This window comes from Nonomuraea sp. NPDC059007 (assembly GCF_042740555.1).
Classification (GTDB): domain Bacteria; phylum Actinomycetota; class Actinomycetes; order Streptosporangiales; family Streptosporangiaceae; genus Nonomuraea.
Map to the genome: position 1 here is coordinate 1 of NZ_JBHYJD010000042.1, position 46,962 is coordinate 46,962.

The following is a 46,962-nucleotide window of genomic DNA, read 5'->3' on the forward strand; positions in this document are numbered from 1 at the left end:
GGGCCAGGGGGTCACGGTGGAGCGCCCCGCTGGACGAACGACCGTGACCCCCCTGGCCCTGGCCTGCTCGGCTTGTCCTGGGCGACGGCGACGGGAAGATTAGGCCCACCTCAACTTCTGACTAGCTGGGGCTCGCGATCATCCTGGAGTCTGAGGCCCCCGCCGGAGGCATGCTTGAAAGCCACATTCTGAGGACGGAGCAGCACGGCCGGCGGAATGCCATAGGCGCCCAAAGGGCGAGCGCGAGCGAGTTCGGCCGACGGCGATGCGGACATTTCGCACGGCGGTGTGGCGCCCAGGTCGATGGGTTCGCTAGGGGCGGCGGGTGCGATGGTCGGCGGTGCGGCCCGCTCTGCCGCCGTCCGGGACCGGCCTCCAGGCCGCATGCCCGGACGGCGGGCAGGCGGCGGGCCGGGTACGGCGGCGCGGCGCGCCGCCGCTTGATTCCTATGAGGTCAATTCGGCAAGTTCGCTGAGTGTTCGCTTCCACGGGTAGGTGTCGAAGCGGGCGCCTCCGGAGCCGGGAGCGTGCGGCTCGAACTGGCCGGGGCCGAAGAGCACGCGGACTCCTTCGGCTCGCAGGGTCTCGACGGCCCGGTGGAAGGCGATTCGGCCGGCGAGGGCGCTGTTGACGAAGGGCAGGATGACGACGGGGATGCCGAGTCCGGGGGCTTCGGACAGGACGCCTAGGGCGTAGGTGTCGGCGATGCCTTGGGCGAACTTATTGATGGTGTTGTAGGTGGCCGGGGCGACGATGATGGCGTCGGCTCTGGGGGACTTTGGTTCGTGAGGTTTGCGGTACTCGCTGCGTACCGGGCGGCCGGTCTGCTTTTCCAGGGCGGCGGTGTCGATGAAGCCGAGCGCCGGTGGGGTGGCGATGAGCTGGACGGTCCAGCCGTCGTCCTGGGCGAGGGTGACGAGGCGGCCTACCTGGGCGGCTGGTCCGGCGGCGCAGACGATGATGTAGAGGACCTTGCCGGGTTCGCTCACGCGTGGACTCCCAGGGATGCGGCGTACTCACGAGCTTCGCGCCGGACGCTGATCGGCGCCGTTGCCAGGATGTCACGAATGAGGCGGTGAGCTGCGACTCTGCCGGTCACCTCTTCGGGGGCGATCTGCTCGGCCGCGCGCAGGACGTGCAGGGCCTGCTCGTGCTTGCCACACTGGAGGAACGCGGTGGAGGTGTCCAGCAGGAGGGTGGCCTTACGTTCGTTGATCGGCAACTGGTCGATCTGGACCTGTCGGGCGTAGTCGATTGCGGTGCCGGCGTCGCCGAGCCGGAGGGCGATGTTGACGCGGTGGCACAGGACGTTGTTGGGGCCGAACGCGGTCCACATGTGGTTGCCGTCGCGTCCCAGTCTTTCGCCGGCGTCCGCGGCTTCGTCCAGCAGTTCGGCGATGTTGTGGCGCTCGCCGCTGTGCGCGGCGGCGATGGAGCCGCGTAGGAGCAGGGACCCGTAGATGGACAGCTCGTCGTCCGTGGGGTCGCGCATGTCGGCCTGCATGCGTACGGCTGCCGCTCGGGTCGCGTCGGTGGCTGCCCGGTGGTGACCGCCGTCCATGAGCGCGTGGGTGATGATCCGCGAGCTTGAGCCGATCATGAGGGGGCTCTGGCTGGCGTACGCCGCTTGGACGCTGCGGTCCGCAGCGAGCCAGGCGAGGCCCTTGTCCTCCTGTTTCAGCAGGATGGAGGCGGCCACGTGGTGGGCCTCGGCCGACAGTACGTAGGCGCGTAGCTGGTCATCGCCGGTGAGCCTGCTGCAGGCGGCGCGTGCCGTACGGAGCAGTCCGGGTAGAGCGGCCGTGACCTTGGCGTACTGGCATGCCTGGTAGTTCTGCTTCGCGGCTACCACGGCGGCCGACAACGCCCCGAGGTCGATCGGGCCATCGGCCGGTAGGGCGTAGTCGACGAGCGCGCCGGCGAGAGGTTCGAGGTCGGTGCCGACCTTGGGCGAGTCCTCGACCGTGCCCACAACGGCGCTGAAGAGCGCGGCCCCGGTCAAGCCCACGAATTCACGTCGTCGCACGTCGCCCTCCTCCACGTGGGTGATCTTCGGGCCGCGCCGGTTGGGGACGAATCCGAGGTCTTCGGGGCTCTTGCCGGTGACGTCGGTAATGGCTAGTCGGTACGGCTCACGCGGCCACCTGACCTCCCCGGCTTCCCAGCGCCTGACCCGTTCCTCGTCGCAGGTCAGGTGGTGGTGCAGGCCGTTCTTGCTGAGGTTGATCTGCTGCGCGAAGTCGGCGCGGGAGAGCTTCTCCGCTTCCCGCCATCTCCGGAGGGGGACGTTGGGCGTCGCCTCAGCCATTCAGTGGACCTGCTTTCCGACGGGGATCGAAAAGGGGGCTAAGAGGGGGGTCTCTTAGGTGGTCTCGTATCGCGGAATTGCCGGTGGACTTGCCATCAAGCAACAACGTTACGTCAAGCGGCCTCCCGCCACAGGGTGCGCCGGACAAACAAGGAGTTGGCAACGGTGATCCGGCCAGACGAGACGAGCGAGACATCCCCCTGTCCCTCATGTCGGGGGCTCGGGGTCAAGCTGCGCACCTCGCGTCGTGCGCTGTTTGTGGCGCAGGACGGTTCGGATCAACGGATGGACAGGGAGCGGGAGTGTCTCGACTGCCTCGGAGAAGGCCGGGTCGAAGGGAGCGGAAGATGAACCTCAGCGCGGCCGACCTGGCGGCCGACGTCCTGCGCTGGGATGCGGAGCAGAAGCTCTTGCGTCTTGGTATGCAGCTCGACGCGATCGACATCGATTCGACGTTGCGGGAGAACAACAGCCTGCTGCTTGTGCTGCGGCCTGTGGGGTTGCCGGTGGCGGTGACCGTTGCAGGGCAGGGCGCTTACTTCTCCTGGCGGGAATCGGAGATGCGGCATCCTGCTGACGATGCGAAGGGCGCGGCTGCGGCTCTGGCCAGGTACATCGCGGGCGCCTGATGACCGGCGCGGCGAGGCGGATGAACCCTTACCGGGAGTAACGGGTCATGGCGCCTGCCTCGTCGCGCCTTCCACTACCCCGGCAGACAGTGACATGGTGCTCTCCCCCGTGGCCCAACCCGTAGCGAGGGGGCCTGTCTGCCGGGGTCTTTCTTGTTGCTGCCGTACAGGTATGTAGACAGGTATGGCACGGGGAGTTATTCTCCAACTTGGTAAAACAACCTGTTGGGTGTAGGACGGTCATGATGCCTCTTGAGTCCGTGCCGCCGAAGTATGCGCAGCTTGTGCAGACTCTCAAGCGGCGTATTGAGTCCGGCGACTACCCGCCGGGGTCGCTTCTTCCCAGCGAACACCAGCTCATTCAGGAGTTCGGTGTCTCGCGGCCTACGGTCGTTGCCGCCCTGCGGGTGTTGCGGGAGGAAGGCTGGATCGAGTCTCAGCAGGGCAAGGGGCGCTTCGTGCGTGGCCGGCCCGCGATGGCCTCGGTTGAGCGGTCTCGTCCTGGTCAGGCTTACCTGGTGACGCCTGAGACCGAGACCTCGGGTGAGGTGGTCGAAGTGGGGGCGGTAGCCGTACCCCATCGGGTGGCGGCGCTGTTGGGGCTGGAGCCCAAGAGCAAGGCGTTCCTACGGCGGCGTGTGGTCACGTGTGACGGTGAAGCCTCTGAGGTCGTCTCGGTGTGGATGGCGCCGGAGTTGTCGCAGGGCACCGACTTGACCAGTACCGAGCCGCTGCCTCAAGGGCTTCGGGAACACCTTCAGGCGCGCAAAGGTGTGCGCTTCGATCATGTGATGGAGCAGATCACGGCGCGCATGCCCACTGCCGGTGAGGTGAAGCAACTCGGCATGCCGAAAAACGTGCCGTTGCTGGCCGTGTTCGGGGCGGTCCGGGACGCTTCCGGGCAATCGCTGCTCGTGGTGGAGGTACTTCTTCCCGCCGATCGGCACGAGTTGGAAGACGCCTACCCGATCGGCTAGCAGCCTGGCACGCCTGCCGCCTTGTCCGGTGGGGCGTGCAGACGAGCGGTTCCGGCTGGCGAGCGGCTGGGACCGCTTTTTCGGCATCAGCAAGAACAGTGCCAGGGCGAGCAAGCCGCAGATCACCCGTAGTTCCATGCGCCGGCCTTGTGGCTGTGTGACGTGGCCACGATGAAGCCCACCCCCGGGGCTCCGAACCCGAGCAGCACTGTCGCCCAGAACAGGACGATGGCCAAGAGGGCCTGCGGACGACCCACATGATGATGATGGCCGTCAGGGCGCCCCGCCTCGTTGCTGGTTCATGATCTTGTTGATGCCGTCAACGGCTACGGAGTTCGCGGGCTGTCCAAACCGTTAGATCGGTGTCACCCTTCACCTAGGCACTTGACCTACCAAGTTGAGCGACCTAATCTCAAATCAGAACTTGATAGGTTAAGTGACTGACTCTCAAGAGAGAGGAGCCGTCATGGCTCTGCAAGGTCCGATCCCCGTCACCTACGAGATGCTCTTCCCCCACGGCTGCTACCTCGTCGGGGAGGTCGAACCGGTCAAGGACTTCGACGCCTCGACCAACGGCCGCTTCGTCCAGGCACGCGACAAGCAGTCCGGGGAGCCGGTCTGGCAGGTCGCCGTCATGGACGCCGACCCGACCGTCAAGGCCGCGCAGAAGACCGTGGCCGTGAAGATCCTCGCGGCGGTTCAGCCGGTGCCGCCTCCCGCCATGCCGGGGCTGCCGTTCACCCCGGTCCTGTTCAACCACGTCACTGTCACCCCCTACGTCAACGCCAACGGACGGCTCGCCTACTCGATCCGGGTCCGCGAGATGACCGCCGTACGGCCGGCCGCACCGAAGCCGGTCAGGGAGAACGCCGTATGACCCGCCGCCGCACCCCACGCCGCCGCGTCATCCGGCTGACCACCGGCCAGGAAGCACGCGCCACCTGCCACCCGTACCCCTACCGGTCGCCGGTTCTGGCCCTGGACTGCGGCGCCACCACCGTCCTGCTCACCAGCGACGGCAAGCCCACCCTCGAAGACCTGGCCTTTGCCCGCCAGCTCGTGGCCGCCGCCACCCGTTACGCCCTGGCCATCGAGTCCCACTCGACGAAAGAGATCGCCGCATGAACATCGACCTCGACCCCTACACCTACGTCACCCTCACCATGACCTCTGAAGACAAGCCCTCGCTCGACGTCTCCTTCTACAGCGCCGAGCTGCGGGTACACGGCGGCGTCATCGACGAATGGCGTCCGTACCTGGCGCTCCACAGCCGGGAGGCGCACGTGTCCGTCTCGACCTGCGGACCGGTCACCGACACCGACCTGGTCATCGCCCGCAAGCTCGCCGCCAAGGCCGCGCAGTACCTGGCCGACTGCGAGCGCCTGCACACCGCCCAGAACACCCCGTCGCCCTCGCAGGACGAGGCGGCCTGACATCAGGTGGGGCCGCTGGAAGCGGCAACTTCCGGCGGCCCCCGATCTTCTCCCTGACTTCGCAATCACGAGAGGCCACAAGCTTATGTTCCGCAAGCTCCCCGGCGACGAGGCACGCAACCTCGTCTCCACCACCCCCGACACCGCCGTCGTCTTCCGCCCGGCCGTCGTCAAAACCCCGGCCATTCTCACCATCCTCATCTGGGCCTGGCGGATGCTCTCCAGCCTGGTCCGCACCACCTGGCGTCACCCCATCGCCGTCTTCCTCACCATCGCACCGGTCGTGCTGACGGTGCTCTACGGCTGGCGCGTCGCACTGCTCCTGCTCGCCCCACCCGTGACCGGGCTGACCGCCTGGGCACTGCTCGACCGTCCCACCTTCGCCCGCCACGTCGGCTACCGGCTGCTGGCCTGGTGGCGGCTCATCTGGGTGTATCGGCGGCACTGGCAACCCGTCATGATCGTCTCCGGACTCGGCCGCCACCTACGAGGCCGCGACTACCTCCCCAAGCTCGGCAAGATCACCTGCACGAGCTGGGCCGACCAGGTCACCACCCGCATCCTCAACGGCCAGGCCGTCAAAGACTGGTCCGACCGCACCGAACACCTCGCCCATGGCTTCGGCGCCACCACCTGCCGTGTGGCTGTCCTGAAGAGCGGCCACCTGCTGCTCACCTTCCCCCGCCACGACCCCCTCACCACCCCACTGCCGGCGCTCACCATCCCCGCCGCGCCAACCGTCGGTCCCGTGGAGATCGGCAAACGCGAGGACGGCACCCCATGGTTACTGAAGATCCTCGGCACCCACATTCTGATCTCCGGCGCCACCGGCGCGGGCAAGGGCTCCATCATCTGGTCGGTCATCCGCGCCCTCCTGCCCGCCCTCGCTGCCGGGCTGGTTCAGGTCTGGGCCTTGGACCCGAAGCTGATGGAGCTGTCGTACGGCAAGCCGCTGTTCGGCGGCCACTACGCCGCCACCCCCGAAGCCTGCGCCGACCTCCTCGACGCCGCAGTCACCCTCATGCAAGAGCGCGCCGCACGCCTGGCAGGCGTCCAACGCACCCACACACCAACCCCGGCGGATCCGTTCGTCCTGGTCGTGGTGGACGAGGTGGCGTTCCTGACCGCCTACCAGCAAGACCGCGACCTCAAGCGCCGCATCTCCGCCGCCCTGGCCACCCTCACCACCCAGGGGCGCGCGGTCGGCGTCGGCGTCATGGCCGCGCTACAGGACCCGCGCAAGGAGGTCATGAACATCCGCAACCTGTTCCCGGACAAGATCGCCCTCTGCCTGGACGAGTCCGAACAGGTGGACATGGTCCTCGGCGACGGAGCCCGCGACCGGGGCGCCCTGGCCGACCAGATCTCCTCCACCCCGGAACTGGGCGCCGGTGTCGGCTACGTCCGGCTGGAGACCAGCCCTGATCCGGTTCGCGTCCGGGCCGCCTTCGTCTCCGACGCCGACATCCGTGCCATGGTCACCACCTACACGGCGGGTGATACGGCATGAAGGTCTCCTTCCTCGGAACCGCCGACGAACTCGAACACGTCGCCGGACGCCCCACGCTCCTCCTGCTCGGCCTCAACCACCTGCCCCGCCTGACGATCTTCACCCTTTTCCACCCGCGCATCCTGCGACACCCCTACCGGGACCTGTACCGGCTCCAGGCCGACATGGCACCCCTCGATGAGGTCGGCCAGACCGTGACCACCGACCCCCGGAGCGGCCTATGACCACCAGAGCAGTACGGCTGGCCCAACCCCTGGCTCGCGAGGTACTCGAAGAGGTCGCCAAGCTGCACGGCGTCTGTATCCGCCCCGTCGCCCTCAAACGCCTCGACATCCACACCGGCAAGAGCGAGATCATCGATGTCCCGTGCGGCGCCACCCTCGACAGCAAGTGCGGTCCCTGTGCCCGGCGCAACCGCTCCCTGCGGATGGCTCAATGCCGTGAAGGCTGGCACCTGGACCATGAACCCTCCATCACCCCCGACCCTGCCACCGAGGATCAGCGCTGGCTGATCGAATTCCGAGCCGACCTGCAAGCCCGCCGCGACCACGCCACCGACGAGGGCGAGGCGGCCGACTGGGACCAGGCCATCGCCGAACTGGACGCCGAGATCAACCGGGCGGGCATGCGCGGCAACGTCGTCGGCCGCACGACCAAGCGCAACCGCTCCACCAAGCGGCGCCAGGACGCCCCGGACCTCCCCCGCCGCACCATGGCCGGCACCACCCTCGGCCGGACGTACGAGGCCGGGGACGGCAAGAGCTACCGCCCGTCCCTGTTCGTCACCCTCACCCTCCCGGGCTACGGCAAGGTCCGCGACGGCATCCCGATCAACCCCGACGCCTACGACTACCGGCGGGCAGCCCGAGACGCGCTGCACTTCTCCAAGCTCATCGACCGCTTCGTGCAGAACCTGCGCCGCGTCGCCGGCTACGACGTCCAGTACTTCGCCACCGTCGAACCCCAACGACGGCTCGCCCCGCACCTGCACATGGCGATCCGCGGGACGCTTCCCCGCGCCGAAATGAAGCAGATCGCCGCCGCCACCTACCACCAGGTGTGGTGGCCACCGGCAGACGAACCCCTCGACCAGGCACCCGTCTGGGCCCAAGACGGCTACCTCAACCCGGCAACCGGCGAGTACCTGCCCACCTGGGAGCAGGCACTAGACCAGCTCGACGAACCCCAGCACGTCATCCGCTTCGGCGACCAGGTGGACGTCAAGGGCGTCCTCGCGGGCACCCCGGATGCCGACCAGACCATCCGCTACCTGTCGAAATACCTCACGAAATCGCTCGGGCAGACCCCAGACACCCAAGCGCAGCGCGACCACGCCGCCCGTTTCGTCGAAGCCTTGCGCTACGAACCGTGCTCACCCGCGTGCCCGAACTGGCTGCGCTACGGCGTGCAGCCCAAGAACGCCAGGCGGGGGATGACTCCCGGCCAATGCCGCTTCAAAGCCCACAAGCCCGAACACCTCGGCTACGCCGGCCGCCGCGTCCTGGTCTCCCGCAAGTGGTCCAACAAGACCCTCGCCGAGCACAAGCAAGACCGCCGTACCTGGGTCCTGCAAGCCCTCGGCCAGCCCGACGAACCCACCGACCCGCACAGGTACCTCTGGACCCCCGTATCGGCCGGAGACGCCAACCTGCCCGCACTGGGCCTACGCCTCCTGCGCTCGATCCGCGAGCGGCAACGCTGGCGTGAACACCTCCGCCAACTTGAACAACAAGATCTTTCGGCAACTTCGCCGCCCGAAGTGGCAGCATGAAGAAGAACACCGATCTAGTGGTGATCCTTCCGGCCACAGTGCCCCATCTGACTCCCCGAGCGGCGGCGGAGCTTCTCTCCATCCTGTTGGAAGCCTCTCAAGAGGCGCGTCCCGCGTTGGACGCCGCCTGAGGAGAACCCCATGGAAACGATCCGCTTCGGCTTCTACGGCCGCGTTTCGACCGAAGACAACCAGGACCCGGAGTCCTCCCGGGCCTGGCAGATCACCCGATCACGGGCACTCATCGAACCTCGGGGCGGCGTGATCGTCGCTGAGTTCTTCGACGTGGACAAATCCCGCTCGATCCCGTGGCAGCGCCGTCCGCAAGCGATGGCGCTGCTCGGGGAACTCCGAAACCCGGGCCGTGGCTTCGCCGCCGTGGTGATCGGCGAACCTCACCGGGCCTTCTACGGCAACCAGTACGGCCTGACCTTCCCCCTGTTCGAGCACTTCGGCGTCCCGCTCTGGGTGCCAGAGGTCGGCGGCCCCATCGACCCCTCCAACGAGGCGCACGACCTCGTGATGAGCGTGTTCGGCGGAATGAGCAAGGGCGAGCGGAACCGGATCAAGGTCCGCGTCCGTAGCGCCATGGGTGCCCAAGCCCAAATGGAAGGCCGATTCCTGGGCGGGCGCCCGCCATATGGCTATGTCCTGGCGGACGCCGGCCCGCACCCGAACCCGGCCAAGGCGGCGGACGGCAAGCGACTGCACCGTCTCGAACTCGACCCCATCACCTGGCACGTCGTCGCCCGGATCTTCGCCGAGTACCTGGGCGGCTTCGGCTACTTCACCATCGCGGAGCGCCTGACCCGAGACGGCATCCTGTCCCCCTCCGCGCACGACCGCAGCCGCAACCGCCACCGATGCGGCGTGGCCTGGGCCAAGGGCGCCGTGCGCGCGATCCTGAAGAACCCCCGTTACACGGGCTATGAGGTCTGGAACAAGCAGCCGAAGACAGAGGTCCTGCTCGACGTCGATGACGTCGGTCTGGGGCACACGACCAAGCAGCGGTGGAACCCCAAGGAAGAGTGGATCTGGTCCGACCAGCCCGCGCACCCGCCCATCATCAGCCGCGAGGACTATGAGGCGGCGCAACAGACCCTGGCCAGCCGCAGGTACCGGCACACGGAGAAGACGACGAAGCGCGCCAAGAACGTCTACCTGTTCCGAAGCCTGCTGCGCTGCAAGCTCTGCTCGCGCCGGATGCAGGGGGACTGGCTGAACGAGATGGCCTACTACCGGTGCCGCTTCCCAGAGGAGTACGCCCTCGCCAACCACGTGGAACATCCCCGCAACGTCCTGCTGCGGGAGATCGATCTCGCGCCGAAGCTCGACGAGTATCTCGGCCGCCTGTTCACCCCGTGGAGCATCAACCGGACGCTGGACATGCTCGGCCACGCGGATGAGGTACCGGCACCGGCCCTTCTGGAAGCGGAGTCGCTCAAGCGGGAGATCACCGACTGCGACCGGAAGCTCAAGGGCTATCGCGCGGCCCTGGACGCCGGCGCCGACCCGGTGACCGTGGCGGGATGGATGAAGGACGAGCAGGCCAGGAAAGCCACGCTGGAACGTCGCCTCAACCATCTACCCGTTGGGCGCCCTCGCAGGTTCGACCGGGAAGCCATGGCGGCGACGCTGCGGCAGATGGGCGACATGGTCGCGGTCCTGGGCAAGGCGGACCCTGTGAGCAAGGCCAAGGTCTACGCCGAGCTGGGCCTGGTTCTCACCTTCGACCCCGGAAACAACGAAGTCCTGGTCACTGCTACCAGCGACCAGGACTCTCATTGGGTACGAGCGAGTGTCCGAGGGGGGACTTGAACCCCCATGCCCCGCAAAGGGCACTAGCACCTCAAGCTAGCGCGTCTGCCTATTCCGCCACCCGGACTTGGTGCCTGCACGCGGGACCGTCATCCCGCGTCGGCGAGAGAAAGGTTAGCAAACTCTGGGGGGTGCGTCATACCTGGTTTCCGCGCCACCCCGGCGAACAGCGCCGGGAAGCCCCGCCGGCAAGAGAAAAGCATGCCCAATCAGCGGGTACAGGTTGGTTTGGGGTGTGGGTTCTTGACCTCTTCCTGGATCTCTGCTGAAAAGCCCTTGCGACAACGTTGGGTGCTGCTACGGTTACGGACCGTTGAGGGGTGAGTCCATGGACCGGCCTCACCTGGTGAGGTCGGTTCTGGAGCTTTGGGAGGTCACGTGGCACGCACGCCGGTGCAGCAGCTGAGGGCGATGTCCCTCGTTGCGCGGCGTGTGCGCGTGGCCGTTCCCACGGAGGGCGCGATCACTGATCGGCAGGACCGGATGGCGCGGTTCGCGGCCGGCGCCGGTCAGGTCATCGCCCGAGCGGTCGCGGTTGGGGCCCTGGTGGCCGCCGGCTGGCTGCTCGCTCTTCTCTTCGGGATGCTCACCGCCGCTCCCGCGGCGGCCGGCACCTCTCAATCCACGGTCGCCGCCGGGCCCGTCTCGGGCGATTTCCCCACGGCGGGCGACGCCGTCTCGGTCACGGACAATGCCGAGGCGATGGCAGGCCTGAAGGTCGACGGGCTGACCAGCCAGTCGACCCCGGGCATGCCCGATCCATCCACCGCGTCCAAAAACCTGGGCGCCAATGGGCTGGCCCCCAATGGCGGTGGCAGTGGCCCCTTCGGGCCGAGCATGGGGGACGTCGCGAGGTCGGTGTTCGACCCGCGGCTCCTGGCACAGCGCGCCCCCCTGGCGTGCGTGCTGCCCCCCGTCGTCCGCACAGCGGCGGACGACCCTTCTTTCTCACCTGACTGATCCAACGGCGTCATCGGCCGGCCCTGCTCTAAGGCCCGGCGGCGGAGCGTGGGCGAATCTCTGAAGCCCCTCCGCGAGCGAGCCAGTCAGTCAGTCACAGGTTCGCATGCCCCGTGATCTCCGCTGAGCGGCGCCCCATCCAGAGGGCGCGCACGGTCTCGGGCTGCCCGCGAACTGTCAGGTAATCCCCCCAAGAACCACTAGGAGCATTCATTATGCGTACGTGGGCAAAGGCATCGGCCCCGGCGGCTCTGCTCGCCGTAGCGGTCATGTCCTTCGGCGGCGGTACGGCTGTCGCCGACACCTCGGGCAACTCATCGGTCGGCGGCGGGAACCAGGTCAACCTGCCCATCTCCCTGCCGATCGACATCAGCGGCAACGCCGTCGGCGCGGCCGGCGAGTCCAGCGCCACCTCGCAGGGCGGCGCCTCGGTCGAGAACACCGGCAAGGGCGGCATCCCCGGCAAGACATCCGGCAACAGCAGCGTGCTGGGCGGCAACCAGGTCAACGCGCCGATCAGCGCGCCGGTCAACGCCTGTGGCAACGCGGTCTCGCTGTTCGGCAGTTCCGACGCGGGCTGCAAGGGCGGCGCGACCGTCAAGAACTCCGGCAAGGGCGGCGCTGGCGGCAACAGGACCTCCGGTGACAGCAGCCTTCTCGGTGGCAACCAGGTCACCGCGCCCATCAGCGCCCCGATCAACGCCTGCGGCAACGCGCTGGCGATCTTCGGCGACGCGACCGCGGGCTGCAAGGGCGGCTCGTCCGTCAAGAACACCGGCGTCGGCGCCGGTGGCAACACCACCTCGGGCCGGAGCTCCGCGCTCGGCGGCAACCAGGTGATCGCGCCCATCAGCGGCCCGATCAACATCTGCGGCAACGCGATCGCCGTCTTCGGCCAGGCGTTCGCCGGCTGCAAGGGCGGCTCGTCGGTCACCAACGGCGGTGGCAAGCCCGGTCACGGATACCACTCCGCCCACGGCAGGGGTTCCAGCGGCAACGACACCGACGGCCGCTTCGGTGCCGGCAGCGGCAACCAGGTCGTCGCGCCGGTCAGCCTGCCCATCACGGCCTGCGGCAACGCGGTCGGCAACGCCCCGGCAGGGTGCAAGGGCGGCAGCACCGTCGAGAACACCGCCGCGGGCAGCGGGGCGGGCGGCAACACCACCTCCGGGCGTTCCGGGGTGCTCTCCGGCAACCAGGTGATCGCGCCGATCACCGCTCCCGTCAACGTCTGCGGCAACGCCGTGGCCGCGTTCGGCGAGGCCTTCGCCGGGTGCCGCGGCGGCGTGTCGGTGAAGAACGGCGGCAAGGGCGCCGGCGGCAACACCACCTCTGGCAAGTCGGGTGTCGGATCGGGCAACCAGGTCGTGGCTCCGATCACCGCGCCGATCAACGCCTGTGGCAACGCCGTGGCCGCGCTCGGCCTGGCGGAGGCCCACTGCAAGGGCGGCGCCAGCGTCAACCCGCACAACGGCATCGGCGGCGGTGGCAACACCACCTCCGGCCAGTCGGGCGTGCTCGCCGGCAACCAGGTGATCGCGCCGATCACCGCTCCTGTCAACGTCTGCGGCAACGCGGTGGCCGTCCTGGGTGACGCCGCCGCCGGGTGCCTGGGCGGTTCGCACGTCGGCAAGCCGGTCGAAGAGGGCCACGGCTACGACCACTACGCGCGTCCCCGCACGGGAAGCGTCGCCAAGAGCAGCGGCCTGCTGCCCGCACTGCCCCTTCCGGCTCTGGCCAGCCTGAAGGACGCGGGGAACGTGACCCAGCAGATGCGTTCCGGCGGTCTGCCCCCGCTGCCCGTCGTGGGCGACGTCACCCAGACCCTGGGCCTGCCCGCGCTTCCCGGCCTGCCCGGTCTGCCCGGCCAGCCGTCCACCCCTGCCACGCAGGGCAAGACCAACCTGCCGGTGAAGACCAAGAACCACACCGCCGCCCCCGACCCGCTGTCGGCCCTCGGCCCGGTGGGCGGGCTGGCCTCCGCTACTCCGGTCGGCGGCGCGGTGGCCTCCACCGCGGGCTCGCTGCCCGTCGGCGACCTGGGCCTGATGAGCGCCGCTCAGCCCGCGGGGGTCACGGGGATGAACTCCACCTCGTTGTTCGCGCTGGTGCTCGGTGCGATGTTCGCCGCGTCCACGACGCTGTTCGCGACCACCCGCCGGCTCCGGCTCGGCAGGAAGTAGTCCAGGTACGGCTCTCGCTCACAGCCTGTGAGTAAGTAGCGTGAGACGCTTTGCCCGTTCTGGGGGGCGCGGCCCCGGGACGGGCAAAGCCATGTCCAGAAGCGGTCAACAATTAGAGGGTGCGGCGAACTCGTATGATCTTGCGGCGCAGCCGTACCCGACGGCTTCCATCGGGATACACGCGCACGAGAGACAGTTCCCACTGGCCGTACTCGGCGTGTTCGGTGAGCAGTTGACGTGCGGCTTCGCGGGAGGTGTCGCGTGGAATGAAGATATCCATGTAGGAGTAGTCGGGCACAACGATTAGTCTCCAGGGTGAGTCAGGGCGCGAGGCTGCTCGGTGGGCCTTATTCTGCGTCCTTGTGGGTGGACCCGAAAGGTTGTGGGTAGCCCGGGGGAAGGAAAAAACCCGCAATCCGGGTTACCTTGCAGATCTGTGCCGGACTCCGGCAGGGGGAAGCGCGAACGAACAGCGAGGTAGGAAGCAGCGTGCCAGCCAACAACGGCGCCGGCGGAACACGCCTGGTGATCGTCGAGTCGCCCGCCAAGGCGAAGACGATTGAGAAGTACCTGGGGCGTGGCTACGTCGTCGAGTCCAGCATCGGCCACATCCGTGACCTGCCGGAGCGGGCCGACGACATCCCCGAGAAGTACAAGGGGGAGTCGTGGGCTCGGCTCGGCGTGAACGTGGAGCACGAGTTCGAGCCGCTGTATGTCGTCAACGCCGACAAACGAGCCCAGGTCACCAAACTCCGGCAGCTCCTGAAGGACGCCGACGAGCTTTACCTCGCCACTGACGAGGACCGCGAGGGCGAGGCCATCGCGTGGCACCTGCAGGAGGTGCTGAAGCCCAAGGTGCCGGTGCACCGCATGGTCTTCCACGAGATCACCGAGCACGCGATCCAGGAAGCCGTCGCGAACCCGCGCACGCTCAACCTGCGCCTGGTCGACGCCCAGGAGACGCGCCGCATCCTCGACCGCCTCTACGGCTACGAGGTCAGCCCGGTCCTGTGGAAGAAGGTCAAGCCGCGCCTGTCCGCGGGCCGCGTGCAGTCGGTCGCGACCCGGCTGGTCGTGGAGCGCGAGCGGGACCGGATGGCGTTCACCGTCGCCAACTACTGGGACCTTTCTGCCCTTTTCGACACCGGCAAGGCCGAGGAGCGGCCGCGTGACTTCACCGCCACGCTGTCGACGGTCGACGGCAAGCGGGTCGCGCAGGGCCGCGACTTCGCCTCCACCGGCCAGCTGAAGACGGCCGGCGTGCTCCACCTGTCCGAGGCGGCCGCCGGTGAACTGGCCGGGCGCCTGCGCGCCTCGTCGTTCCGGGTCAAGTCGGTCGAGCGCAAGCCGTACACGCGCAAGCCTTATGCGCCCTTCAGGACGACCACGTTGCAGCAGGAGGCCAGCCGCAAGCTGGGCTTCACCTCGAAGCACACGATGCAGGTCGCGCAGCGCCTGTACGAAGAGGGCTACATCACCTATATGCGTACCGACAGCATCACGCTGTCGGAGACGGCGATCGCCGCCGCGCGCTCTCAGGCCATCAAGCTGTACGGCGCCGCCTACGTGCCCGACAAGCCGCGGGTATATGCCAGCAAGGTGAAGAACGCGCAGGAGGCGCACGAGGCGATCCGCCCGTCGGGTGAGGAGTTCCGCACTCCTGGCGAGACCGGGCTGAGCGGCGACAAGTTCCGCCTTTACGAGCTGATCTGGCAGCGGACCATCTCCTCGCAGATGAAGGACGCGGTCGGCGAGTCGGTCACGGTGAAGGTGGCGGGCGCGTCGTCGGCGGGTGAAGAGGTCGAGTTCAGCGCCTCCGGCCGCACGATCACCTTCCACGGCTTCCTCAAGGCCTACGTCGAGGGCGCGGACGACCCGTCGACCGACCGCGACGACTCCGAGAAGCGCCTGCCCAACCTGGCGGAGGGCGACGCGCTGGACCTGAGCAGGCTCGACGTGGCCGCGCACGCGACCAAGCCGCCCGCCCGCTACACGGAAGCGACGCTGATCAAGGAGCTGGAGGATCGGGAGATCGGGCGTCCTTCGACGTACTCCTCGATCATCGGAACGATCCTCGACCGCGGCTACGTGTTCAAGAAGGGCACGGCGCTGGTGCCGTCGTTCCTGGCCTTCGCCGTGGTCAACCTGCTGGAGCAGCATTTCGGCAACCTGGTCGACTACGACTTCACGGCCGAGATGGAGAAGGTCCTCGACGACATCGCCAACGACCGCGCCGAGCGGGTGCCCGAGCTGCAGCGCTTCTACTACGGCGCCGACGGCGACGAGGGACTGAAGGAGATGGTCACCGACCTCGGCGAGATCGACGCCAAGGAGATCAGTTCCTTCGCGATCCGGGACAGCGACATCGTCCTGCGCGTCGGCCGATATGGCCCGTACCTGGACAGGGAGGGCTCGCGGGTCAACGTTCCCGAGGACATGACGCCGGACGAGCTGACCGCGGACAAGGCCGAGGAACTGTTCTCGCGGCCGACCGGCGACCGTGAGCTCGGCCATGACCCGGCGACGGGGAACATGATCGTGGCCAAGGACGGGCGGTTCGGCCCGTATGTCACGGAGGTCCTGCCTGCTCCGGCCGAGGACGAGGCGCCCAAGAAGCGGACGAAGAAGGCGGATGCCGCGAAGCCGCGGACGAGCTCGTTGTTCAAGACGATGTCGCTGGACACGATCACGTTCGAGGAGGCGCTCAAGCTCCTGGAGATCCCGCGGCTCGTGGGTGAGCTGGAGGGCGAGCCCGTCGTCGCGCACAACGGCAAGTTCGGGCCCTACCTGAAGAAGGGCACGGACTCGCGCTCGCTGGCCGCCGAGGACGACCTGTTCACGGTCACGATCGAGCAGGCCAAGGAGCTGTTCGCGCAGCCCAAGCAGCGTGGCAGAGGACGCGCCGCGGCCGCCGCGCCGCTGCGTGAGCTGGGAGAGGACCCGCACTCGAAGAAGCAGATCGTGGTGAAGGAAGGGCGTTTCGGCCCGTACGTCACCGACGGCGAGACCAACGCCTCCCTGCGCAAGGACGACAGCGTGGAGGAGATCACCACGGAGCGGGCGGCCGAACTGCTGGCCGAGCGGCGTGAGCGGGCGCCGGCGCCGAAGAAGAAGACGACCACGACCAGGAAGGCTCCGGCCAAGAAGGCTCCGGCCAAGAAGCCGGCCGCCAAGTCCTGAGAAGGCTCTCAGGCGGCGCCGCGCGCGTTGTCGGCGCCGCCTCGTAGCATGACCGCGTGGGATTCGCCGTCATGATGATCGTGGTCGTCCTGGCCGTGCACTACTACCTGTGGCGCAGGCTGGTCCGTTCGACCACCGCGCCCGGCCGTTCGCGCCGGGCGCTCACCTGGGCCATGGTCGGCCTGGTCCTGCTCGTGGTGGCGACCTTCATCGGCACCCGCGTGGAGGCGGGGTTGTGGTGGCTGGCCTGGCCGGGCTACATCTGGTTCGCCATGATGTTCTACCTCGTGGTCTTCCTGGTGGTGCTGGAGATCCCGCGGGCCGTGGTGAGCCGGTTGTGGCGGCGGCCTGCCGTACATGAGGTGAAAGAGCCGGTGTTGGTCGCGGGCGGGGCGCCGCCCGCGACGGAGCCCGCCGAAGCGCCGCCGCCGTCCGGCGGCGAGGACGTGAGCAGACGCCTGTTCATCGGGCGCGGCACCGCGCTGGTCGCGGGGGTCGCGGCCATGGGCACGGTGGGGTACGGCATGCGTACCGCCCTGGGGCCGCCGGTGATCGAGCCGGTCAAGGTCACGCTGCCGAAGCTCGACCCCCGGCTGGGCGGGATGAGGTTCGCGGTGGTCAGCGACATCCACCTGGGGCCGCTGACCGGGATCGGGCACACCGAGCGCATCGTCCGGATGATCAACGAGCTCGAACCCGACGTGGTCGCGATCGTGGGCGACCTGGTGGACGGGACGGTGGCGGAGCTGGGGGCGCTGGCGAAGCCGTTCCGGAACCTCGAATCCCGATATGGCGCCTATTTCGTGACCGGTAATCACGAGTACTACACGGCCAACGGGCCGAATGAGTGGATCAAGGAGCTCGACGGGCTCGGCGTGCGTTCGCTGCGCAACGAGCGGGTGGAGATCCGCCATCAGGGCGCGGTGCTCGACCTGGCCGGGGTCAACGACATCAACGGCGCGACCATGAACGACGGCCCCGACTTCGACAAGGCGCTCGGCGGGCGGGACGCGGCGCGGCCCACCGTGCTGCTGGCCCATCAGCCGGTGCAGGTCGACCGGGCCAAGGACTATGGCGTGGACCTGCAGTTGTCCGGGCACACGCACGGCGGGCAGATCGTGCCGTTCAACCTGGTGGTGCCGTTCCAGCAGCCGGTGGTGTCGGGGCTGGCGACGGTCGACGGCGTGCAGGTGTACGTCACCAGGGGCGCGGGTTTCTGGGGGCCGCCGGTGCGCGTGGGGGCGCCGCCGGAGATCACCCTGCTGGAGCTGCGCTGACTTCCCCGTTCGCCTGACGGGCCCGGCCCATCCGGCGTAGTATCCAACCGGATACCGAGGAGGTGGCGGGTGGGTACGCCTGACGTCAGATTCTGGGCCGAGCGCGGCGGGTTGCTGCTCAAACGGGCCAGACAGGCCGCCAGCATGAACCAGACCGTGCTGGCCGACCTGAGCGGCACGTCGCGTACGACGCTGTCCGCCTACGAGCACGGCCGCAAGTCGCCGACGCTGGAGACCGCCGGCCGCATCCTCGACGCGGCCGGCTTCCACCTGGCGCTGGAGCCGAAGATCGAGTTCACCGAGCACGAGGGCTCCTTCCACGTGCCCGATCGGCTGCCGCGGCTGCCGGCCGAGCGCGCGCTGGCCACGGTCGACTACCCGGCGGGCCGGCGGCGCGACCTGGCCGACAGAGCCGACCGCGGCGCGGTCTACTCCGCCGTGCTGCGCGAGGGAACCCCCGCTGACCTGCTGCGCTATGTCGACGGCGTGTTGCTGGTGGAGCTCTGGAGAGAGCTGGAGCTGCCCGAGGCGGTCAGAGCCGCCTGGACGCCGCTGGTACGCGCGTGCCGGGCGGCATAGCGATGGGGGCCCATTCGGGGTCTGCGCCCTGCACAGGGGCCCCAGGACGTAATACCCTCAGGCGCGAGCAGCCGGGTATATCCGGCTCGTCTCGTGACCTCCCACGCCCGGCGAGCACCTGGATACGCTGACACTATGACCGCCCCTGGCCGACCCAGACCAGCGCATTTGCTGGCTAACGCCCCATTCCGCAAGCTGTGGACGGCCATGTCGGCGTGCAGCCTGGGTGACTGGCTGACCATCCTGGCGCTGACCGCCGTCGCGGGAAACCTCCACCAGAGCGACCCGCGCGTGCAGACGCTGGCCATCGGCGGCGTCTTCGTCGCCAAGATCTTGCCGGCGATCCTGCTCGGACCGCTGGCAGGCGCGCTCGCCGGCCGCTTCGACCGCCGGATGACCATGGCGGCGGCCGGCCTCGCGAGGTTCGCGGTGGTGCTGTCGGCCGTGTTCGTCGGCGGCTACCAGTGGCTGATCATCACGATGGTCCTCGTGGAGTGCGTCAGCCTGCTCTGGACGCCGGCCAAGGACGCGACGGTGGCCAACCTGGTGCCCAGGGAGCGGCTGGAGCAGGCCAACCGGCTCGACCTGCTGGCGTCCTACGGCACCGCGCCGCCGGCCGCCCTGCTGTTCGCCGTGCTGTCGGTCGTCGCCGGCCTGCTGCGTACCGTGAGCCCGTTCTCGCCCGCGACGGAGACGGCCGGGCCGGCGCTGATCATCGCGGCCGCCGCCTACCTCGTGTCCGCTGCGCTCAGTTTCACCCTCCACGACATCCCCCGGCGTACCGGGGCGATCCCGGCGCCGTCGGTGCTCAAGCAGATCGTCGAGGGCCGCCGGTCGGTCGGCGGGAACCGGCTGGTCCGCGGGCTGATCATCGGCATGCTCGGCGCCTTCGCCGCCGGTGGCGCCGTGGCGGTCCTGGCGAAGCTGTATGTCAGCAGCCAGCTAGATGGCGGCGACGCGGCGTACGGCATGGTGTTCTGCGCGGTCTTCACCGGCGTCGCGCTCGGCATGTTCTTCGGGCCGAGGCTGCTGGCGGGGCTGTCGCGGCGGCGGCTGTTCGGGCTGTCGATCGTGGTCGCGGGCCTGGCGCTCGTGGCGATCGCGCTCATCCACAACCTGGTGATCGTGGTCATGCTGACCGGGCTGCTGGGCGCGTGCGCGGGCATCTCGTGGATCATCGGCCACACGCTGATCGAGCTGGAGGCGGAAGACGCGCTGCGCGGGCGCATCCTGCCGTTCCTGCGGGCGGCGGCGCGGGTGACGTTGCTGCTGGTGGTCCTGGTGGGCGGAGCGCTGGCGGCGGTGTTCGGGGTGCACGAGCTCCCCTTCGCCGGGTACGACTACAACTTCGACGGCGTCAACCTGGTCCTGGTCGTCGTCGGCGTACTGGTCGCCGTCGTCGGGGTCCTGAGCTTCCGCCACCTGGACGACAGGAAGGGCGTCCGGCTGTCGGAGGACCTGGTCGCCGCGGTGCGCGGTGAGCGGTACGCGCCCGGTGCCGACGAGGAGACCCCCGGGCTGTTCCTCGCCTTCGAAGGCGGGGAGGGCTCCGGCAAGACCACGCAGTCCCGGCTCGTCGCGATCTGGCTGCGCGACCAGGGCTACGACGTCGTCCAGACCCGCGAGCCCGGATCCACCAAGGTCGGCATGCGGCTGCGGGCCATCCTGCTCGACGCGGCCGAGCGCGGACTGTCGGCGCGCTCGGAGGCGCTGCTGTACGCCGCCGACCGGGCCGAGCACGTCGAGAAGGTGATCCGTCCGGCGTTGGAGCGGGGCGCTGTGGTGGTCACCGACCGCTACGTCGACTCGTCGCTGGCCTACCAGGGCGCGGGGCGGGAACTCGACCCGGCCGACGTCTCCAGGGTCAACGCCTGGGCGACCGGCGGGCTGGTGCCGCACCTGACCGTGCTGATCGACACGCCGCCGGAGATCGGGCTGACCCGGCTGGGCGGGGCGGCCGACCGGATCGAGTCGGAGCCGCTGGAGTTCCACGAGCGGGTGCGCAAGGAGTTCCGCGCGCTGGCCTCGGCCGCGCCCGAGCGCTACCTGGTCGTCGACGGCACGTTGCGGCCCGAGGAGATCACCCGTTCGATCCAGGACCGGGTGCGGGAGATCCTGCCCGATCCGGTGCCGCAGGAGTCAGAAGACAACACGGGCACGATGCCTGCCATCCGCGACTAACCTTGCTTCCGTGGGCGTCTTCGATGACCTTGTCGGCCAGGACCAGGCGGTAGCCGTACTTTCGCGTGCCGCTGCGGCCGCGCACGAGGTCGTCGGCGGCGGGCGGGGCGCGGGCATGACGCACGCGTGGTTGTTCACCGGCCCGCCGGGCTCCGGGCGCGAGGAGGCCGCGCGGGCCTTCGCCGCCGCGCTGCTCTGCCCGGACGGCGGATGCGGCCACTGCGACCAGTGCCATCAGGTGATGATCGGGTCGCATCCCGACCTCGAATCGGTCCGCCCGCAAGGGCTGTCCTACGGCGTGAAGCAGACCCGCGAACTCATCCTGCGGGCCGCGGGCGCGCCGACGCAGGGGCGGTGGCGGGTGATCCTCTTCGAGGATGCCGACCGGGCCACGGAATCGGCCCAGAACGCGGTGCTGAAGGCCATCGAGGAGCCGCCGCCGCGTACCGTGTGGCTGCTGTGCTCTCCCGCGCCGGACGACATGATGATCACCATCAGGTCGCGCTGCCGGGTGATCACGCTGACCACGCCGGGTACGGAGGCGGTCGCGCACGTGCTGGCGACGCGCGACAGCGTGCCGCCGCCGATGGCGCAGTTCGCGGCGCGGGCCTCGCAGGGGCACATCAGCCGGGCGCGGTCGCTGGCGCTGGATGAGGGGGCGCGGTCGCGGCGGGAGGCGGTGCTGGCGATTCCCCGGTCGCTGACGGGGGTCGGGGAGTGCATCACCGCTGCGGAACGCCTGGTCAAGGCGGCCGAGGAGGAGGCCGCCGCGGCCACGGCGGCGCTCAATGAGACGGAGACGTCCGAACTGCGCAAGTTGTATGGCGAGGGGTCGACGGGGAAAGGGCTCAATCGCGGGCTGGTGCGTGGGGGCGCGGGGGCGCTGAAGGAGCTGGAAGACCGGCAGAAGTCACGGGCTACGCGGATCAAGCGGGACTCGCTGGACTCGGCTTTGCTGGAGCTGGTGTCGTTTTACCGGGACGTGCTGGCGATGCAGTTCGGGGCGGGGGTGGAACTGGCCAACGACGACCTGCGGTTTGACCTGGATCAGGTGGCTCGGGGGGGTACACCGGAGGAGACGTTGCGGCGGATCGAGGCGATCATGGTGTGCCGGGAGCGCCTGGAGGCCAGCGTCAACCCACAGATCGCGGTGGAAGCGCTGATGCTGTCCCTGCGCGGCTGAGCGCGTCCCTCGCTTTTCTTCTTCTGGTCTGTTCTTTCTGCGGGGTCTTTTGCCGCTTCTCTCGCCTTTTCCGTTACGGCAAGCCGCCCCCACGCCACCCGCCGACGTTGGCGGGCGTGTCGTGGGGGTCGCTTCTCACGTCGGACGTGGCGAGCGCCGTCACGGCCCGCGTGAACCAGCTGCTGCCGCTGAAGATCTGTGGTCTCACGGACTGCCACTTCGAGGACCAGATGACGGCCTGGCAGGTCGCCCTGCGGCTCGGCGATCTCAAGGGGAAGAGTGCCGAGGACATGAACGCGTCGATCCGGGTCCTGCTCCACCCGGATGCCGACCGGCGGCGGGTTCTTGAAGCGATCTTCCCGCTGGCCGGGGTGGAAAGGGTGGTCGACCATCGCTGTCTGATCACGATTTCCTGCTGATCTCGGTTCCACGACTCTTGAGCCGGGCCGGGAAAGTAGTGCTAGTGACTCTCACGTTTGGGCGGTCCGCACACGTAGTGTGGCAATGGTAGGCACCCCCGAGGCCGTCAGGAGGCGAGCTCTAGCCCATGGGAATGATCATGGCCGTGAGCTTTACACGCTACGGGAGGCTCTACTACCTCGATCCGGGCGGGCACAGTCCCAAGGTCGGTGACAAGGTTCTGGTGCCGACCGACTCGGGTCCCGAGGTCGCGGAGTGCGTGTGGGCTCCGCAGTACTCGAGTGAGGACATCGACGGGCTGCCCGTGTGCGAAGGCGTCGCCGGCGACGAGCACCTGGCCCGCGACGAGAGCAACAAGCGACGCCGCGCGGAAGCCCGCAGCGTCTCCAAGCGCCTGATCAAACGCCACAGCCTGCCCATGAAGGTGGTCGGCGTCGACTATCTGGACAAGGACAACGTCTACACCGTCTACTTCTCCGCGCCGCACCGGGTCGACTTCCGGGCGCTGGTCCGCGACCTGGCCCGTAACCTCCGTGCCCGGGTGGAACTCCGCCAGATCGGTCCCCGCGACGAAGCCCGTCTCCAGGGCGGCATCGGCCCGTGCGGCCGTGACCTGTGCTGCGCGACCTTCCTCAAGGACTTCGAACCGGTGTCGGTCCGCATGGCCAAGGACCAGGACCTGCCGGTCAACCCGCTGCGTATCGCGGGGGCGTGCGGGCGGCTCATGTGCTGCCTCAAGTACGAGCATCCGCTGTACGTCGAGACGCGCTACCGAATGCCGAAAGCGGGAAGCCGGGTGGCCACACCTCAGGGCGACGGCACGGTGATGGGCCACAACGTCCCGTCGGACACCGTGCTGGTCCGGCTGGACGACGGGGGCCGCCGCTGCGCCTGCCCGTCGGCGTCGGTGTGTTCGCCCCGCCAGCAACACGAAAAGCAGTACGGCCCCGAGGGGGCCAATCCCGACGGCACCTCGAACCCCGCCTGAATCTGGGCTGCGGGGGTTGTACGGCGCGAGCGCCTGATCCCAGAGCCTGTGGAAACTCGTGTGACGCGCGGGAACTTCCAGGCGGTGGAGAAACACGGCGCTTGGGGCAAGTGTCGCGTCGGGTGGGCGAGCTTTCGCGCGGCCGGAGACGTGGGAGGGCGTCCTTCGGCGGGTGAGTTGCCCTGACTCCGCGGTCGGCGTTCGCCCGGCAGCACTGTGGACGGCCCGCGCACCCCGTCACAAGGTCGGTCGGGCCACACTGAACGGTGTAGTTGACACTTTATACTGAACGGTTTAGTTTCGAGTGGAGATCCTAAATCGGAGGTTGTCATGGAGTTCGGCTTCTCCCTTGTCCCCACACCTGACATAGCCGCCCATCGCGAACTGGTCACCGTTGCCGAGGAGACCGGCCTTGACCTGGTCGGCGTACAGGATCATCCCTATGCCCCCTCCCAAGTTGACGCCTTCGCCCTGATCGGCACCTTGCTGGAGCACACGGAGCGGATCCGGTTCTTCCCTGATGTCGCCAGTCTGCCGTTGCGTCTGCCGGCCGTACTCGCCAATACTGCGGCAACTCTGGATCTGGCGTCCGGTGGGCGGTTTGAGCTGGGTATCGGTGCGGGCGGCTACTGGCGGGCGATCGCCAGCATGGGCGTGCCCGAGCTCAAGCCCGCGGTGGCCCTCGACGCGCTCGGCGAGGCGATGGAGATCATGCGCGCGCTGTGGAGCCCGGACCAGCCCACGGTACGGCTGCGCGGCGAGCACCACACGGTCAACGGCGTGCATGCCGGGCCACCGCCGGCCCACCCGATCAACATCTGGGTCGGCGCGCAGGGGCCGCGGGCGCTGCGGTTCACCGGCCGGCTGGCCGACGGGTGGGCCGCGCCGATCCCGTCGTATCTGCCGTACGAGTCCTGGCCAGAGGCGAACTCCCTCATCGACCAGGCGGCGCGCGCCGAAGGCCGCGACCCGGCCGCCGTCATGCGGATGGCGCAGATCGTCGGCACCATCACCTCCGTTCCGGGCGAACTACCCGAACACGGCTCCGATCCGGTACGCGGCACGCCTGGCCAATGGGCCGAATTCCTGGCGAAGCTCGCCATCGACCAGCCCTTCACCACGTTCATCTTCTGGCCGGAGCAGCAGTCGGCCGAGCAGGTGGTGCGCTTCGCGACCGAGGTCGTCCCGCTGGTCAAGGAGAGGACACCAAACGGTGTAGTTTACGCGCATGAACGTTGACGAATTCGGCCTCCCGATCATCCCCGATGCGGTCAACGTCTCGCAGCGCAAGCGCGAAGCGATCATCGACGCGGCCAAGGCCGAGTTCCTCAAAGAGGGATATACGGCCGCATCGGTGGATGCCATCGCCTCCCGGGCCGGGGTGTCCAAACCCACGATCTACAAGCATTTCGGCAACAAGGAGCGGCTCTTCCTGGCGGTGATCGGGGGGATTCTGCCGCAGACGTACGCGCATCTGGAGCCCTGCAAGTCGAAGATCGCTCAGGCGGACGACCTGCGGACGGCCCTCATCAGCCTGATGACCGAATGGGCGGAGATCCTCCTACGTCCCGACATCATGGCCCTTCGTCGGCTGGTCATCGGGGAGATCGACCGCTTTCCGCAGCTCGGCAAGGCGTGGTACCGCATCAGCGACAAGATGAACAACGAGCCGCTCGTCGAGGCGTTCGAGATCCTGCATGAGCGCGGGCGGATCAGCGTGCCCGACCCGGTCCTCGCCGTGCGGCAGCTGGTGGCGGCCACGATCGGCGTACCGCAGCTGGTCCGCACCTTCGACGCCGACGCCGAGGTCGACCTCAGGGAGATCATCACCTCGGGCGTCGACCTCTTCCTCGCCCGCTACCGCGCGGCCTAGGGGTGGTTCGCGCAAGGCACCCCGTGGTCGCCTTCTACTCGGCGTAGCATGGCGACAGTGTGGTGCCGAGCCCTCCTAGCCGCCCTGATCCTGCTGACCTCCGGCTGCGCGAGCGCCCGACTCCCCGCCCCCGAGGCCCTGACCTGGTCCGGCTGCGGTGACGACTTCGAGTGCGCCCGCCTCCGCGTCCCCCTGGACCACGCCCAACCGGCCGGCGAACAGATCGAGATCAGCGTGATCCGCCTCCCCGCCACCGGCGACCGCATCGGTTCCCTGCTGATCAACCCGGGCGGCCCCGGCGGCTCCGGCATCGACTACGCCCGCGCCGCCCCCGCCATGCTCAGCCAGGACATCCGCGCCCGGTTCGACATCGTCGGCTTCGACCCAAGAGGCGTAGGCGCATCAACCCCCATCAAATGCCTCACCGACGATCAGCTGTCCGCGTTCATCGCCCTGGACAGCACTCCCGACACCCAACCCGAGCAATCCGCCCTGGAACAGGCCTCGAAGGACTTCGCCAAGGCCTGCCAGGCAAGCTCCGCGAAGCTCCTCCCGCACGTCAGCACCACGAACGCCGCCCGGGACATGGACCTCCTCCGAGCCGCCTTGGGCGACGAAAAGCTCACCTACCTCGGCAAGTCATACGGAACCCTCCTGGGAGCGACATACGCCCACCTGTTCCCCGGCAAGGTACGCGCCCTGGTCCTCGACGGCGCCATGAACCCGGCGATCACCCGCCAACGCCTCAACCTCGACCAGGCCAAGGGCTTCGAAACCGCCTTCCGCGCCTACGCCAAGGACTGCCTGACCTCCCGATCCTGCCCCCTCACCTCAAAGACCCCAGAACACGCCTTGGCTGAGATGTCAGACCTGCTCCGCCGTACCGACAAAGACCCCTTGACCAGCGAAACCGGCCGCCCAGTAACAGAAGCCCTGGCAACCCTGGGAGCCCTGACCCCGCTCTACGACCGGAACACCTGGCCAGCCCTGTCCGAATCCTTGGCCGAAGCCCAGAAGGGCAACGGCACCCTGCTCCTGTCCTCTGCCGACCAGTTGGTAGGTCGCGCCGACGACGGCACCTACTCCAACCAGACCGAATCCGGAATGGCCATAACCTGCGCCGACACCCCAACCCCACCCGGCACCTCAGCCCTGGCCCAAGCCGCCACAACCGCCGCAAAAGCCGCCCCGGTCTTCGGCTCCTACGTCATGTGGAGCATCCTCCCCTGCGCCTTCTGGCCCCCAGCCCCAGAGCCCCCCGCAACCCTGCGCGCCCCCGGCGCCGCCCCCATCCTGGTCCTCGGCACCCGCCGCGACCCCGCAACCCCGTATCACTGGTCACAATCCCTAGCCGACCAACTCGAATCCGGCACCCTCCTCACCTACGAAGGCGACGGCCACACCGCCTACGGCAGTGGCTCCACCTGCATCGACACCCACGTGGACCACTACCTCATCACCCGCACCACCCCCGCCGACGGCACCCGCTGCTGATCGACGGGAGCGAGAAGTGCCGCACCTCCTGTAGACTTCATCACGCTGTACGGCAGTGCCGCCTTAGCTCAGTCGGCCAGAGCACTTCACTCGTAATGAAGGGGTCTCGGGTTCGAATCCCGAAGGCGGCTCCGCAGAAAAAGGGCCCTTCCGGATGATCCGGGAGGGCCCTTTTCGATCTTGTGCAGATACGAGGACAGCCGCTTGTTCAGGCGCTTGAGGCCTTGCGCGTCTCGGGGGACGACACCGGCGTGTAGACGTTCATCGTGGCCACTAGCTGGAAGTGGCGGAGGATGCTCATCGTCACGCGGGCTGAGCCTGGAGCGAGGCGCGGGGTTCGGCGGGTGTCGTGAACGCGGATACGTGGGACGTCGGCGTTTCGGCAGTGCATGTCGAACGAGAGGTTGAGGGTGCGTGGCTCGATCGGGGTGCCGTGCTTGGTAGTGAACACCAGATCGTTTTCGTGCCAGTCATCGCCCGCGGACTCCTGGTGTGGATGGTGTTTGCGGAGTGGCTGGAGTGGAATCTGATCACCCTGCACTCCATGACCCAGGCAGGCCCAGCAGACCGGCTCCTCCGCATCAAGTCCGGGCCGTGACTGCAGGACAACTCGTGACCGAGGAAGGCCACTGGCGGACGTACGCGCAGCCGGCCTTGACACTCCGTCCCCGGCCCGTCTGCTGCTATGCGGTGTGTGGCTTCTCCATTGATCTGTCGGGTGCTGGCAGCGTTGACCTGCGGTTCGCGAGTTGTACGCAATCCGGAGACAGGGACTGACGACCTCCGGTCAGGAGCGTCCCGTTCCGAGGAGGCACCTGCGGATCGCAGGTGTCCCGAACAGCACGCCCATGACGACGGTCCACGCCAACAGCATGGTGGCCGGGTCCCCGGCCACCGGCAATGTGAACAGGAGCACACCCCAGACCGCGACGGCGGCGATGAACACAGTGACGACGATGCGGAGTGCGCGCATACGTTTCAGCCTACCCGCGCAGCACCTCGGCCACCGGCGATGCAGCGGCACCGGCAAACACCACGCGGGTTGTCGGCACGTCGGTTCTCACGCGATCATCCTCGCCACATCGGATGAGAACTCGTTACTTCGGATGAGAACCCACACGGTGGGTTGACGGCGTGCGAGGCGATCAGAGCGCGAGAGCCATTTTCTGATGGATGTCAATAGCGCAATCATTTAATTTCGCTCCAGATCATTTTAGGCGTTGGATCGATGTCCGTGATCTGCGGGAAGGTGAAGTACCGGTTGCGTGTCCTCAGCGAATGGTCGAAGGCCGCGAGGCGCTACGTCTTATAGACCTTTACCCACTCTTACTTGACGATCTCCAGTCGTAGGGTGCCTACTGGAAAAGAGAACAGTCCTGTGTATCGAGCAGATCGATCGCACCAGTCGAAGACCATGCAAATCTATTCAAGGCCTCTTTCTCTGGAGGTGCGATGGAATAATGCCCTGCGTTGCATCGGCAGATATGATCAACTTCGGGGGAGGAAACCATGGGCGCCGTTGCATGTCTTCAGCGATCAACTGCTGCCTACGTGGTCGTCGTTGCGCTCCTACCCTCACCGGTCGCCGCCGTGGAGGATGCCGAGAGAGAGGCGTCGATTGCTGCGTGTAATTCCGCACTCGTGGCACCTCCAGGAAGCCTGGTCGGGGACTACTGGCGCTCAAAGGGTGGGGAACGCAGCATCTACGGTTGCCCGACTACTCGGGAGACGGGGTTTCCGGACAAGCGCGGTTCAATTCAGCGGTTCAAGAACGGCCAGATCGCCTGGTCGCCAAATATGGGCGGGGGCAACTTGCTTCGCGTCTATCAAAAGAACTGAAAGATTAACCTCCGATGGGGTCCGACTTCCCGCGACTGGGACTTCTTTCACGTGCGATGGAACATTAACGCCGATCCGAATCCGGCGCATGAGGTGCAGCTGCGGGTAAAGCGAGAGACGCCGTGGACTGGGGGGTACTCCTTCAACCCCTATCCAAATGTTTCACACCAAGGTGACCGATACGATGTATTCAATTTTTCGTTCCAGGGCTGTGATCGAGGAGTGTTCAGTTCCGATTGTGGCCCTTGGAGCAACGTCAATATCCATACTGTATGGCGCAGTTGACGGATCCGCATACGCCAGGGTCGTGACGATCGTTCACTTCGCCGCTCGCCGTATTCGGCGCCGACGCATCCGCGCCACCGTCCGCAGACCCCTGACCGCAGTCCCGATCTGCCATGCAGGGTGATTGCCCTACCTGAAAAGCGGACCGTCATGCTCGGGGGCTTTCGCCAATGCTCTGTCCGTGGCTTGGCTTGTGACGGATTCGCCAGCGATAGACGACACCTTCGACGGTGATGAGCCTAGAGCCCTTCTTTGGTATGGCCACAAGCGCCTCCGGTCATGATCTGGTCCGCAGAAGGCCACAAGGCAGCCGAGAGCGACGAAAGCTCCGTTGCCGCCTCCGTTCAGGCCTGTTGGATTCGGACCATGTTGCCTGAGGGGTCGCGGAAGGCGGAGTCGCGTGGGCCCCAGGGGCGGTCGATGGGTTCCTGGAGTACTTCGGCGCCGTATGCCCTTATCTTCTCGAAGGTGGCGTCCAGGTCGTCGGTGCTGAAGACGATCATGGGCAGGATGCCCTTGACCAGCAACTCCTGCAGGGCGTCGCCGTCGGCTTGGGAACGGCCGGCGTGTGGCTGGGACAATACGAACTCTAGGCCGGGCTGTTTCACGCTGCCGAGGGTTACCCAGCGGGAGACGTCCGAGCCGACGTCGTTGCGCACTTCCAAGCCGAGCGCGTCGCGGTAGAAGGCGAGCGATTCGTCCAGGTCGTTGACGGTGATGTGGCAGTACTGAAGTGCGAGGTTCATGCCGTTGACGCTAAGTGGCGCGGGTCGCTGGTCGCTTCTTCGTTTCTGCTCAGACCGCCTCTGGGTTGAGGCGGGTGATCAGGTTTCGGCGTACGGCGGGCCACTCGGGAGCTATTACCGAGAACATCGCCGAGTCCCGCAACCGCCCTTCTTCTCCGGGGGCCCAGGAGAGGGACCAGCTCCGCAGTACACCCTCGAAGGTCGCGCCGAGTCGTTCGAGGGCACGGCGGGAGCGCTCGTTACGGGCGTCCGTTTTGAGGTCGACGCGCTCCACGCCCAGCACGTTGAAGGCGTGGTCGAGCATCAGGAGCTTGGCCTCGGAGTTGATGCCGCTGCCCTGGGCGGAGGCGGACAGCCAGGTGAAGCCGATCTCGATGGCGCGCAGGTCCGCGCGGCCGGGCCAGGTGCGCGGGTCCCAGAAGCCGGTGCAGCCTACGGCCGTGCCGTCTTGGGTGCGTACCTGGGCGAACGGGGTCAGGCCTGGGCGGGTCAGCTGGGCGGAGATGTACGACTCGACCTCGTGGGCCCGGGGGACCATGGTGTACGCGTAGGACGAGCGGTCCTCCTCGGCGGCTTTCGCCAGGTCGGGGGCGTGGCCGAGGGTGAGGGGCTCTAGCCTGACGAGGGTGCCGTGCAGCGTGACCATTCGGCGATCATGCCGGACGGCGGCCGATACTTAAAGGAGAATTAAGCACACTTAAGGTCGAACTTCGGGTCTCGACTCGACCGCCGTAACGTGTCAATCTCGGGTCTGAGATGAAAAGAGCATTCGCCCTGGGGCTTCTGTTACTGGCGGCCGCCTGCGCCGCGCCCGAGACCGAGGCGCCGGCCAACTCCGAGGACGTCATGTTCCTGCAGATGATGATCCCGCATCATCGGCAGGGCATCGAGATCGTCAAGCAGGCTCGGGCCAAGCCCGTCCAGGACCAGCTCAAGGTGATGGCGATGGCGATCGAGTCCACGCAAGGGGACGAGGTCAAGAAGATGATGGAGTGGTTACGCTCCTGGGATCAGCCGACCGTCGCGCCTTCCAGTGCCCACGACCATCATGGCGGGATGCCGGAGACGGACCGGGAGAAGATCGAGCGGCTGGCGAAGTCGAAGAACTTCGAGCCTGACTTCCTCAACCTGCTGATCGCGCACCAGGATGACGCCATCCAGATGGCGAAGATTGAGACGATGAACGGGATAAATCCGGACGTGAAGCAGTGGGCTGACCAGATCAGCAAGTCACGTAAGGCCCAGATCGACCAGATGATGGCCCTGCTCAAGAAGAAGCCGTAGAGGCGCTTCGGGGGGAGCGGGAGGAAAGCCGTGGGGGCGGGGTCAGGGAGAGGCCGTGGGTAGGTTTGTGGTGAAGTCGGTGACGGTCTTTTCGTAGGCTTCCGGGTCGACGTTCCATGATCCGACGTGCCCACCCCCCTGTGTACGCACCACGTTCACCAAATCCGACCGAACCCGTGCAAACTCCAACGCCGGCCCAGGCGGCACCCCGGTGTCGGAGTCGTCCACGAACAGCAGGACCGGCATCCTGAACTCCTGGGCATGCGCCACATGATCCAGCTCAGCCAGCGAGATCCCGGTCCGCCGCTCGATCACGAACCGGCCCACCGACGCCAGCCACAACGGCACACCCTGCTCACGCGCCCCCGCCTCGATCGGCCCCTTCCAGTCCATGACCGGACTGTCCAGGACGATCCCCCTGATCGGCTCCTTGGGGAGCTTCCGGGCAGCCATCGCGACGATCCCGCCGCCCATCGAGTACCCGTAGAGCACCACCCCGCTCGCCCCCTGCGAACGCGCGTAGGAGATGGCGGCCGCCACCTCCTTCCATTCAGAGGCGCCCAGGTGGAACTTCCCGTCGGGCCCGGCCGGCGCCCCGGTGTCGTTGCGGTAGCTGATCCCCAGCACCGGCATCCCCAGCCTGTGGAAGGCGGGGGTGATCCGCAGCGCCTCGCCGGCGTTCGCGTTGCGCCCGTGCACCGCGATCACCCACGTCTTCGCCTTGCCCTCCGTCTGCCACGCCGGGAACTCGCCCAGTTCCGAGCGGATTTTCACGCTTTTGTACGGCAGGCCGAGCGCCGACCCGGGATCCTCGTTTCCCCACATCCACCGGTCGAGGTAGCCGCGGACCCCGGGTTTCAGCTCGCCCCGCCGTACCTTGAGGACCTCGCGCGTCACCGTCCCGGGACCGGTGGAGATCACCTTGCCCAGCGTGGCGTTGCCGTCCTTCCACGTCAGCCCGTAGGTGCCGGGGGCGGCCGTGTCGCCGCCGCCCTTGAGCGTGACCTGGTCGCCGGTGGCCTCGGTGACCTCGAGCGGGTAGGAGTTCTGGCCGCCCGACGGGTCGATGACCATGCCGGAGTAGTACCAGCCGGCCGCGCCCACTCCGGCCGTGCCGAGTGCCAGGAGGACGGGCACCGTCCACGCCAGAAACCTTTTCATGGCGTGCAAAATACTCCGAAAGCACGCGTAGACGCAGTGCACATAAGGTGATTAGATGACTTGATATGTCGGCCGAAGTCACCCGTCCCACGCTCTCCGACGCGCTTACCGAGCGCATGCTGGAGCTCATCCGCACCGGAGGTCACCGTCCGGGCGACCGGCTGCCCTCGACCAGGGAACTGTCCCAGCGCTTCGCTGTCACCACCCCGACGCTCCGCGAGGCGCTGCGCAGGCTCGAAGCCACCGGCGCGATCGAGATGCGCCACGGCTCCGGCATATACGTCGGCTCCGCCATCGAACGTCTTGTCATGCCCAACCCCAACATGCGCGAGATGCGCGGCGCTCAGCTCGTCGAGCTGCTCGGCGCCCGCATCGTCATCGAGCCGCCGCTGGCGGCCATGGCCGCGCAGCACGCCACCGCCGAGGGCATCGCCGCACTGCGCACGATGCTCGACGAGGCGGCGCTCCACCTGCGCGGCGAGGACGCCGAACTGCACGACGCCAACATGACCTTCCACCGGGCCACCGCCCGGCTGGCCGGCAACGGCGTCCTGCACGAGATCGTCGACTCGCTGCTGACCGTGCACGCCAACGAGCAGCGGGAGATCCTGCAGATCTTCGATGACCGGCGGCGTGACTACGACGAACACCTGGCGATCCTCGAAGCGATCGAGGCAGGTGACCCCCAGGCCGCTGAGCGGCTGATGAAGGCCCATCTCGCGGACGTGAAGAGCGTCGTCGAGCTGAGGCTGCACCATCCCCCCATGGAGTAAGGAGTCCGGCATGCGCACTCTGGCCGCGCTCGGATTGGCCGCCACCCTGACGCTGGCGGCCTGCGGTGGCAACGACGCCGCAGCACCGCAGAAGAAGAGCGAGCTGTCGCTCTACAACGACAAAGGCGCCTGGAGCAAGTATTTCGACGGCATGGGCGCCCTGTCCAAGCAGCAGATCAGCCTGTCGATGAAGCCGGTGGGTTACACCGACTCGGCGCAGTACCAGGCGTTCATCAAGGCCTCGTTCCGCACCGACGTGAAGCCCGACCTGTTCACCTGGCAGACCGGGGGGATGCTCGAAGAGATCGTCAAGCAGAAGCAGGTCGCCGACACCACCGCCGTCTGGCAGGAGGCGATCAAGGCGGGTGACCTCCCGCAGGATCTCGCGCCCTACTACACGGTCGGCGGCAAGCAGTACTGCGTCCCGCTCAACGTCGCCTACTGGGGCATGTTCTACAACATGCCGGTCTTCGAGAAGCACGGCGTCAAGCCGCCGACCACCTGGGAAGAGCTGATCAAGGCCGCGGACACGCTGAAGAAGGCCGGGGTCACGCCCTTCTACCACACCAGCGTGTTGTTCTCCTTCGTCTGGTTCGAGCAGCTCATGGCAGGAATGGACCCCGACCTGTACGACCGGTTGTCCACCGGCAAGGCCAAGTACACCGACCCGGGCGTGGTCGCGGTGATGGACAAGTGGAAGGAACTCATCGACGCCGGATACTTCGTGAACGCCGGTGACAAGACCGACCCGGCGGACCTGCTGAAGACCGGCAAGACCGCCATGGTCTCCTTCGGCACGTTCTTCAACACGAGCATGACCACCCGCAGCATGGCGCCCGGCAAGGACTACGGCTTCTTCGTCATCCCGAACGTCAACACGTCCCTGCCCAAGACCTCGGTCATCTTCGAGAGCGGCCCGCTCTGCGCGCTGGACAAGGCCGCCGACCCCGAGGCCTCGATGAAGTACCTCAAGTGGTGGACGAGCGCCGGGGCCCAGGAGAAGTGGGCGAGCAGCAGGGGCGACGTCAGCGCCAACCCCAAGGTCACGGTCAAGGACGAAGCGCTCAACGCGATCACGAAGGACGCGGGCAGCGGCAAGTACCGCCTGGTCAACCGCTACTTCGAGGCGACGCCGCCGCCGATCCTGTCGGCCGCGCTCGACGGCTTCGGCAAGTTCGTCTCCGACACCAGCACCACCAAGGAGGTGCTGGAGACGATTCAGAAGGCCGCCGACGAGTACTGGAGCACGCACCAGTGAGAAACGCCCCCATCCTCGGGCGGTTCAGGGGCGGGTACGTGGCCCCGGCGGTCCTCCTGGTCGCCGGGCTCCTGTACGCGCCGTTCCTGTGGACGGCCTACCTCAGCCTCACCGCCTACGACGGCCTGGCCGACCCCGAGTTCGTCGGGCTGCGCAACTTCACCCGGCTCTTCGACGACCCGGCGCTGCTCACCTCGACCAGGAACACGCTGATCTGGGTGGTCGGCACGATGGTGCTCCCGGTCGGGCTGGGCCTGCTGGTGGCGGTGCTGTCCTACGACATCAAGGGCGGGGCCTGGTTCCGGGTGCCGTTCATGCTGCCGTACGCGCTGAGCGGCGCCGGGCTCGGCATGGTCTGGAGCCCGATCCTGTCCCACGACGGCATCGCGAACCTGCTGCTCGGCACCGACACCGCGTACATGCAGGAGGCGCCGCACAACACGGTCGCGATGCTGCTGGTGTGGACGTGGCAGCAACTCGGCGTGAACACGCTGTTGTTCGTGGTCGGCCTGCAGTCGATCCCCAAGGCGCCGATCGAGGCGGCCAGGCTCGACGGGGCGTCGGGCTGGTCGTTGTTCCGGCATGTCATCTGGCCGCTGATGCGCCCGCTGACCGCGGTCGTGGTGGGGCTGGCGCTGGTGGCGGGGCTGAAGACGTTCGACATCGTCTGGGCGATGACGCAGGGCGGGCCCGGACGCAACTCCGAGACGCTGGCGGTGATGATGTACCGCGAGACGTTCGTCGCCACCAAGTACGGCTACGGCTCCGCGGTCGCGGTGCTGCTGACCGTGGTGGCCGGACTGGCCTCCTGGCTCTACCTGAGGAGGCAGGTGCGATGATTCGCCGTCTCGTGCTGGTGGTGCTCGGGCTGATCTGGCTCGGTCCCACCTATCTGCTGCTGGTCAACGCCTCGCGTCCGGCCGACGCCTACGACCCGGCCGGCGCGTGGGTCCCGTCGGGCGACTTCGCGCTGTTCCAGAACTTCTCGACCGCGCTGGAGCGGGTCGACCTCGCCCAGAGCCTGGCGAGCACCGCCCTGTACAGCCTGGTCTCGCCCCTGCTCGGCGTGCTCGTCGGCGCCATGGCCGGGTACACGATCGTGGTGCTCAGGCTGCGCTTCGGCTTCCTGTGGTTCATGCTCATCTTCGGCGGCACGATCTTCCCGTCGCAGATGCTGCTGGTGCCGCTGTTCATCGGCTACAGCGAGGCCGGCCTCTACGACGACCGCTTCGGCATGCTGCTCCTCTACACCGCGATCAACGTGCCGCTGGCCGCGTTCGTGCTGCGCAACTTCTACTCGGGCGTGGCCTTCTCCATCTTCGAGGCCGCCAGGATGGACGGCGCCTCGACCCTGCGCATCTTCTTCCGCATCTACCTGCCGCTGTCGACGAGCGCGCTGGCCGCGGTCTTCATCCTTGAGTTCACCTTCATCTGGAACGACCTGATCTTCGGCCTGGTCCTCACCCAGTCCCAGGACGTGCGACCGGTCATGGTCGCGCTCAACGGCCTGATCACCGACGTTTACGCGGGCACGCCCGTCCCCGTCGGCCTGGCCGCGGGCCTGATGGTCTCGCTGCCGACGGTCGCGTTGTTCCTCGCCACCCAGCGCCTCTTCGCCAGAGGCCTTTCTCTAGGGAGTGTGTGATGACGAGCCGGTTGCTGCAGAGGAGCCTCGGTTCCCCGGACTACGACGGGATCAGGCAGGCGCTGCGGCACGACACCTCGACCCCGGTGATCAGTGTGCGCGGCCTGGAGGTACGGCTGGCCGTACTGCCGTTGTTCACCCATGACGGACGCCAGGCGGTCAGGGTGTCGTGCACCGGATTGATCGGCTCCGACCTGGTCGTGTCGCTGAAGGACGTTGATCAAAAGACCGGCGCCGACGTCACCCTGCTGGTGCCCGAGGTGACCGAGCCCAGGACGTTCACGCTGGAGGTGCGCGACGCCGCCGGCGTGATCGGCTCGGCCGAGGTCACGGTGACGCCGCAGCGCAAGTGGAGCGTCTTCGTCGTGCACCACTCCCACCTGGACATCGGCTACACCGACCCGCAGGGCACCGTCCTGCGCCACCATCTGGAATACCTCGACGCGGCGGTACGGCTGGCCGACGAGACCGCCTCGTGGCCGGACGACGCCAAGTTCCGCTGGACGGTCGAGTCGTCGATGCCCGCGGCGAAGTGGCTGGCCGCCCGCCCGGCCGAGCAGGTGGAACGCTTCAACCGGGCGGCCCGCGAGGGGATCATCGAGGTCACCGCGCTGCCGTTCCAGCTGCACACCGAGGCGTGCTCGACCGAGGAGCTCTACCGGCAGCTGCGGCAGGTCTTCGACTTCCCGGTCAAGTCGGCGATGCACACCGACGTGCCGGGCGCCGTGGTCGGGCTCGTGGACGCGCTCAACGCGGCCGGGGTGCGGTATCTGGCCGCGGCGCACAACTGGGCCGGGCGGTCGGTGCCGTATCTGCACGGCGGCGACAAGCTGACCAGGCCGTTCTGGTGGCAGGCGCCGTCGGGGCAGCGGGTGCTGGTGTGGTTCACCGACACGCCGCACGGCATGGCGTACATGGAGGGCAACACGGTCGGGCTGACCGACTCCTACGAGCTGGCCGACGACCTGCTGCCGCGTTACCTGTCGGCTTTGGCCACCCGGGGGTATCCGTATGGGCCGGGGACGTTCGGGTGGCAGGGGCCGGACGCGCCGCGGGAGCCGTACGAGCTGGATGTGCTGCATCTGCGGGTGCAGGGCGCGCACGCCGACAACGCGGGGCCCTCGATCGTCCCGGCGTCGATCGCGCGGCGCTGGAACGAGCAGTGGGCCTGGCCGAGGCTGCGCTCGGCGGTCAACAGCGACTTCTTCGAGCACGTCGAGGAGCGCTACGGCGACCGGCTGGCCGTGCACGAGGGCGACTGGACCGACTGGTGGGCCGACGGGCTCGGCTCCGGCGCCCGGCCGCTGGGTTATGTGCGGCGGGCGCAGTCCTCGCTCAGGGCCGCCGAGACCCTGCACACGCTGGCCGGTGTCGACGCCACCGAGCAGATCTCGCTGGCCTACGACAAGGTGGCGCTGTTCAACGAGCACACCTGGGGCGCGGCCAACCCGTGGGAGGACGCCGAGGAGGCGGGCGACTCGGGCGGGCTGCAGTGGACCAGGAAGTCGGCCGGGGCCTACGACGCCCAGGACGACGCGGCCGACCTGCTGCACGCGGCCGTCCGCCGGTTCGGCGCGGCGCTGAGCGGGGAGGGCGCGGCTTCGTTCGCGGTGTTCAACCCGGGCACGCACGCCAGGACCGACGTGGTGAAGGCGTTCCTGCCGCGCGACCTCGTGCCCATCGAGGCGCCGATCGCGCTGAAGGACGCCAGGACCGGGCAGATCCTGCCCCACCACGAGGAGGTCGTGCTCCCGGAGGACTGGCCGACGCGGCCGATCGGGCGCCACCTGCACGCGGTGGTCCCCGACGTCCCCGGGTACGGCTACGCCCGCGTGGACGTCGTCGCCGCCGAGACGCAGGCTCCTGAGCCGGTCGAGATGGGCCAGGAACCGGTGATCGAGAACGAGTTCTACCGGGTCACCTACGACCTGCGCGAGGGCTACGTCCGTTCGATCTTCGACAAGGTGGCCGGTCGCGAGCTGGTCAACGCCGACGCCGCCGCCGGGTTCGGCCAGTACGTCTACGACCGCTACGCCACCGCCCCGCATTTCAACCACATGTCCGGACACGTGGGCGCGCACGACCGGACGCTGCTCGGCGACCGGGCCATCGCCAGGAACGCCGCCGTGGTCAAGGCGCAGCGCACCGCGGTCAGCGAGAAGCTCGTCGTGGAGCTGCAGGGCAAGGGCGTCGACTGGCTGCGTACCACGATCGAGCTGCACAAGGGCGTGCCCAGGCTCGACCTGACCTACCAGCTCGCCAAGCAGGGAACTCCGGCGAAGGAGGCGGTCTTCCTGGCCTTCCCGTTCGCCGCGGGCGCCCCGGCGGCCTGGGAGCTGACCGGTGGCGTCGGCGGGCCCGGCGTGCCCCGGGTGCCGGGTTCGGCGGAGTACATGCTGCCGATCCGCCACTGGATCGCCTACGAGGACCCCGAGCTGACCATCGCCTGGGCCACGATGGAGGCGCCGCTGGTGCAACTCGGCACCATCCACATGCCGTACGCGCCGTTCCCGCCCACGCTGGAGGAGGAGGCGGGCACTGTCTACTCCTGGGCGCTCAACAACATCTGGGACACCAACTTCCCCGCCCAGCAGCAGGGTGAGACCACGTTCCGCTACGCCGTCACCTCGGAGGCCGGAGCCGAGGCCAGGCGCCTGGGCGCGCGGGCCGCGGCGGGGCTGACCGAGCCGTTCATCGGGGTCCTGACGACCGGCGCGGACACGGCGGCGCACGAGTACGTCCGCGTCGACCACCCGGACGTGCTGGTCACGTCGCTGGGCAGGTCGGCGGACGGCCTGGTGGTGCGCCTGCAGTCGCTGGCGCCGCGGCCGGTGGAGGCGCGCGTGACGCTGCCGGGCCTGCGTGAAGCCCAGGTCAGCTCCGGGCTGCGCACCGACCTGGCGCCCGCGGCGGTCGACGGCGAATCGGTCAAGGTCGTGCTGCCCGCCTGCGGGGTGGCCGCCGTTTGGGGGACTTGTGAAGATCGTTGACATCCGGGCGACAACCGTCGCCGTCCCGTTGGAGGCGCCGCTGCGGCACAGCAACGGCGCCCACTGGGGCCGTTTCGTCCGCACGATCGTCGAGGTCGAAGCGGACAACGGGCTGGTCGGGCTGGGCGAGATGGGCGGCGGCGGCGAGAGCGCGCAGGCCGCGTTCAAGGCGCTGCTGCCCTACCTGACCGGCCACGACCCGTTCCAGCTCGAAGCTCTCCGCTTCAAGATCGCCAATCCCACCGCCTCGCTCTACAACAACCGCACGCAGCTGCTCGCGGCCATCGAGTTCGCCTGCCTCGACCTGGTCGGGCAGCACCTCGGGGCGCCCGTGCACGACCTGCTCGGCGGGCGCGTACGCGACGAGGTGGCCTTCGCCTCCTACCTGTTCTTCCGGTACGCGGCCGAGGGCCACAAGGAGATCAGGACCCCCGACCAACTGGTGGAGCAGGCGCGCGAGCTCAAGCGGGACCACGGCTTCACGGTGCACAAGCTCAAGGGCGGCGTCTTCCCGCCCGGCTACGAGCTGGAGTGCTACCGGGCGCTGGCCGCGGCCTTCCCCGAGGACCGGCTGCGCTACGACCCGAACGCCGTGCTCTCGATGGCCGAGGGCCTGCGGTTCGGCCGGGCCATCGAGGACCTCAACAACGACTACCTGGAGGACCCGGTCTTCGGCCTGGAGGGCCTGCGGCAGGTCCGCGAGCAGGTACGCGTGCCGCTGGCCACCAACACCGTTGTGGTCAACTTCGAGCAGCTCGCCTCGAACGTCATGCGGCGCAGCGCGGACGTGATCCTGCTGGACACGACCTTCTGGGGCGGCATCCGGCCGTGCGTGAAGGCGGCCGGCGTGTGTGAGACGTTCCAGCTCGGCGTGGCGGTGCACTCGTCGGGCGAGCTGGGCATCCAGCTCGCGACCATGCTCCACCTGGGCGCGGTGCTGCCCAACCTCGGGTACGCCGCCGACGCCCACTACCACCAGTTGCGCGACGACGTGATCGAGGGCGGCAAGCTGCCGTACGTGAACGGCGCGATCGCGGTGCCCTCCGGCCCCGGGCTGGGGGTCCGGCTGGACCGCGACAAGGTGGCGCGATACGCCGAGCTCTACCGGGAGACGGGCGGCTATCCGTACGACCGCGATCCTGGCCGTCCGGGGTGGTACGCGCAGGTGCCCAACGAGCGCTTCGCCGACCCTGACATTTCAGTAGAAGTCCAGACATAGTCTCATCCTCATGACGAACACCACTCCCGCTGACAACCTGGTCACCACCCTGCACACCCTCACCTCCGGCCAGCCGTACACGGCCAGGACCGGGACCATGGTGCTGCGGGAGGAGACGTTCACCGACGGCGCCTTCGACGGCCACCAGGCCAAGGCGGAGATGTTCGTCACCGCCTACACGCTCGACGGCGCCGACCCCCTGACGCGCCCCGTCACCTTCGCCTTCAACGGCGGGCCCGGGTCGTCGAGCGTGTGGCTGCATCTCGGGGTGCTCGGCCCCCGCCGGGTGGTCATGGGCGACGCCGGGGCGTTGCTGCCTCCGCCGTACGGGCTGGCCGACAACGCCGAGACGCTGCTCAACGAGAGCGACCTGGTGTTCATCGACCCGGTCTCCACCGGTTTCTCCCGGGCCGCCGAGGGCCACAAGCCCGACGCCTACCACGGCTTCACCGGCGACGTGGAGTCGGTGGGGGAGATCATCCGGCTCTGGACCACCCGCAACGGGCGGTGGATGTCGCCCAAGTTCCTGGCCGGGGAGTCCTACGGCACGCTCAGGGCCGCCGCGCTCGCCGACCACCTGCAGACCCGCTACGGCATGTACCTCAACGGGCTCATGCTGATCTCCTCGGTGCTCGACTTCATCACCGGCGAGTTCAACCCGGGCAACGACCTGGCCTACGCCCTCTACCTGCCCACGTACGCGGCCATCGCGCACTACCACGGCCTGCACGGCGAGCGCCCGCTGGCCGAGGTGCTGCGCGAGGCCGAGGAGTACGCCGCCCGCGACTACCCGTGGGCCCTGGCCCGCGGCAACCGCCTCACCACCGAGGAACGCGCCGCCGCCGTCGCCAAGGTCGCCGCGCTCACCGGCCTCGGCGCGGACTACGTCGACCGGGTCGACCTGCGCCTGGAGCACATCCGCTTCTTCACCGAGCTGCTGCGCTCGCGCCGCCGGATCGTGGGCCGCCTCGACGGCCGCTTCACCGGCTGGGACGAGGACGGCGGCCGCGAGCACTTCGACCGCGACCCCAGCATGAGCGCGATCGTCGGTCCCTACAGCGCCGCGCTCAACCACTACCTGCGTGCCGACCTCGGATACACCAGCGACCTGCCCTACGAGATCCTCACCGGCCGGGTGCAGCCCTGGTCGTACAAGGAGTTCGAGGGCGCCCACGTGCACGCCGCCGACAAGCTGGCGGCGGCCATGCGCGACAACCACCACCTGCGCGTCCACGTGGCCTGCGGGTATCACGACGGCGCCACGCCGTACTTCGCCGCCGAGCATACCTTCGCCCAACTGCGCATCCCGCGGGAGCTGAGCGGCAACGTCGAGTTCAAGTACTACGAGGCCGGCCACATGATGTACGTCCATGAGCCGAGCCGCCTGCGCCAGTCGGCCGACCTGGCCGCCTTCGTCGCGGGCTCACTCCGGTAGCGCCACCGGGACGCCGGACAGCAGGCCGCCGTCCACGCGGTGCTCGGAGCCGGTGATGAACGAGGCCCGATCACTGGCGAGGAACGCGACCAGCTCGGCCACCTCCGCCGGCTGGGCCACCCGGCCCAGCGGGTGGGAGCGGCCCCACTCGGCCACCATCTCCTCCCGCGTGCGCTCGCCCCGCCACAGGTCCGCGGCCCAGCGCAGCATGGGCGTGTCCACCGAGCCGGGGCAGACGACGTTGGCCCTGATGCCGTCGGCGGCGTGGTCGAGCGCCATGGACCTGGTCAGGCCGAGCAGGGCCGCCTTGCTGGTGGAGTAGGCCGCCACCCGCGTCTGCGAGGCGAACGACTGGACGGAGGCGACCACGACGATCGACCCGCCGCCCCGGGCGCGCAGATGCGGGACGGCGGCCTGGCAGGCCAGGTAGACGCCCTTGACGTTGACGTCCATGACCTCGTCCCAGGTCTCCTGCGGGGTGTCCTCGACGGTGCCGTAGCGCTGCACGCCGGCGCAGGTCACCACGATGTCCAGCCCGCCGTGACGGGAGACCGCCAGCTCGGCCAGCTCGCGCATCCGCCCGACGTCGCGCACGTCGGCCGCGATCCCGGTCACCCGCTCGCCCTCCACGGGCACGCCCTCGCCGAGGCCGCAGAAGACCACCGACGCCCCGCCGGCGACCAGCCGGTCGACGACCGCGCGCCCGATGCCCGTGGAGCCACCGGTCACCAGCGCCACCTTGCCGTCGACATCTTTCATGCCAGCACCTCCGCGCGCCATCTCAGCACCTTGCTCTCGTACGGCCCCAGCGCCATCGCCGTGCCGTTGCCCACGGCCGCCGCCAGCCCGTCGGTCGGCATGCCGGCGAACGGTTCGAGCCCGAGCACGTAGGCCCGGCCCCACCAGGGATAGTCCACCGAAGCACCGAACTCCTGCCACATCCACAGATACGGCAGCACCCCGGCATCCCATTCCACCCGCATGCCGATCTCTCCCGAGATCTCATACCAGCCTTCGGTGAAGCCGGTCAGGTACAGCACGTCGCTCGGCGAGCCGGGCTCCTGCACCACGGCGAGATCGGTCGTGCCGCCGGCGCCGTCGGGCACCAGCGGCCAGTCCCAGGGGCCGCCCGACGCGACCCTGCGGCCCGCCGGGTTGATGGCCGTGTCGTGCGGGACCACCTTCACGCCGCCGGGCAGCGTGATCCGGTGGCCGGGCTTGAGGAACGGCGCGCCGTACACGATGTGCTGGCCCCACATGGCGTGCAGGGGCAGGCCGCTGTCGTTGCTCGCCCGGCCCTCGACCTCCAGCGCGGGTGATCCGGCCGCGAGCGTGAGCGTCCTTTCCAGCCGGTACGGCAGGCGCCGGGTGCGCACGCTGAGCCGTACCGAGACCCGCTCGGGTGTGTCGGCCACGACCGCGCACTCCCACGGCAGCCCCGACACCTCGCCGTGCTGGGCCAGGCGGGCGCCCCGGTAGAGGCTGGGCGCGCCGCCGCTGGGGAAGATCTCCTGCCAGCCGCCCTCGTAGTGGTCGATGAACTGGGCCACGTCGTCGGCGGCGCCCTGAAGGTGCGCGGCGGGGGCGCGCAGGCCCTGCGGGGAGAGCCAGACGAAGTCGGTGTCGGTCGGCTTGTGCAGAAACTCGACGACGTCGCCGCTCTTGCCCGGCAGGACGGTGACGCGGAGAAGCTCGTTCTCCAGCGTCACCGCGTCCATGCCGTCAAGGGCGAAGCGACGAAGACGTGCGGACCAGTTACGCCTCAACCGAACCTCACGTCGATGAACCTCGGGCGGTAGATCGACACGTCGCGATAGTGGTCGGTGTTGACGAAGCTGTTGACGTTGTAGGAGACCACGAGGCCGTCACCGGCCGCGGCGGGGTGGGCGTGGGCGTTGTAGGTAAAGATGTTCCCGTTGGTCTCGGGGGTCGTGTAGAGGAGCTGCTTGCCGGTGAACGGTCCGGTCGGCGAGCAGGACGAGTAGGCCACGATCTTGGCGCTCAGCGCCTCGGTCGTGTCGTGGGTGATCAGGACGTAGCCGTCGCCGACCTTGGTCACGCTGTACTCGTTGGCCACGCCTTCCATCATGCGCGCCGAGTCCTTCTCGGACGGCGACCAGGCGCCGGAGGCGGTCCGGAACTCCCAGCGGCCCACCAGGCTCTCGCCACGGACCCTGGCCAGGTGCATGTACTTGGTGGCGCCCTTGTCCTCGACGCCGTAGACGTAGGTGTAGCGGCCGTCCTTGAGGATGCCGGAGGCCCAGGCCACGCCGTTGCCGGAGGGCAGGTTGTGGACGCTGACCGGGCGCTCCATGCGGCCCTGCGGGAAGCGGGCCACGACGTTGCGGTGCCACTTCCAGTCCCAGGCGCCGGTGCCGAAGCGCTCGTACTCCTGGTAGGTCACCTCGACCATGCCACCGGCCAGCGTGACGTCGCCGGCCCAGTACCAGTGCTTCTTGTCGCGGGGCGGCATCACGGCGGCGGGTTTGCCGGGGCTGCCGCCGTAGATCGTGCGCAGCCGTCCTTCGCGCTCCAGCGCGAAGGTGTTGTTGAGGAACACGGTCGTGCCGCCCTCCTCGACCACCGGCGGCCGGGACCCGTCCGGGTTGACCTGGCCGAGGAAGGTGTCGGAGAAGACCCAGAGTTCTTTGCCGCTGGGCAGGCGGACGGAGTAGGTGCCGTCGGCACCCGTCCAGTCGTCGAGCCGGGAGTTGTCGTTGCCGTAGTTGCTGAACAGGCTGGTCAGCCGGGGGTTGATCGACGAGCCACGGAATTCGGGCGCGCAGTTGGCCTCGGCGGCCATGGCCTGCTGAGGCAGGAGGAGCGCGAGTAGGAGTGGGATTAAGACCAGGCGCAGACGCTTCATCACACATCCAGGGGGGGAGGAGGTGAGCCGACTACAGTTCTAGTCATTAGATGACTTATTGTCTACCCCCGAAAACCCGGATGACCCGGCCCGTCCCCGGCAGGTAGCCTGCGCGAGGAGCTGGGGGAGGGATCGGGAGATGGGACACGTCGAGGTCGGACACCTGACGTACGTGCTGCCGGATGGGCGGCCGCTGCTGAACGACGTGTCTTTCCGGATCCCCGACGGGATCAAGGCGGCGCTCGTCGGTCCCAACGGGGCCGGGAAGACGACGCTGATGCGGCTGGTGGCGGGCGACCTGCAGCCGGTCGAGGGGAGCGTGGCCAGTTCCGGCGGGCTCGGCGTGATGCGCCAGTTCATCGGCAGCGTCCGTGACGGCTCCACCGTGCACGACCTGCTGCTCAGCGTCGCGCCTCCGCCGGTGCGGGAGGCCGCGGCCAAGCTGGAGCGGGCCGAGCTGGCCATGATGGAGCGCGAGGACGAGAAGACGCAGCTCCGCTACGCCCAGGCCATCACCGACTACACCGACGCCGGTGGCTACGACATCGAGGTGCTCTGGGACACGTGTACGGTGGCCGCGCTCGGCGTGCCGTACGACAACGTGAAATATCGGGATGTGGCCACCTTGTCGGGCGGCGAGCAGAAACGGCTCGTGCTGGAGGCGCTGCTGCGCGGCCCCGACCAGACGCTGCTGCTCGACGAGCCCGACAACTACCTCGACGTGCCGGGCAAGGAGTGGCTGGAGGGCCAGCTCAGGGAGACGTCCAAGACGGTCCTGCTGGTCAGCCACGACCGGCAACTGCTGGCCAACGCCGCCGACCGGATCGTCACGGTGGAGTCCGGCAACATCTGGATCCACGGCGGGAGCTTCACCACCTACGCCGACGCCAGACGGGCGCGCAACGAACGCCTGGAAGAGCTGCGCCGCCGCTGGGACGAAGAGCACGCCAAGCTCAAAGCCCTGGTCAACATGCTCAAGAACAAGGCACGCTACAACGACGGCATGGCCCCGGCCTACCACGCCGCCCAGACGCGGCTGCGCAGGTTCGAGGACGCGGGCCCGCCGGAGGAGACGCCCAGCGAGCAGAACATCCGCATGCGGCTCAAGGGCGGCCGCACCGGCAAGCGCGCGGTCATCTGCGAGGAGCTCGAACTGACCGGCCTGATGAAGCCGTTCTCCACCGAGATCTGGTACGGCGAGCGCGTCGCCGTCCTGGGCTCCAACGGCTCCGGCAAGTCCCACTTCCTGCGCCTGATCTCCGGCGAGGACGTGCGCCACACCGGCGTCGCCAGGCTCGGCGCGAGGGTGGTCCCGGGCCTGTTCGCCCAGACCCACGCCCGCCCCGACCTGCGGGGACGCACCTCGGTCGAGATCGTCATGACCGAGCACGCCAGGCTCAAGAACGAGGCCATGAAGATCCTGTCCCGCTACGAGCTGGCCGGGCTCATCGCCGACCAGCGCTTCGAGACGCTGTCCGGCGGCCAGCAGGCGCGGCTGCAGATCCTGCTGCTGGAGCTGTCCGGCGCGACGCTGCTGCTGCTCGACGAGCCCACCGACAACCTCGACCTGGCCAGCGCCGAGGCGCTCCAGATCGGCCTGGACGCCTTCGACGGAACCGTGCTCGCGGTCACCCACGACCGCTGGTTCGCCGCGGACTTCGACCGATACCTGGTCTTCGGCGCCGACGGCACCGTTTACGAGGCTCCTGAGCCGGTGTGGGATGAGACGCGGGTCGTGCGCCCACGTTAAAGAATGGGTACGCCATGCGCGTGTCTCACGCATGACGTGCCCATGCACCGGCTATCACGGCAAAGTGATCCTGCGTAGCCGAACCGTCACTGTCCTCGCACTCGGCGCGATCTTCTTGACCGGGTGCTCAGAAGAAGCGCAGCAGCCTGCCCAGCTCAAGCCGCTGGCGCTGAAGGAGCAGGTGTCCAACACCGTCAAGACCGCCTCCGGCTACGCCGTGAACTGGGCCGGCGTGCTCACCAACGCCAATCCCTGGCACTTCGGCGAGCACGTGGTGGCCACGGTGATCGGGCGCGACGCCTCCGGCGCCGAGGTCGTGCGCATGGACCAGCCGCTGGACGCGGTCCCGCCGGGCGGCTCGCTGTCGTTCGCCGGTCAGGCCAGCGCCTCGGAACGGCCGGCCAAGGTCACCATCGAGTACCGCCCCGCCCAGTGGCGCGCGGCGGCCAGGATCGCCTCGGCCTTCCGCAGCTTCCCGGTGTCGGGCGTGCAGACGCTCAAACAGAAGGACGGCACCTACCTGGTCACCGGGTACGTGGACAACCCGTACGCGCTGCCCGCCAGCAGCCTGGTGGTCAACGCCCTGCTGCGTGACCCGGCGGGCAAGCTGGTCGGCGGCGGATACGCGTTCGTGGACGACGTGAAGGCGGGGGCGCCGCCGCGCTTCATCCTCACGGTCGAGGGGCTGGCGCCGGGGGCGAAGGTGGCCAAGACCGAGGTGGTGGCGCGTACCTGGGGTTCGACCGGCCGGCCGTTCGAGGAGCTGGCTCTGGCGGGTGCGGTGCCGGTCCACACGGTCATGCCGACGACCGAGCCGTTCGCCGTTGACCGCGGGCGTACCGTGCTGCCCGGCGACGACCACAAGGAGTGAAGCGGCGGGGCCCCGGGGGGGGGGGGGTGGGATCCAATGCGGTGTGTTGGGGGGTTTTATGGGGGGGCCCGTCTG

44 protein-coding genes and 2 tRNA genes are annotated in these 46,962 nt (G+C 68.3%); 35 read left to right on the top strand and 11 right to left on the bottom strand.

Features of this window, described 5'->3' with window-relative positions:
- Window positions 1-447: 447 nt before the first annotated feature.
- On the bottom strand, window positions 448-990 hold the full coding sequence (locus ACFWY5_RS43945; protein ID WP_379638391.1) for a flavoprotein: 543 nt from the start codon (window positions 988-990) through the stop codon (window positions 448-450).
- Complete coding sequence (locus ACFWY5_RS43950; protein WP_379638392.1) at window positions 987-2,309, bottom strand: helix-turn-helix domain-containing protein; 1,323 nt, start codon at window positions 2,307-2,309, stop codon at window positions 987-989. Before ACFWY5_RS43950 ends, ACFWY5_RS43945 begins: the two co-directional genes overlap by 4 nt.
- 347 nt (window positions 2,310-2,656) lie before the next feature.
- Here ACFWY5_RS43950 and ACFWY5_RS43955 point away from each other — a divergent pair, with 347 nt between their 5' ends.
- From ACFWY5_RS43955 to ACFWY5_RS44000, 10 genes are all read left to right on the top strand, one after another.
- Window positions 2,657-2,938: a hypothetical protein gene (locus ACFWY5_RS43955; protein WP_379638393.1), complete on the top strand. Its 282-nt coding sequence runs from the start codon at window positions 2,657-2,659 to the stop codon at window positions 2,936-2,938.
- 242 nt (window positions 2,939-3,180) lie between these two features.
- A complete protein-coding gene (locus ACFWY5_RS43960; protein ID WP_379638394.1) occupies window positions 3,181-3,915 on the top strand; it encodes a GntR family transcriptional regulator in 735 nt (244 codons plus the stop codon).
- Between the two features lie 466 nt (window positions 3,916-4,381).
- Complete coding sequence (locus ACFWY5_RS43965; protein ID WP_379638395.1) at window positions 4,382-4,792, top strand: plasmid replication, integration and excision activator; 411 nt, start codon at window positions 4,382-4,384, stop codon at window positions 4,790-4,792.
- The gene (locus ACFWY5_RS43970; protein WP_379638396.1) at window positions 4,789-5,040 is read left to right on the top strand and encodes a hypothetical protein; all 252 of its coding nucleotides are present in this window, start codon (window positions 4,789-4,791) and stop codon (window positions 5,038-5,040) included. The genes ACFWY5_RS43965 and ACFWY5_RS43970 overlap by 4 nt, the downstream gene beginning before the upstream one ends.
- The gene (locus tag ACFWY5_RS43975) at window positions 5,037-5,348 is read left to right on the top strand and encodes a hypothetical protein (protein WP_379638397.1); all 312 of its coding nucleotides are present in this window, start codon (window positions 5,037-5,039) and stop codon (window positions 5,346-5,348) included. The genes ACFWY5_RS43970 and ACFWY5_RS43975 overlap by 4 nt, the downstream gene beginning before the upstream one ends.
- 85 nt (window positions 5,349-5,433) lie before the next feature.
- Entirely contained in the window at window positions 5,434-6,858 is a 1,425-nt protein-coding gene (locus ACFWY5_RS43980) for an FtsK/SpoIIIE domain-containing protein (protein WP_379638398.1), read from the top strand.
- On the top strand, window positions 6,855-7,082 hold the full coding sequence (locus ACFWY5_RS43985; RefSeq protein ID WP_379638399.1) for a hypothetical protein: 228 nt from the start codon (window positions 6,855-6,857) through the stop codon (window positions 7,080-7,082). Before ACFWY5_RS43980 ends, ACFWY5_RS43985 begins: the two co-directional genes overlap by 4 nt.
- Window positions 7,079-8,629 carry a replication initiator gene (locus ACFWY5_RS43990; protein ID WP_379638400.1) on the top strand — a complete coding sequence of 517 codons (1,551 nt, stop codon included), beginning with the start codon at window positions 7,079-7,081 and terminating at the stop codon, window positions 8,627-8,629. The genes ACFWY5_RS43985 and ACFWY5_RS43990 overlap by 4 nt, the downstream gene beginning before the upstream one ends.
- Window positions 8,626-8,760, top strand: coding sequence for a hypothetical protein (locus ACFWY5_RS43995; RefSeq protein ID WP_379638401.1), 135 nt, complete (start codon window positions 8,626-8,628; stop codon window positions 8,758-8,760). The genes ACFWY5_RS43990 and ACFWY5_RS43995 overlap by 4 nt, the downstream gene beginning before the upstream one ends.
- A gap of 10 nt (window positions 8,761-8,770) precedes the next feature.
- Window positions 8,771-10,447: a recombinase family protein gene (locus ACFWY5_RS44000; RefSeq protein ID WP_379638402.1), complete on the top strand. Its 1,677-nt coding sequence runs from the start codon at window positions 8,771-8,773 to the stop codon at window positions 10,445-10,447.
- On the opposite strand, the gene ACFWY5_RS44005 is transcribed toward ACFWY5_RS44000, so the two are convergent.
- Window positions 10,429-10,514 (bottom strand) — tRNA-Leu (locus tag ACFWY5_RS44005). The two genes, ACFWY5_RS44000 and ACFWY5_RS44005, sit on opposite strands and share 19 nt — an antisense overlap.
- A 311-nt stretch (window positions 10,515-10,825) precedes the next feature.
- On the opposite strand from ACFWY5_RS44005, the gene ACFWY5_RS44010 reads away from it, so the two are divergent.
- Window positions 10,826-11,407, top strand: coding sequence for a hypothetical protein (locus ACFWY5_RS44010; RefSeq protein ID WP_379626960.1), 582 nt, complete (start codon window positions 10,826-10,828; stop codon window positions 11,405-11,407).
- Between the two features lie 215 nt (window positions 11,408-11,622).
- Complete coding sequence (locus ACFWY5_RS44015) at window positions 11,623-13,590, top strand: chaplin family protein (RefSeq protein WP_379626962.1); 1,968 nt, start codon at window positions 11,623-11,625, stop codon at window positions 13,588-13,590.
- A 112-nt stretch (window positions 13,591-13,702) separates the two neighbouring features.
- Here the strand turns inward: ACFWY5_RS44015 and ACFWY5_RS44020 are convergent, their stop codons facing one another.
- Window positions 13,703-13,888: a DUF5703 family protein gene (locus ACFWY5_RS44020; RefSeq protein ID WP_184971456.1), complete on the bottom strand. Its 186-nt coding sequence runs from the start codon at window positions 13,886-13,888 to the stop codon at window positions 13,703-13,705.
- Between the two features lie 191 nt (window positions 13,889-14,079).
- Here ACFWY5_RS44020 and topA point away from each other — a divergent pair, with 191 nt between their 5' ends.
- The 12 genes from topA to ACFWY5_RS44080 all read left to right on the top strand — a co-directional run bounded on the left by topA (window position 14,080) and on the right by ACFWY5_RS44080 (window position 27,363).
- Window positions 14,080-16,770, top strand: coding sequence for a type I DNA topoisomerase (topA, locus tag ACFWY5_RS44025; protein WP_379626965.1), 2,691 nt, complete (start codon window positions 14,080-14,082; stop codon window positions 16,768-16,770).
- A 56-nt stretch (window positions 16,771-16,826) separates the two neighbouring features.
- Entirely contained in the window at window positions 16,827-18,047 is a 1,221-nt protein-coding gene (locus ACFWY5_RS44030) for a metallophosphoesterase (protein WP_379638403.1), read from the top strand.
- A gap of 69 nt (window positions 18,048-18,116) precedes the next feature.
- Entirely contained in the window at window positions 18,117-18,626 is a 510-nt protein-coding gene (locus tag ACFWY5_RS44035) for a helix-turn-helix transcriptional regulator (RefSeq protein WP_379638404.1), read from the top strand.
- A 135-nt stretch (window positions 18,627-18,761) separates the two neighbouring features.
- Window positions 18,762-20,807 (top strand): dTMP kinase, encoded by a 2,046-nt coding sequence (tmk, locus tag ACFWY5_RS44040; protein ID WP_379638405.1) that lies wholly within the window; start codon window positions 18,762-18,764, stop codon window positions 20,805-20,807.
- 10 nt (window positions 20,808-20,817) lie between these two features.
- On the top strand, window positions 20,818-21,990 hold the full coding sequence (locus tag ACFWY5_RS44045) for a DNA polymerase III subunit delta' (protein ID WP_379638406.1): 1,173 nt from the start codon (window positions 20,818-20,820) through the stop codon (window positions 21,988-21,990).
- Between the two features lie 146 nt (window positions 21,991-22,136).
- Window positions 22,137-22,409: a hypothetical protein gene (locus tag ACFWY5_RS44050; protein ID WP_379638407.1), complete on the top strand. Its 273-nt coding sequence runs from the start codon at window positions 22,137-22,139 to the stop codon at window positions 22,407-22,409.
- Window positions 22,410-22,549: 140 nt separating this feature from the next.
- Entirely contained in the window at window positions 22,550-23,398 is an 849-nt protein-coding gene (locus tag ACFWY5_RS44055) for a stage 0 sporulation family protein (RefSeq protein WP_379626978.1), read from the top strand.
- Between the two features lie 330 nt (window positions 23,399-23,728).
- Window positions 23,729-24,637: an LLM class flavin-dependent oxidoreductase gene (locus tag ACFWY5_RS44060; RefSeq protein ID WP_379638408.1), complete on the top strand. Its 909-nt coding sequence runs from the start codon at window positions 23,729-23,731 to the stop codon at window positions 24,635-24,637.
- A complete protein-coding gene (locus tag ACFWY5_RS44065; protein ID WP_379638409.1) occupies window positions 24,627-25,271 on the top strand; it encodes a TetR/AcrR family transcriptional regulator in 645 nt (214 codons plus the stop codon). Before ACFWY5_RS44060 ends, ACFWY5_RS44065 begins: the two co-directional genes overlap by 11 nt.
- Before the next feature lie 48 nt (window positions 25,272-25,319).
- Window positions 25,320-26,765, top strand: a complete 1,446-nt coding sequence (locus tag ACFWY5_RS44070) for an alpha/beta hydrolase (protein ID WP_379638410.1) — start codon at window positions 25,320-25,322, stop codon at window positions 26,763-26,765.
- A gap of 57 nt (window positions 26,766-26,822) precedes the next feature.
- Window positions 26,823-26,896 (top strand) — tRNA-Thr (locus ACFWY5_RS44075).
- A 218-nt stretch (window positions 26,897-27,114) separates the two neighbouring features.
- Entirely contained in the window at window positions 27,115-27,363 is a 249-nt protein-coding gene (locus ACFWY5_RS44080) for a hypothetical protein (protein WP_379638411.1), read from the top strand.
- Window positions 27,364-27,552: 189 nt separating this feature from the next.
- Here ACFWY5_RS44080 and ACFWY5_RS44085 read toward each other — a convergent pair whose 3' ends face one another.
- Complete coding sequence (locus ACFWY5_RS44085) at window positions 27,553-27,738, bottom strand: hypothetical protein (protein WP_379638412.1); 186 nt, start codon at window positions 27,736-27,738, stop codon at window positions 27,553-27,555.
- Between the two features lie 536 nt (window positions 27,739-28,274).
- On the opposite strand from ACFWY5_RS44085, the gene ACFWY5_RS44090 reads away from it, so the two are divergent.
- Complete coding sequence (locus ACFWY5_RS44090) at window positions 28,275-28,604, top strand: LGFP repeat-containing protein (RefSeq protein WP_379638414.1); 330 nt, start codon at window positions 28,275-28,277, stop codon at window positions 28,602-28,604.
- 629 nt (window positions 28,605-29,233) lie between these two features.
- On the opposite strand, the gene ACFWY5_RS44095 is transcribed toward ACFWY5_RS44090, so the two are convergent.
- Both ACFWY5_RS44095 and ACFWY5_RS44100 read right to left on the bottom strand, forming a co-directional pair.
- Window positions 29,234-29,635: a VOC family protein gene (locus ACFWY5_RS44095; RefSeq protein ID WP_379638415.1), complete on the bottom strand. Its 402-nt coding sequence runs from the start codon at window positions 29,633-29,635 to the stop codon at window positions 29,234-29,236.
- 49 nt (window positions 29,636-29,684) lie between these two features.
- Entirely contained in the window at window positions 29,685-30,281 is a 597-nt protein-coding gene (locus ACFWY5_RS44100) for a GNAT family N-acetyltransferase (RefSeq protein WP_379638416.1), read from the bottom strand.
- A gap of 200 nt (window positions 30,282-30,481) precedes the next feature.
- On the opposite strand from ACFWY5_RS44100, the gene ACFWY5_RS44105 reads away from it, so the two are divergent.
- Window positions 30,482-30,919 (top strand): DUF305 domain-containing protein, encoded by a 438-nt coding sequence (locus ACFWY5_RS44105; protein ID WP_379638417.1) that lies wholly within the window; start codon window positions 30,482-30,484, stop codon window positions 30,917-30,919.
- 42 nt (window positions 30,920-30,961) lie between these two features.
- On the opposite strand, the gene ACFWY5_RS44110 is transcribed toward ACFWY5_RS44105, so the two are convergent.
- Window positions 30,962-32,080, bottom strand: a complete 1,119-nt coding sequence (locus tag ACFWY5_RS44110) for an alpha/beta hydrolase (RefSeq protein ID WP_379638418.1) — start codon at window positions 32,078-32,080, stop codon at window positions 30,962-30,964.
- 65 nt (window positions 32,081-32,145) lie between these two features.
- Between ACFWY5_RS44110 and ACFWY5_RS44115 the strand changes: the two genes are divergently transcribed.
- Genes ACFWY5_RS44115 through ACFWY5_RS44145 form a run of 7 tightly spaced genes read left to right on the top strand, consistent with a single transcriptional unit; the run spans window position 32,146 to window position 41,400 of the window.
- Window positions 32,146-32,853 (top strand): FadR/GntR family transcriptional regulator, encoded by a 708-nt coding sequence (locus ACFWY5_RS44115; protein ID WP_379611987.1) that lies wholly within the window; start codon window positions 32,146-32,148, stop codon window positions 32,851-32,853.
- Window positions 32,854-32,863: 10 nt separating this feature from the next.
- Window positions 32,864-34,111: an ABC transporter substrate-binding protein gene (locus tag ACFWY5_RS44120; protein WP_379611986.1), complete on the top strand. Its 1,248-nt coding sequence runs from the start codon at window positions 32,864-32,866 to the stop codon at window positions 34,109-34,111.
- Complete coding sequence (locus tag ACFWY5_RS44125; protein WP_379611985.1) at window positions 34,108-34,950, top strand: carbohydrate ABC transporter permease; 843 nt, start codon at window positions 34,108-34,110, stop codon at window positions 34,948-34,950. Before ACFWY5_RS44120 ends, ACFWY5_RS44125 begins: the two co-directional genes overlap by 4 nt.
- On the top strand, window positions 34,947-35,756 hold the full coding sequence (locus tag ACFWY5_RS44130) for a carbohydrate ABC transporter permease (protein WP_379611984.1): 810 nt from the start codon (window positions 34,947-34,949) through the stop codon (window positions 35,754-35,756). Before ACFWY5_RS44125 ends, ACFWY5_RS44130 begins: the two co-directional genes overlap by 4 nt.
- Complete coding sequence (locus ACFWY5_RS44135) at window positions 35,756-38,746, top strand: glycoside hydrolase family 38 C-terminal domain-containing protein (protein WP_379611983.1); 2,991 nt, start codon at window positions 35,756-35,758, stop codon at window positions 38,744-38,746. Before ACFWY5_RS44130 ends, ACFWY5_RS44135 begins: the two co-directional genes overlap by 1 nt.
- Complete coding sequence (locus ACFWY5_RS44140) at window positions 38,733-39,965, top strand: enolase C-terminal domain-like protein (protein ID WP_379638419.1); 1,233 nt, start codon at window positions 38,733-38,735, stop codon at window positions 39,963-39,965. The genes ACFWY5_RS44135 and ACFWY5_RS44140 overlap by 14 nt, the downstream gene beginning before the upstream one ends.
- A 10-nt stretch (window positions 39,966-39,975) precedes the next feature.
- Window positions 39,976-41,400, top strand: coding sequence for a S10 family peptidase (locus tag ACFWY5_RS44145; protein WP_379611981.1), 1,425 nt, complete (start codon window positions 39,976-39,978; stop codon window positions 41,398-41,400).
- Here ACFWY5_RS44145 and ACFWY5_RS44150 read toward each other — a convergent pair.
- From ACFWY5_RS44150 to ACFWY5_RS44160, 3 genes are read right to left on the bottom strand one after another with little or no spacing between them, the layout of a single operon-like run.
- Window positions 41,389-42,159, bottom strand: a complete 771-nt coding sequence (locus ACFWY5_RS44150; protein ID WP_379611980.1) for an SDR family NAD(P)-dependent oxidoreductase — start codon at window positions 42,157-42,159, stop codon at window positions 41,389-41,391. The genes ACFWY5_RS44145 and ACFWY5_RS44150 overlap by 12 nt on opposite strands.
- Window positions 42,156-43,118, bottom strand: a complete 963-nt coding sequence (locus ACFWY5_RS44155) for a DUF4432 family protein (protein WP_379638420.1) — start codon at window positions 43,116-43,118, stop codon at window positions 42,156-42,158. Before ACFWY5_RS44155 ends, ACFWY5_RS44150 begins: the two co-directional genes overlap by 4 nt.
- A gap of 44 nt (window positions 43,119-43,162) precedes the next feature.
- Window positions 43,163-44,266 carry a DUF4185 domain-containing protein gene (locus ACFWY5_RS44160; protein ID WP_379611977.1) on the bottom strand — a complete coding sequence of 368 codons (1,104 nt, stop codon included), beginning with the start codon at window positions 44,264-44,266 and terminating at the stop codon, window positions 43,163-43,165.
- A 139-nt stretch (window positions 44,267-44,405) separates the two neighbouring features.
- On the opposite strand from ACFWY5_RS44160, the gene ACFWY5_RS44165 reads away from it, so the two are divergent.
- Window positions 44,406-46,016 (top strand): ABC-F family ATP-binding cassette domain-containing protein, encoded by a 1,611-nt coding sequence (locus ACFWY5_RS44165; RefSeq protein ID WP_379611976.1) that lies wholly within the window; start codon window positions 44,406-44,408, stop codon window positions 46,014-46,016.
- 64 nt (window positions 46,017-46,080) lie between these two features.
- Entirely contained in the window at window positions 46,081-46,887 is an 807-nt protein-coding gene (locus ACFWY5_RS44170; RefSeq protein WP_379638421.1) for a hypothetical protein, read from the top strand.
- Window positions 46,888-46,962 lie beyond the last annotated feature (75 nt).

Excerpts from the sequence above, each read along its gene's own strand:
- ACFWY5_RS44110 (WP_379638418.1), bottom strand. The coding sequence starts at position 32,080 with ATGAAAAGGTTTCTGGCGTGGACGGTGCCCGTCCTCCTGGCACTCGGC.
- ACFWY5_RS43985 (WP_379638399.1), top strand. The coding sequence starts at position 6,855 with ATGAAGGTCTCCTTCCTCGGAACCGCCGACGAACTCGAACACGTCGCC.
- ACFWY5_RS44150 (WP_379611980.1), bottom strand. The coding sequence starts at position 42,159 with ATGAAAGATGTCGACGGCAAGGTGGCGCTGGTGACCGGTGGCTCCACG.
- ACFWY5_RS43960 (WP_379638394.1), top strand. The coding sequence starts at position 3,181 with ATGATGCCTCTTGAGTCCGTGCCGCCGAAGTATGCGCAGCTTGTGCAG.
- ACFWY5_RS44120 (WP_379611986.1), top strand. The coding sequence starts at position 32,864 with ATGCGCACTCTGGCCGCGCTCGGATTGGCCGCCACCCTGACGCTGGCG.
- ACFWY5_RS44135 (WP_379611983.1), top strand. The coding sequence starts at position 35,756 with ATGACGAGCCGGTTGCTGCAGAGGAGCCTCGGTTCCCCGGACTACGAC.
- ACFWY5_RS44060 (WP_379638408.1), top strand. The coding sequence starts at position 23,729 with ATGGAGTTCGGCTTCTCCCTTGTCCCCACACCTGACATAGCCGCCCAT.
- ACFWY5_RS44155 (WP_379638420.1), bottom strand. The coding sequence starts at position 43,118 with ATGGACGCGGTGACGCTGGAGAACGAGCTTCTCCGCGTCACCGTCCTG.
- ACFWY5_RS43955 (WP_379638393.1), top strand. The coding sequence starts at position 2,657 with ATGAACCTCAGCGCGGCCGACCTGGCGGCCGACGTCCTGCGCTGGGAT.
- ACFWY5_RS44090 (WP_379638414.1), top strand. The coding sequence starts at position 28,275 with ATGGGCGCCGTTGCATGTCTTCAGCGATCAACTGCTGCCTACGTGGTC.
- tmk (WP_379638405.1), top strand. The coding sequence starts at position 18,762 with ATGACCGCCCCTGGCCGACCCAGACCAGCGCATTTGCTGGCTAACGCC.
- ACFWY5_RS44095 (WP_379638415.1), bottom strand. The coding sequence starts at position 29,635 with ATGAACCTCGCACTTCAGTACTGCCACATCACCGTCAACGACCTGGAC.
- ACFWY5_RS43950 (WP_379638392.1), bottom strand. The coding sequence starts at position 2,309 with ATGGCTGAGGCGACGCCCAACGTCCCCCTCCGGAGATGGCGGGAAGCG.
- ACFWY5_RS44130 (WP_379611984.1), top strand. The coding sequence starts at position 34,947 with ATGATTCGCCGTCTCGTGCTGGTGGTGCTCGGGCTGATCTGGCTCGGT.
- ACFWY5_RS43965 (WP_379638395.1), top strand. The coding sequence starts at position 4,382 with ATGGCTCTGCAAGGTCCGATCCCCGTCACCTACGAGATGCTCTTCCCC.
- ACFWY5_RS44000 (WP_379638402.1), top strand. The coding sequence starts at position 8,771 with ATGGAAACGATCCGCTTCGGCTTCTACGGCCGCGTTTCGACCGAAGAC.
- ACFWY5_RS44100 (WP_379638416.1), bottom strand. The coding sequence starts at position 30,281 with ATGGTCACGCTGCACGGCACCCTCGTCAGGCTAGAGCCCCTCACCCTC.
- ACFWY5_RS44085 (WP_379638412.1), bottom strand. The coding sequence starts at position 27,738 with ATGCGCGCACTCCGCATCGTCGTCACTGTGTTCATCGCCGCCGTCGCG.
- ACFWY5_RS44165 (WP_379611976.1), top strand. The coding sequence starts at position 44,406 with ATGGGACACGTCGAGGTCGGACACCTGACGTACGTGCTGCCGGATGGG.
- ACFWY5_RS44145 (WP_379611981.1), top strand. The coding sequence starts at position 39,976 with ATGACGAACACCACTCCCGCTGACAACCTGGTCACCACCCTGCACACC.
- ACFWY5_RS43980 (WP_379638398.1), top strand. The coding sequence starts at position 5,434 with ATGTTCCGCAAGCTCCCCGGCGACGAGGCACGCAACCTCGTCTCCACC.
- ACFWY5_RS44015 (WP_379626962.1), top strand. The coding sequence starts at position 11,623 with ATGCGTACGTGGGCAAAGGCATCGGCCCCGGCGGCTCTGCTCGCCGTA.
- ACFWY5_RS44070 (WP_379638410.1), top strand. The coding sequence starts at position 25,320 with ATGGCGACAGTGTGGTGCCGAGCCCTCCTAGCCGCCCTGATCCTGCTG.
- ACFWY5_RS43990 (WP_379638400.1), top strand. The coding sequence starts at position 7,079 with ATGACCACCAGAGCAGTACGGCTGGCCCAACCCCTGGCTCGCGAGGTA.
- ACFWY5_RS43970 (WP_379638396.1), top strand. The coding sequence starts at position 4,789 with ATGACCCGCCGCCGCACCCCACGCCGCCGCGTCATCCGGCTGACCACC.
- ACFWY5_RS43975 (WP_379638397.1), top strand. The coding sequence starts at position 5,037 with ATGAACATCGACCTCGACCCCTACACCTACGTCACCCTCACCATGACC.
- ACFWY5_RS44160 (WP_379611977.1), bottom strand. The coding sequence starts at position 44,266 with ATGAAGCGTCTGCGCCTGGTCTTAATCCCACTCCTACTCGCGCTCCTC.
- ACFWY5_RS43995 (WP_379638401.1), top strand. The coding sequence starts at position 8,626 with ATGAAGAAGAACACCGATCTAGTGGTGATCCTTCCGGCCACAGTGCCC.
- ACFWY5_RS44055 (WP_379626978.1), top strand. The coding sequence starts at position 22,550 with ATGGCCGTGAGCTTTACACGCTACGGGAGGCTCTACTACCTCGATCCG.
- ACFWY5_RS44115 (WP_379611987.1), top strand. The coding sequence starts at position 32,146 with ATGTCGGCCGAAGTCACCCGTCCCACGCTCTCCGACGCGCTTACCGAG.
- ACFWY5_RS44105 (WP_379638417.1), top strand. The coding sequence starts at position 30,482 with ATGTTCCTGCAGATGATGATCCCGCATCATCGGCAGGGCATCGAGATC.
- ACFWY5_RS44065 (WP_379638409.1), top strand. The coding sequence starts at position 24,627 with ATGAACGTTGACGAATTCGGCCTCCCGATCATCCCCGATGCGGTCAAC.